Origin of the sequence: Nostoc parmelioides FACHB-3921, from assembly GCF_014696625.1 — a bacterium.
GTDB lineage: Bacteria > Cyanobacteriota > Cyanobacteriia > Cyanobacteriales > Nostocaceae > Trichormus > Trichormus parmelioides.
On the sequence record NZ_JACJQL010000023.1, the window covers coordinates 1 to 57,671 of the forward strand.

Annotated in this window: 46 protein-coding genes and 1 tRNA gene (1 of these 47 running past the window's edge); 24 read left to right on the top strand and 23 right to left on the bottom strand. The window is 43.7% G+C overall.

What is annotated here, in order from left to right:
- The first annotated feature begins 119 nt into the window (after positions 1-119).
- Both H6G14_RS16115 and H6G14_RS16120 read left to right on the top strand, forming a co-directional pair.
- On the top strand, positions 120-518 hold the full coding sequence (locus H6G14_RS16115) for a class I SAM-dependent methyltransferase (RefSeq protein WP_242053456.1): 399 nt from the start codon (positions 120-122) through the stop codon (positions 516-518).
- Positions 519-612: 94 nt separating this feature from the next.
- Entirely contained in the window at positions 613-774 is a 162-nt protein-coding gene (locus tag H6G14_RS16120) for a hypothetical protein (protein ID WP_190568368.1), read from the top strand.
- 8 nt (positions 775-782) lie between these two features.
- On the opposite strand, the gene H6G14_RS16125 is transcribed toward H6G14_RS16120, so the two are convergent.
- Positions 783-3,044 (bottom strand): heavy metal translocating P-type ATPase, encoded by a 2,262-nt coding sequence (locus tag H6G14_RS16125; protein WP_190568369.1) that lies wholly within the window; start codon positions 3,042-3,044, stop codon positions 783-785.
- A 570-nt stretch (positions 3,045-3,614) separates the two neighbouring features.
- On the opposite strand from H6G14_RS16125, the gene H6G14_RS16130 reads away from it, so the two are divergent.
- Positions 3,615-6,278 (top strand): DUF4114 domain-containing protein, encoded by a 2,664-nt coding sequence (locus tag H6G14_RS16130; RefSeq protein WP_190568370.1) that lies wholly within the window; start codon positions 3,615-3,617, stop codon positions 6,276-6,278.
- Positions 6,279-6,612: 334 nt separating this feature from the next.
- Here the strand turns inward: H6G14_RS16130 and purU are convergent, their stop codons facing one another.
- The 5 genes from purU to H6G14_RS16155 form a co-directional block, all read right to left on the bottom strand.
- On the bottom strand, positions 6,613-7,467 hold the full coding sequence (gene purU / locus H6G14_RS16135) for a formyltetrahydrofolate deformylase (RefSeq protein ID WP_190568371.1): 855 nt from the start codon (positions 7,465-7,467) through the stop codon (positions 6,613-6,615).
- 208 nt (positions 7,468-7,675) lie between these two features.
- Positions 7,676-8,290 (bottom strand): DUF4340 domain-containing protein, encoded by a 615-nt coding sequence (locus tag H6G14_RS16140; RefSeq protein WP_190568372.1) that lies wholly within the window; start codon positions 8,288-8,290, stop codon positions 7,676-7,678.
- Between the two features lie 3 nt (positions 8,291-8,293).
- Positions 8,294-10,150, bottom strand: a complete 1,857-nt coding sequence (locus H6G14_RS16145) for a GldG family protein (protein ID WP_190568373.1) — start codon at positions 10,148-10,150, stop codon at positions 8,294-8,296.
- Between the two features lie 93 nt (positions 10,151-10,243).
- Positions 10,244-11,056 (bottom strand): ABC transporter permease, encoded by an 813-nt coding sequence (locus tag H6G14_RS16150; protein WP_011320911.1) that lies wholly within the window; start codon positions 11,054-11,056, stop codon positions 10,244-10,246.
- On the bottom strand, positions 11,057-12,052 hold the full coding sequence (locus tag H6G14_RS16155) for an ABC transporter ATP-binding protein (protein WP_190568374.1): 996 nt from the start codon (positions 12,050-12,052) through the stop codon (positions 11,057-11,059). It lies immediately after the preceding gene.
- Between the two features lie 176 nt (positions 12,053-12,228).
- On the opposite strand from H6G14_RS16155, the gene H6G14_RS16160 reads away from it, so the two are divergent.
- The 6 genes from H6G14_RS16160 to H6G14_RS16180 all read left to right on the top strand — a co-directional run bounded on the left by H6G14_RS16160 (position 12,229) and on the right by H6G14_RS16180 (position 16,271).
- Positions 12,229-12,468 (top strand): hypothetical protein, encoded by a 240-nt coding sequence (locus H6G14_RS16160; protein ID WP_190568375.1) that lies wholly within the window; start codon positions 12,229-12,231, stop codon positions 12,466-12,468.
- Positions 12,456-12,899, top strand: a complete 444-nt coding sequence (locus H6G14_RS16165; protein ID WP_190568376.1) for a type II toxin-antitoxin system VapC family toxin — start codon at positions 12,456-12,458, stop codon at positions 12,897-12,899. The genes H6G14_RS16160 and H6G14_RS16165 overlap by 13 nt, the downstream gene beginning before the upstream one ends.
- Before the next feature lie 34 nt (positions 12,900-12,933).
- Entirely contained in the window at positions 12,934-13,158 is a 225-nt protein-coding gene (locus H6G14_RS16170) for a phospholipase D-like domain-containing protein (RefSeq protein WP_242053457.1), read from the top strand.
- Positions 13,159-13,219: 61 nt separating this feature from the next.
- Positions 13,220-13,369, top strand: coding sequence for a hypothetical protein (locus H6G14_RS33365; protein WP_206757606.1), 150 nt, complete (start codon positions 13,220-13,222; stop codon positions 13,367-13,369).
- Positions 13,370-13,422: 53 nt separating this feature from the next.
- Positions 13,423-15,507: a DUF1565 domain-containing protein gene (locus H6G14_RS16175; protein ID WP_190568377.1), complete on the top strand. Its 2,085-nt coding sequence runs from the start codon at positions 13,423-13,425 to the stop codon at positions 15,505-15,507.
- Positions 15,508-15,635: 128 nt separating this feature from the next.
- Entirely contained in the window at positions 15,636-16,271 is a 636-nt protein-coding gene (locus H6G14_RS16180) for a hypothetical protein (protein ID WP_422394079.1), read from the top strand.
- Between the two features lie 403 nt (positions 16,272-16,674).
- Here the strand turns inward: H6G14_RS16180 and H6G14_RS16185 are convergent, their stop codons facing one another.
- The gene (locus tag H6G14_RS16185) at positions 16,675-21,027 is read right to left on the bottom strand and encodes a CARDB domain-containing protein (RefSeq protein WP_190568378.1); all 4,353 of its coding nucleotides are present in this window, start codon (positions 21,025-21,027) and stop codon (positions 16,675-16,677) included.
- A gap of 513 nt (positions 21,028-21,540) precedes the next feature.
- Between H6G14_RS16185 and H6G14_RS16190 the strand changes: the two genes are divergently transcribed.
- A complete protein-coding gene (locus H6G14_RS16190) occupies positions 21,541-21,729 on the top strand; it encodes a hypothetical protein (RefSeq protein ID WP_190568379.1) in 189 nt (62 codons plus the stop codon).
- Positions 21,730-21,858: 129 nt separating this feature from the next.
- On the opposite strand, the gene H6G14_RS16195 is transcribed toward H6G14_RS16190, so the two are convergent.
- The 4 genes from H6G14_RS16195 to yidD form a co-directional block, all read right to left on the bottom strand.
- Complete coding sequence (locus H6G14_RS16195; protein ID WP_190568380.1) at positions 21,859-24,540, bottom strand: peptidase domain-containing ABC transporter; 2,682 nt, start codon at positions 24,538-24,540, stop codon at positions 21,859-21,861.
- Complete coding sequence (locus H6G14_RS16200; RefSeq protein WP_190568381.1) at positions 24,489-25,247, bottom strand: peptidylprolyl isomerase; 759 nt, start codon at positions 25,245-25,247, stop codon at positions 24,489-24,491. The genes H6G14_RS16195 and H6G14_RS16200 overlap by 52 nt, the downstream gene beginning before the upstream one ends.
- 257 nt (positions 25,248-25,504) lie before the next feature.
- The gene (locus H6G14_RS16205) at positions 25,505-26,302 is read right to left on the bottom strand and encodes a TIGR00297 family protein (protein WP_190568382.1); all 798 of its coding nucleotides are present in this window, start codon (positions 26,300-26,302) and stop codon (positions 25,505-25,507) included.
- A gap of 232 nt (positions 26,303-26,534) precedes the next feature.
- Positions 26,535-26,783: a membrane protein insertion efficiency factor YidD gene (gene yidD, locus H6G14_RS16210; protein WP_190568383.1), complete on the bottom strand. Its 249-nt coding sequence runs from the start codon at positions 26,781-26,783 to the stop codon at positions 26,535-26,537.
- Between the two features lie 62 nt (positions 26,784-26,845).
- On the opposite strand from yidD, the gene H6G14_RS16215 reads away from it, so the two are divergent.
- Both H6G14_RS16215 and H6G14_RS16220 read left to right on the top strand, forming a co-directional pair.
- Complete coding sequence (locus H6G14_RS16215; protein WP_190568384.1) at positions 26,846-27,553, top strand: diacylglycerol/polyprenol kinase family protein; 708 nt, start codon at positions 26,846-26,848, stop codon at positions 27,551-27,553.
- Positions 27,554-27,732: 179 nt separating this feature from the next.
- Positions 27,733-27,804: transfer RNA gene (locus H6G14_RS16220), tRNA-Gln, on the top strand.
- A 211-nt stretch (positions 27,805-28,015) separates the two neighbouring features.
- Here the strand turns inward: H6G14_RS16220 and H6G14_RS16225 are convergent.
- Positions 28,016-28,495, bottom strand: coding sequence for a hypothetical protein (locus H6G14_RS16225; protein ID WP_190568385.1), 480 nt, complete (start codon positions 28,493-28,495; stop codon positions 28,016-28,018).
- Between the two features lie 234 nt (positions 28,496-28,729).
- Between H6G14_RS16225 and H6G14_RS16230 the strand changes: the two genes are divergently transcribed.
- Positions 28,730-30,025: a hypothetical protein gene (locus H6G14_RS16230; RefSeq protein WP_190568386.1), complete on the top strand. Its 1,296-nt coding sequence runs from the start codon at positions 28,730-28,732 to the stop codon at positions 30,023-30,025.
- A 170-nt stretch (positions 30,026-30,195) separates the two neighbouring features.
- On the opposite strand, the gene H6G14_RS16235 is transcribed toward H6G14_RS16230, so the two are convergent.
- The 4 genes from H6G14_RS16235 to pgl form a co-directional block, all read right to left on the bottom strand.
- On the bottom strand, positions 30,196-31,350 hold the full coding sequence (locus H6G14_RS16235; RefSeq protein ID WP_190568387.1) for a SpoIID/LytB domain-containing protein: 1,155 nt from the start codon (positions 31,348-31,350) through the stop codon (positions 30,196-30,198).
- A 153-nt stretch (positions 31,351-31,503) separates the two neighbouring features.
- The gene (locus H6G14_RS16240) at positions 31,504-32,241 is read right to left on the bottom strand and encodes a M50 family metallopeptidase (protein WP_190568388.1); all 738 of its coding nucleotides are present in this window, start codon (positions 32,239-32,241) and stop codon (positions 31,504-31,506) included.
- A gap of 122 nt (positions 32,242-32,363) precedes the next feature.
- A complete protein-coding gene (locus H6G14_RS16245) occupies positions 32,364-33,239 on the bottom strand; it encodes an FHA domain-containing protein (RefSeq protein ID WP_190568389.1) in 876 nt (291 codons plus the stop codon).
- Between the two features lie 168 nt (positions 33,240-33,407).
- Entirely contained in the window at positions 33,408-34,130 is a 723-nt protein-coding gene (gene pgl / locus H6G14_RS16250; RefSeq protein WP_190568390.1) for a 6-phosphogluconolactonase, read from the bottom strand.
- 458 nt (positions 34,131-34,588) lie between these two features.
- Between pgl and H6G14_RS16255 the strand changes: the two genes are divergently transcribed.
- On the top strand, positions 34,589-35,779 hold the full coding sequence (locus H6G14_RS16255; protein WP_190568391.1) for a Coenzyme F420 hydrogenase/dehydrogenase, beta subunit C-terminal domain: 1,191 nt from the start codon (positions 34,589-34,591) through the stop codon (positions 35,777-35,779).
- 9 nt (positions 35,780-35,788) lie between these two features.
- Here H6G14_RS16255 and H6G14_RS16260 read toward each other — a convergent pair whose 3' ends face one another.
- Positions 35,789-37,018 carry a methionine gamma-lyase family protein gene (locus H6G14_RS16260; RefSeq protein ID WP_190568392.1) on the bottom strand — a complete coding sequence of 410 codons (1,230 nt, stop codon included), beginning with the start codon at positions 37,016-37,018 and terminating at the stop codon, positions 35,789-35,791.
- An 86-nt stretch (positions 37,019-37,104) separates the two neighbouring features.
- Here H6G14_RS16260 and H6G14_RS16265 point away from each other — a divergent pair, with 86 nt between their 5' ends.
- The 3 genes from H6G14_RS16265 to H6G14_RS16275 all read left to right on the top strand — a co-directional run bounded on the left by H6G14_RS16265 (position 37,105) and on the right by H6G14_RS16275 (position 40,633).
- Positions 37,105-37,923, top strand: a complete 819-nt coding sequence (locus H6G14_RS16265; RefSeq protein ID WP_190568393.1) for an acyl-CoA desaturase — start codon at positions 37,105-37,107, stop codon at positions 37,921-37,923.
- Between the two features lie 230 nt (positions 37,924-38,153).
- Positions 38,154-39,206 carry a fatty acid desaturase gene (locus H6G14_RS16270; RefSeq protein ID WP_190568394.1) on the top strand — a complete coding sequence of 351 codons (1,053 nt, stop codon included), beginning with the start codon at positions 38,154-38,156 and terminating at the stop codon, positions 39,204-39,206.
- A 347-nt stretch (positions 39,207-39,553) separates the two neighbouring features.
- Complete coding sequence (locus H6G14_RS16275; protein WP_190568395.1) at positions 39,554-40,633, top strand: DUF3474 domain-containing protein; 1,080 nt, start codon at positions 39,554-39,556, stop codon at positions 40,631-40,633.
- Positions 40,634-40,921: 288 nt separating this feature from the next.
- Here H6G14_RS16275 and H6G14_RS16280 read toward each other — a convergent pair whose 3' ends face one another.
- The 3 genes from H6G14_RS16280 to rpoB all read right to left on the bottom strand — a co-directional run bounded on the left by H6G14_RS16280 (position 40,922) and on the right by rpoB (position 50,536).
- Positions 40,922-44,977 carry a DNA-directed RNA polymerase subunit beta'' gene (locus H6G14_RS16280; RefSeq protein ID WP_190568396.1) on the bottom strand — a complete coding sequence of 1,352 codons (4,056 nt, stop codon included), beginning with the start codon at positions 44,975-44,977 and terminating at the stop codon, positions 40,922-40,924.
- A gap of 194 nt (positions 44,978-45,171) precedes the next feature.
- A complete protein-coding gene (locus H6G14_RS16285) occupies positions 45,172-47,049 on the bottom strand; it encodes a DNA-directed RNA polymerase subunit gamma (protein WP_190568397.1) in 1,878 nt (625 codons plus the stop codon).
- A 133-nt stretch (positions 47,050-47,182) separates the two neighbouring features.
- The gene (gene rpoB / locus H6G14_RS16290) at positions 47,183-50,536 is read right to left on the bottom strand and encodes a DNA-directed RNA polymerase subunit beta (protein ID WP_190568398.1); all 3,354 of its coding nucleotides are present in this window, start codon (positions 50,534-50,536) and stop codon (positions 47,183-47,185) included.
- On the opposite strand from rpoB, the gene H6G14_RS16295 reads away from it, so the two are divergent.
- A complete protein-coding gene (locus tag H6G14_RS16295; protein WP_190568399.1) occupies positions 50,535-50,783 on the top strand; it encodes a hypothetical protein in 249 nt (82 codons plus the stop codon). The two genes, rpoB and H6G14_RS16295, sit on opposite strands and share 2 nt — an antisense overlap.
- Positions 50,784-51,312: 529 nt before the next feature.
- On the opposite strand, the gene H6G14_RS16300 is transcribed toward H6G14_RS16295, so the two are convergent.
- Positions 51,313-52,098: a TatD family hydrolase gene (locus H6G14_RS16300; protein ID WP_190568433.1), complete on the bottom strand. Its 786-nt coding sequence runs from the start codon at positions 52,096-52,098 to the stop codon at positions 51,313-51,315.
- Positions 52,099-52,184: 86 nt separating this feature from the next.
- The gene (gene rpsT, locus H6G14_RS16305; protein WP_010995761.1) at positions 52,185-52,478 is read right to left on the bottom strand and encodes a 30S ribosomal protein S20; all 294 of its coding nucleotides are present in this window, start codon (positions 52,476-52,478) and stop codon (positions 52,185-52,187) included.
- A gap of 727 nt (positions 52,479-53,205) precedes the next feature.
- On the opposite strand from rpsT, the gene hisD reads away from it, so the two are divergent.
- The 4 genes from hisD to H6G14_RS33155 all read left to right on the top strand — a co-directional run bounded on the left by hisD (position 53,206) and on the right by H6G14_RS33155 (position 55,799).
- The gene (hisD, locus tag H6G14_RS16310; protein ID WP_011320885.1) at positions 53,206-54,507 is read left to right on the top strand and encodes a histidinol dehydrogenase; all 1,302 of its coding nucleotides are present in this window, start codon (positions 53,206-53,208) and stop codon (positions 54,505-54,507) included.
- Positions 54,508-54,726: 219 nt separating this feature from the next.
- On the top strand, positions 54,727-55,152 hold the full coding sequence (locus tag H6G14_RS16315) for a universal stress protein (protein ID WP_190568400.1): 426 nt from the start codon (positions 54,727-54,729) through the stop codon (positions 55,150-55,152).
- Positions 55,153-55,285: 133 nt separating this feature from the next.
- Complete coding sequence (locus tag H6G14_RS34035) at positions 55,286-55,531, top strand: hypothetical protein (RefSeq protein WP_277884318.1); 246 nt, start codon at positions 55,286-55,288, stop codon at positions 55,529-55,531.
- Positions 55,413-55,799, top strand: coding sequence for a Uma2 family endonuclease (locus tag H6G14_RS33155; RefSeq protein WP_199326188.1), 387 nt, complete (start codon positions 55,413-55,415; stop codon positions 55,797-55,799). Before H6G14_RS34035 ends, H6G14_RS33155 begins: the two co-directional genes overlap by 119 nt.
- Before the next feature lie 6 nt (positions 55,800-55,805).
- Here the strand turns inward: H6G14_RS33155 and H6G14_RS16325 are convergent, their stop codons facing one another.
- A complete protein-coding gene (locus tag H6G14_RS16325; RefSeq protein ID WP_190568401.1) occupies positions 55,806-56,192 on the bottom strand; it encodes a hypothetical protein in 387 nt (128 codons plus the stop codon).
- A 367-nt stretch (positions 56,193-56,559) separates the two neighbouring features.
- Between H6G14_RS16325 and hslO the strand changes: the two genes are divergently transcribed.
- Both hslO and H6G14_RS16335 read left to right on the top strand, forming a co-directional pair.
- Positions 56,560-57,465, top strand: a complete 906-nt coding sequence (hslO, locus tag H6G14_RS16330) for an Hsp33 family molecular chaperone HslO (protein ID WP_190568402.1) — start codon at positions 56,560-56,562, stop codon at positions 57,463-57,465.
- A 152-nt stretch (positions 57,466-57,617) separates the two neighbouring features.
- A protein-coding gene (locus tag H6G14_RS16335) for a coiled-coil domain-containing protein (protein WP_190568403.1) crosses the window boundary here: on the top strand, positions 57,618-57,671 show its 5' portion. 2,001 nt of this gene lie beyond the right edge of the window; the window shows 54 of its 2,055 coding nt (coding positions 1-54); the start codon lies at positions 57,618-57,620; the stop codon falls past the right edge of the window.

Here is a 57,671-nt window from a genome sequence, read left to right on the forward strand (position 1 = left end):
TGTGCTGTCGAGGGTTTGCTGATTTCTCTGATTGTTCGATACCTAGTGAGTAGATGATACTTTTTATCAATCCACTCTTTTGCCATTTTGTCAATGCGTAAGTCCTAAACTCTATAGATATGGTTGTTACTTTCCGTAATATTCATAACTGGGTGAGTGCAGGCTATGCGGAGCAGGTTTATGAAGCAGCGTATAAAGCGCTCAAGCTAGGGGGTATTCTGGGAGTGGAAGAACATCGTGCCAAACCAGGTATTTCGCTCCAAGAGAGTATAAAAACGGGCTATATGTCAGAAGATGGCGTAATTGCGGCGGTGGAGAAAGCAGGCTTCAAATTGATAGGCAAGTCAGAAATTAATGCCAACCCGAAAGATACCAAAGACTATCCTGGAGGCGTTTGGGCATTACCACCAACCTTGAGGCAAGGACAAAAGGATCGGCAACGTTTCCTCGCTATTGGGGAGAGCGATCGCATGACGTTAAAGTTTATTAAGTCCGAAGCTCAGGGCGAACGCATCTAAATATTGATGCACAGAACGAAAGAAGAAGCTCGGAGGTATAACAGTAAGCCGATATGCTCACCAAAGAAGCAATTAAGGAAGAAATAATCGCTAGATGTGGCGAACTTGTTTCCTAATGGCTGGTCAATGGGTAGAAATGAATTGGTTTGGACTGAGTGCGCCTCATGTGATGTTTGTGCTGCTTGACCAGATGCGATTGTTATACAATTCCCAAACTGGCTATACTGCTGATGAGTGTTGTTTTGTTCACCATTGAAAAACCTTTTATGCAAGTGTTTTAGGTTGGAATTTACGTAAACGCAGGGCATTTGTGACGACGGAAACTGAGCTAAAAGCCATTGCTGCACCGGCGATGATGGGGTTGAGTAACCAGCCGAAGAAAGGGAAGAGAATCCCGGCGGCGATGGGAATACCAGCAACGTTGTAAATAAAGGCGAAAAATAGGTTTTGGCGGATATTGCGAATTGTGGCGCGGCTGAGTTGAATCGCTGTAACTATAGCTTGCAAATCTCCAGAAATCAGGGTAATATCACTCGCAGCGATCGCCACATCTGTACCTGTACCAATAGCAATTCCTACATCGGCTTGAGCTAAGGCTGGTGCATCATTAATCCCATCACCGACCATTGCGACAATTTTGCCTTCTGCTTGTATTGCTTGGACTGTAGCGGCTTTTTGGTCGGGACGGACTTCTGCTAACACTCTTTTAATCCCCACCTCACGGGCGATACTTGCGGCGGTGTGGCGATTGTCACCTGTGAGCATGACAACTTCTAAACCGAGTTTTTGCAATGCTCTGATAGCTTGGGCGGAAGTGGGTTTAATGGCATCAGCAATCCCCATTAATCCGGCAATTTTCCCGTCAACTGCCAACCACACGGCTGTTTTACCCAGATATTCTAAACGTTCTTTGTCTTGCTGCAAGGCTTGAGTGTTGATGCTTAATTCTTCCATCCAGCGTTGTGTACCAATCTGCACAAGATGGTGAGCAACCATACCTTGTACACCACTACCTACCACGGCTGCAAAGTCTGTAACATCTGCTAAAGTTACTTCCTGAGATTGAGCATATCTCACAACTGCTTCTGCTAGGGGATGTTCAGAATTGCGTTCTAAGGATGCGGCTAATTGTATCAGCTTGATTTCATTGCTGTTAACAGTACCTTTGACTGTGACAAAATCTGTAACTGTTGGTTTCCCTTGGGTAATTGTGCCGGTTTTGTCTAAGACAATTGTGTGAATTTGGTGCGCTAATTCTAGGCTTTCAGCGCCTTTAATTAAAATTCCGTTTTCTGCACCTTTACCAGTACCTACCATCACTGAAGTTGGGGTGGCTAAACCCAAAGCACAAGGACAAGCGATAATTAACACCCCAACAGTGGTCATCAATGCCAGGGTGATATTACCCATAAAGTTATACCAAATAATAAAGGTGAGAATAGCGATCGCAATTACCGCCGGGACAAACCACCCTGTAACTTGGTCTGCTAGTCTTTGAATAGGTGCTTTTGAGCCTTGGGCTTGCTGCACTAGTTGGACAATTTGCGCCAGTACAGTGTCTTTACCAACTCTTGTTGCTCGAAACTGAAAACTGCCAGTTTTATTGATGGTTGCGCCTATAACTTCATCCCCTGGTTGTTTTTTCACGGGTATACTTTCCCCAGTCACCATCGCTTCATCAACTGTTGATGTCCCGTCAACTACTTCCCCATCAACGGAAATCTTTTCCCCAGGACGCACCAGCACCACATCACCAATTTCTACTTCCTCAATCGGTACATCTACTTCTTGTCCGTTGCGAATCAACCGGGCTGTTTTCGCTTGTAAACCGATCAGCTTGCGGATAGCTTCTGAGGTTTGTCCTTTGGCACGATTTTCAAACAGTCGCCCCAATAAAATCAAGGTAATGACAATTGCCGGAGTTTCATAATACACATCTGGCATCAATCCCTGAGTGATAAGAAAGCTAGGAAATAAGGTTGCGAATAGAGAATAAAAATATGCTGCACTCGTACCTAACACGATTAGAGTATCCATTGTAGCAATATGACGCTGAAAAGCTTTCCAGCTGTTGACGTAGAAGAAGTAACCACACCAAAACTGTACAGGAGTGGTCAGGACTAATTGCAGCCAAGGGTTATGCAGCCATATAGGAATGCCAGGCAGGTGTAACCCTGTCATCATTGGTAGTGAGCCAATCACCAGCACGATACTGATGATGCCCCCTACTGTTAGCTTTCGCCGCAAATCACGGGATTCTTGTAGGCGATATCTTTTTTCTTCATCATCTTCTCCTGCCATCAAGTTGTGTTCTTGGAGGGGAGATGCAGAATAACCTGCGGCATCCACCGCGTTTTGGATGGCTTGTAAATCCGTTTTCCTGGGGTCGTAATTAACTGTTGCTTGTTCTGCCCCAAAGTTCACACTACATTCATTTACACCTGGGACAGAACTGATAGTATCTGCAATACTTTTAGCGCAGGAAACGCAACTCATACCGCGTAGCTTAAGTGTCGCATTCTTCATTTGCAGACTCCAATGATCAAGCTTTGTTCAAGACTGATTTCATCTTGAATCCTCCAGTGAACTGGAGTGTCAAGAGGGTAGAGGAAAAGAATTGGAACTACGCAAAAAGTCCTTTTTTAGGAGCATGACTAAATTTAACAAGTACGTCGCCACAATAAAGTCAAACTATATGAATAAAAATACATAAATCTGAAAGCCTCTTTCTATCTAGCTTTTATACAAGAGAATACGCAAAAATACTTATGCGTTTTACTTGATAAAAACGATTAATATCTAAACCTAACCACTTAATTTGAGGTGAAACGAAACATTTTCTTGATTAAAGCTTTATACAAGAAAACGTATTACTACAGTTTTTTTATTTGGTTAAGGAAAGTTAAAACTTATATATAGCAACCCACTTTGATTTTTGATCTTACTTGTGTAGGAAAAGAACAGGGTACAGGATAAAGGGTATTAAGTTACGGGGTACAGGTAAAAAGCATCTCTTCAATTGTTAGTTTTTCAGAAATCAAATAGGCATCCTGTAACTGTTCAGCATTAGTTGATAATAGCTGAAGACAAAGAAACATGGCGACTATTTCTAACTTAAATAACGGCATTTTTACTGTTAGCGCAGCAGGCAACGTCAGCGTTGATTTTCTCTATGACGGCGGGATGAATAAGGGAGAATTAGCAATTTTCAGCCTGGAAGGCATGGAAAATATGGCGGTGGGTTCGATAGAATTCATCCGAGAGGCAAGTAGACGCGCTCTTAGCAATTCTCAATCTGGTTATGTGGTTGTTCGAGATCAAACTGAACGCGCTCGTTTTACCGACCTAAATCAAGAATTATCCTGGGAAAAAGATTTTAACAGTGGCGTTTACAATGGGCCACAAACCTTTCAGATGAAAGCAGGTAGTAAATTTGCAATGATGTTAATTGCAGATAGTACCGTCGCTAAAATTGCTCAATATCCCACATCTAGCAGCAATGTCCTGTTTTCTTTTGGTTCAGTAGATAATGCAACCGGAAAAGTTTCACCCCAAATTGCAGACATCACTGGTAAGGGCAATACCTTTGGTTGGGAAGATAACAACACCTTAAAGTCGAATGATCGTGACTTTAACGATATGGTAGTGCAGGTGTTGGGTGCAACTGCCAATGCAGCCTCTCTCCAAGATTCTACCTACAGCAGCCGCAACTGGTTAAATACCGGAGTCGGACAAGAATTATCAGACTATGCCAATCGTCCTCTGTTTGAAACAGGTACTTTTATCGTCAATGGCACTGGTCAAGTTAAATTAGACTATCTCTATGATGGCGGTTCCTATCAAGGACAATTAGCTGTATTTAGCCTCAAAGGTATGGAAAAATACCAGCAAGGCTCCTTAGCATTTATCAAAGAAGCGGCCACCCGCGCTTTAAGTAACTCTACACAAGGTCGCATTCTGATCAGCGATCGCCAAGAAGGAGCGCGGTTTGATGGTAATGTTAGCTGGGAAAGTAACTTTAATCAGGGCAGCTACCAAGGAATTGATTCTTTCACGATGAATGCTGGGGACGAAGTGGCGTTCATGTTGGTACAAAACGGCAGCATTGAAGAGATTTATCGCCAGCCGCAAATTAGCTACGAATGGGGAAAAAAAGTCATTTTTTCTACCGACCAAAATCAGATCGTTGCTGTCGATAATAAAGGAACTCTGGCATTTGAAGATATCATCGTCGGCTCTAGTAATTCTTACATAGATTACAACGACGTTGTTTTCCAAGTCCAAGGACTAAAAAGCAACAACATCACTAACATGGATGCAGTCGTTAATCCTAATCAGGACTGGCGGACTACTGCTATTGGGCAGGAAGTACTCAAATATAGTAACCGCACTATCTACAACGAAGGTGTTTTTCAGGTCGGTGAAACTGGAACGGTAACTGTTGACTATCTTTACGATGGCGGTGGCTATCAAGGACATTTAGCGGTCTTTAGTCTCACCGGCATGGAAAACTATGTTCCTGGTTCCAATGCCTTTATTAAAGAGGCGACAAATCGCGCTCTCAGTAATTCTCAGATGGGTTATATCTTAGCTAGAGACCAACAAGAAGGGGCGCGTTTTACGGAAAAAATGCCTTGGGAAGCCAATTTTAATTTTGGCCCCTATCTAGGCGTAAAAACCTTTCAAATGAAAGCAGGCGACACATTTGCCTTTATGCTCGTACCTAACACAACTGTTCAGGAAATCAACCAAACTCCGGGTATCAGCAAATCTAGTACAGCATGGCAATTAGGTAAACTGCCTCTGTTCTCTATCCCCGAAGCTAACCCTAGTGTGGCTGGCGGACAGATGATAGATATAGATGGCAACGGTACTTTTGCCTTTGAAGATATTCCTATTGCAGCTTCTAATTGCGATCGCGATTATAACGATGTGGTCTTCCAAATCAAAGGAGCAAAAGGAATTGTTCAGTCAATAGATAACTTCTCCAACTTCGAGCGTGACTGGCGCACCACAACAACGGGAAAACAATTACTCGACTATGCTAATCGAGCTTCTTTCGATGAAGGTATGTTCACTGTTGATCAAACAGGCCAGGTAAAAATTGACTTCCTCTACGATGGCGGGATGTATTCCCAGGGAGAAGTCGGTATCTTTAGCCTCAAGGGAATGGATATCTACAAAGCTGGCTCTGATGCTTTTATCCAAGAAGCACTTCGACGCGCCACCAGTAATTCTGCCAATGGCTATGTTGTGGTTAAAGATGCTCAAGATGGCGCTCTCTACAGTGATCATACTGGCGTTCTCGACTGGGAAGCTAACTTTAATGCAGGAAAATATCAAGGCACGAAAACTTATAACCTCCAAGCTGGAGATACTATTGGTTTTGTTTTCATGTCCAATGGCGCACTCACGGATGCTTTGACTGGACAAACTTTAACAAATCAAAATAGACCTCTTTTCTCAATGTCGGCGGCTAATTTAGAAGATAAAGTCCAAGTAGCAGAAGTGCTAACAGGTGCTAAAGGAGCCATTCTTGGTTTCGACGACGTGCCACTAAATCGCGTTCCTAACCGAGACTTCAATGATTTTGTGATCAGTATTCAAGGTGTGCAGACTCTTGGCATCTCCAAAATAGAAAATGTCATGGCTCACAATCTTAATTGGGTTGATACAGCAATAGGCCAGGATATACTCAATCATTCTCAAACCGGTATCTTTTCATCTCTAATATCACCATCAGTTATGACTTTGGTTTAGAGATGAAAGCTCATCCCTCAGCAAAAAGATTGCACCCGACGGTTAAAATCGCCGCTATACGAGCAGCCTAACCCTCCAGGCTCAAAAATATTGATTTCACCTTAGTCCGCTCAAGCGGACTAGGTTTGTATAGCCGCTACTTTCAATCGTTCAGGCTTGGTGCAAGATATTAATCAGGTAAAACTTACTCAAATAGTATGAGGTTTTTAAATTACATAGTTACTTGTATGGTTTGTTGACAGTTGACAGTTGACGGTTAACTGTCAACTGTCAACAGCCACCACGAAAAGATGTGCTTTGGAATTTTGAATTGATTAGTCCTTACACTCAACTTTTATTCAAAAACTACAGTACGATTTCCATAAACCAAAACCCGATTTTGCAGATGTAGGCGCACGGCTCTAGCTAATACGACTCGTTCTAAATCCTTACCTTTTCTAATTAAATCCTCAACTTCATCGCGGTGGCTAACTCTCACCACATCTTGCTCAATAATTGGCCCAGCATCTAATTCTGGAGTAGCATAGTGGGCTGTGGCACCAATAACTTTCACACCGCGTTCAAAGGCTCTATGGTAAGGATTTGCGCCTACGAAGGCTGGTAAAAATGAGTGATGAATATTAATAATTTGCGGAAATTTTATAATAAAGTCTGCACTAACAATTTGCATATATTTTGCTAATACAACTAAATCAATTTTATATTGTTGTAGTAATTCTAATTGTTTGGCTTCCTGTTCAACTTTGTTATCTTTATTAATAGGAATATGGTAAAAGTCGATGCCAAATTGCTCTGCAACTACTTTTAAATGGGGATGATTACTAATAATTAAGGGAATATCAACGGCGATTTCTTTGGCGCGTTGTCGCCAAATTAAATCATAAAGGCAATGGTCTTGGCGACTTACCCAAATGGCAATACGTGGGATTGTATCAGAAAAATGTAGCTCCCACTTAGCGCCTAGAGGTTGAGCTATGGCATTAAATGCTGCCCCAATAATCTCTCGCGGCAAATTGAAACCCTCTAACTGCCATTCAATACGCGTGAGGAATAACCCAGCCGCAAAATCTGTATGTTGGTCAGCGTGAATAATATTACCGCCATTGGCGTAGATAAAGTTAGCGATTTTAGCGACTAATCCCCGTTGGTCGGGACATGAAATTAGTAAGGTTGCAGTCGGATTGGTCACGTCAGTTCGCTCCGGATTTAAAATTCAAAATTAACAATACCCATGAATCAATTCAGGTATTGATAGATTCGCTGGGACTCTGAATTTTATCGTAAATTTAAGGGTTTAAAACCCCTCTTGGATAAAATCATGTCCGTCGAAAATCGGCACACCCTATGTGAAGAAGAAGACGCGATGAATCGCGTCTCTACAAGAATTTTGAATTGATTCATGGGCTATTGGTAGGAGTTGGCTGAGGTAGATTTGGTGGTGCAACTTTATCTAAACTGACCGGTTGTTGCCACTCTGATAATTCTCTATTGACAGCATTTTCAAAATCTATAGAGACCACTAGCACATTTACATTACCATTTGGTTGAGTGATAGGGTCAGCTTGGGCATAGACAAAACGACCGCTCAAATCAGGCTTACCCAGAATCAACTGATGGGTTTTTTGATTTTTGAGGTTAATGTTGATGGTGGCTTGGGGTTGGTTTAAACCAAATTCGGCTGTTTGGTTAGCTGGTGTGGATATAGTATTCGTACTCTTTCCTTTTACCAATAAATCCATCAAATAACTAACTATAGGCTCGTTTGCAGGTTCTGATACAGGAGATTTCAGCAACCACTTAGGCTGATTAGACTGCGGGTTCCGTTGCAAATTCACCGTCAGTTTTTGAGTTTTTACAGTGAGAGACTGGACATCATCTTCTGTAAAAGAAAAGATTTGCCGTTGATTCTCCCTAGCCTCTTCTCGCTGAGTAGCACCGCGAATTTCCCAGAAATAAACAAAACCACTCAACCCCAGGGCTAACAATAACAAAATTAAAGTTTTTTTAGTCATTGGTTATCTACGCTTCCACCAGATAATGGCGGCTGTGACTAAGCCGAGTAAGGGTAAAACAAACAGAGAGGATAGTGTTAAGAGGTTGGCTTGTGAGGTGGATAGGTTCATTCGTCTATTTTTTGGTTCTTTAGGACGAATCGAAAGGGGTTGCTGGTCTTGCTGACTTAGCCAGGTGACAGAATTAAGGAAGACATCCCCATTTAATTGCTGTTGAAATATGGTGTTGGTGACAAATTCTGAATTCCCTATCACTACTAGCCGTGATTCGGTGGCTGGTTTTTCAGGCTTCTCTTCGCTTGGGGGAGTTGTTGTTGTTGGGGATGGTGAAGGAATGGGACTGGCTTGACTTTGGTTTGTTGGGGATGAGGTGGGAGTGGGGCTTGCTGGTGTTGTTGTTGGGGATGGTGAAGGAATGGGGCTTGCTTGAGTTTGGTTTGTTGGGGATGAGGTGGGAGTGGGGCTTGCTGGTGTTGTTGTTGGGGATGGTGAAGGAATGAGGCTTGCTTGAGTTTGGTTTGTTGGGGATGAGGTGGGAGTGGGGCTTGCTGGTGTTGTTGTTGGGGATGGTGAAGGAATGGGGCTAGATGAGGCTGGTAGTTTTCTCGTTAAAGCTACACCCAAGGTTAAAGGCCCTTTCAGGTCTTTTTCGGGGTTAAACTGCAAATTTTCGTTTTCTAGGTCGCTTTCTGCCCAACTGTTGGGATAGGCTTTGGTTTTTAACAATGGGGTAGACTCTACACCAGCTACCGGAGTAATTTCTAGAGGTCTGGCTAGGGGATAAAAGGAAATATTGTTACCAAAATCTTTTGTAATCGGGTGTTGTCCGTAGTCTGTAACTATAGGTGCAGCCGGGCCGAGTTGTGCGCCAGTTCCAGAGACATCGACTGCTAAACGATCATCTAAGCGTACACCCCATTCTTGCAGTAAGCTGTTGATGTTGGGGTTGGTGCTGGGGTCAATCATGAGTAGGGCGTTACCACCACGATTGAGATAGTCTTGTAATGCTTTGACTTCTGCGTCAAATAATCCGCGTTTAGGGCCTGCTAGGATTACAACGTCAGCATCATCAGGCACTTTGGCATTTTCTACTAAATTCAAAGGTGAGGAATTATAGTTTTTATCACCCAATGCTTGGACTGCTTGAGAGATAGTACCTTCACCTTCAGCAATTGGGTGTTCGCCATGACCTTGGAGGAAGTAGACTTTGGCAGTGCGATCGCTAATAATTTGTTGTAGGCGATTGGTTAAGCGAATTTCTGACAGGCGTTCATTCACACTCAAGGTTTGCACTAATTGCCGTCTATTCCCAGATTCTATAAAAACTTGACCATAATCACCATAATTTTTAACGCCAAATTTTTCCGCTAGTCCTGGTCTAGTTTGAGGATTAATATACTCAAAATCAAAGTTACTACTTTTGCGGCGATAATTTTCTAAAATTTGTTGGTCTTGGGGATTTTGGGTGACATCAAACACCCAAACTTTTACTGGTTGTTGGAGATTTTGCACCAGTTGTTGTGATTGTGGTGATAGGGTAAATAACTGGGATTCTGTTAAATCTGCCCGTACTTGGTAGCGACTCCCTAAAAAGTTTATCAGTCCCAAAATCACCAAAACTGCCAGAATTGCCGCGATAGCGTTAGTACCGGCTTGGGTAGAACGTCGTTTCCACCATTGACTACGCTGACTTTGCCACGCTAACCACAACCCAACGATGATAATTCCAGAAATTAATAATGCTAGGGTAATTGTCCCCCAGGTATCAGAAACTAATCCAGACGTTAAACCCGCGACAATCAAGAAAGGGCCTAACCAAAATAAATATTTCCAAAGTTGCTTTTGTTTAATGATTTTCATATTAAAAGTCAAATGTCAAAGGTCAACAGTCAACAGTCAACAGTCAACAGTTACATATTTTTGGACACTGGACTATTAACTATGGACTATTGACTAATTACGCTGAAATCTCAGTGCATCAATTGATTGGGCTGTAAGAAAGATTCCCAAAAAGATGTAACTGGCAAATAATATTAAGGCGCTGGTGTCAAAAATGCCTTGAATAAAAGTGTTGTAATGTTTTAGTAGAGATAAATGCCCAATTATTTCTCCTACGGGGCCACCGATACCTTTAGCAATGACATCCACAAATAACAGCAATAAAACTAGGGCAAAGGTGAAGACCGCAGACAAGATAGTGCTGTCGGTTAAGGAGGAAATAAACATTCCTAAGGATAAAATGGCTGCTGCTAGTAAGATTAACCCCAAATGAGCGAGTAGGGGTATTGTAGCTGGCATTGGTGGATTAGAACTACTAAGAGCGATCGCTTCAAATAGTAGTAATGGTACAACTAGAGTAATAAAAAATGTCAGCACACCTAATAATTTACCAACCGCTACTGCCCAATTAGTGACTGGTGAGGTGGCTAAAAGTTCCAATGTACCGCGTTTGCGTTCTTCGGCGTACAATCCCATCGACAACACTGGCAAGATAAATAATAATAGCCAACCCAACCGATCTAAAAATGCCTGGATAAATTCCGCCGGTACATCAATTGGGGGGACTGGTACTCCTAGTTGTTGTCCTTGTACATCCAAAGAAGCGACGTATACTAAAATGCCATTTGGCCCCAGCAAAATCATCACTAAGAATAACCCAGCGATGAACCAAAATACAGAGGCGATCGCATAAGCTAAGGGTGAGACAAAATAACTCTGTAACTCTCGGCGATAAATGGCAATAATATTGCTCAAGACTATACCCATTTACGCTGCTTCTCCTTCTTTGGTTGCTGAATCGTTCAGGGATGTGAGATTCTTTTCTTCTGTAGTTAGTTGCAAGAAGACATCTTCTAGGGTAGCGCTGACACGGCGCATTTCGTGCAAACCAAATCCCGAACTGATTAAAGTTGTAGCAATATCTTTGCCGGCTTCGCTTCCCGGTTTTGAGAGTACACGCAAGTATGCACGGTTATCTCTGGGAAGATGATGACCAGGAATAGATTCTACCAAACTCACCCCAGGCACTTTTTGTAATACCTGCTTGGCTAGGGCTACTTCCCCCTCAACTTCAATTTCATAACCTGAGCCACCTGTCAACTGGGTCATCAAATGTTCTGGTGTGTTTGTAGCTACTACTTTACCGCGATTGATAATGGCAACACGGCTACAGGTCATACTTACTTCTGGCAAAATGTGAGTAGATAAAATTACTGTGTGGGTTCCTGCGAGGCTTTTAATTAAATTCCGTACATCGATAATTTGTCTGGGGTCGAGTCCCACCGTCGGTTCATCCAGAATAATAGCTGGTGGGTCATGAACAATCGCCTGAGCAATACCCACCCTTTGACGATATCCTTTAGATAATTTGCGGATAATTACTTTACGCCTATCCTCCAGATTACAACGTTTGATCGCTGCGTTTACTTTGGGATTGCGATCGCCTGCGGACACCCCTTTAATCCGCGCCACAAAATGCAGAAAACCCTCCACCGTCATATCTGTATATAACGGCGGCGTTTCTGGTAAATAACCAATACGCTGACGCGCCGCCAAAGAATTTTCGTGGACATCAAAACCCGCAATTTTGGCTGTCCCACTACTTGCGGGTAAATAACCAGCCAAAATCCGCATAGTTGTCGTCTTCCCCGCCCCATTCGGCCCCAAAAACCCCACAATTTCCCCAGGTTCGACACTAAAAGTCACATCAGTAATTGCTGGGGTGGAACCATAGATTTTACTTAGATGTTCAACTTCAATCATCAGTTTCGTCGAGCAACTTCATCTAGGGTACTCAACAATATTGACATTTTCCCAACCCTCTTGACCAAAGAGGCAGGGGAGCAGGGAACATGACTTAAAATTAGACTCAATAGGATTAACCCTCACAATGCCAGAAATTTATGAAGATGTCATCAATATATAAGGTCAAATAAATCATGCAGCCAGCCCTACATATTACAACCCAAATTCTCCCCGGTAACAAAATAGAAATAGAAATTCCCGAAGCTGGAATTGGCGATACCGTTGATGTCTTCATCGTCCTACCAGAAAAAGCCCAATCAAACCGACGTTCTGTTATGGAGATTTTAGAAGAAGTTCATGCTAAACGCCAACCAAGAAGTGCAGAAGAAATAGATAGACAATTGCAAGAGGAACGAGACTCATGGGACAGTTAACTCTCCCCTCTTCTAGCCTTATCTACATAGACACGGTAGTAGTGATTTATAGCGTGGAGTGGAATCCTAACTATTATTCACTACTTGAACCTTTATGGTTAAAATTCCAAATGGGAGACATTAAAATTGTTAGCAGTGAACTTATTCTCATGGAAGCGTTAGTACGTCCTTTAAGGAATAATGATATATTCCTCATCAATACATACGAGCAATTACTATTATCCGCAGCAATGCAACTCACGCCGATTAATCAAGACATATTAAAACAAGCCGCAAACCTTCGAGCTACAACCAAACTCAAAACCCCAGATGCGATTCATGCAGCCACAGCCCTATCTGTAAACTGTAACCAATTCATCACCAACGATCAAGCCTTTGGCAACATTCCTAATTTACCCGTCACTATTCTTAGCGAACTCCTATCCCCTTAACTATTACTCTGCGCCTCTGCGTGATCAAAATCCTATGCCTATACATGACATTATAGATAATCGCCAGCAAAAATTAGTAGACCAAATCAACTGCATTCTCAACTCATCATCGTCTGCACATTTCGCCGTCGGTTATTTCTTCCTTTCCGGCTTCACCGCCATAGCAGAACAACTAACAAACATTAAAGAATTACGCTTGCTCATTGGCAATACCAGCAACCACCAAACCATCGAACAAATCGCCCAAGGATCAAATTAATATTTTAGAAAGTGCATTTCGTAGTTCTGGAAATCAAGCTATTAACAGAGAATTAAATATCATGCGCAGCAATGGATTATCTGGAGAGGATTTATTTCATCAACTGGTACAAATTTATCATCAGCATAATATGCGTGAGTGGTTAAATAACAGTTTGCCAATATTGTCCCAACCCATTCCCATTGTGATTTGCAGCGAAGCCCTGATATAAGTAGTGTTGCTTTATGATGGACGTAATTTCCACAAATTGCTGCTCAATCATTAATGGTGAACAATACGCCCATTGCCACAGTCTATGTCAACCCAGCAACGGGGAATGACGCTAACACAGGTTCACGGCAGAGTCCGTTTAAAACCCTGACCCGCGCTTTGAAAGCTACTCCACCAACGATTGTCCAACTGAGTGCTGGGACTTATAATACCGCCAATAAAGAAGTTTTTCCCTTGGTTATTCCTGAGGGGGTAACGGTGGTAGGGAACGAAGCCAGCAAAGGTGCAGGAATTTTGATTTCTGGGGGGGGAGAATACCAAAGCCCTAGTTTTAGTGTGCAGAATGTCACCTTAGTTTTACTCAATCAAGCCAGTATCCGGGGTGTGACTGTCACCAACCCCATAGCCAAGGGTACTGGTGTGTGGATTGAATCAACTGCGCCTAACATTGCTAATAATACTTTTACTAATTGTGGTCGAGAAGGCGTATTTACTAGCGGTACAGCCAAACCAGCCATTTTAGATAACGTATTTGTGCAGAATGCGGCTAGTGGTTTATTTATGGCACGCAACAGCAAAGGGGAAGTATTGCGGAATGTGTTCCAAAAGAATCCTTTAGGTATCGCTATCAGTGACTTTGCTGCACCTTTACTCGTTAATAACAAACTATCAGAAAATCGGACAGCGATCGCTCTTTCTCGCAATGCCCGTCCTGTACTACGTCATAATTTACTCATCAAAAACACCCAAGGCGGATTATTAATCAATGAAAACGCCATCCCTGACTTGGGTAGCAGCCAAGATACAGCTGGCAATATTTTCAGTAATAATGGTGAATTTGATATTCAAAATACTACAACCCAAAAATTAGTTTCTGTAGGCAATCAATTAAATCCCACCCAAGTCAAGGGATTGGTGGAATTTCCTGCCGCCATCATCGATATTCCCATACAGTCGGCTAACACTCGTTTTCTTGACCTAGCCGGGCATTGGGCAACCGCTTTTGTAGAAGCGTTGGTAAACAAGGGACTCATGAGTGGCTTTCCCGATGGCACATTTGCCCCCGATGCACCAATCACCCGCGCCCAATATGCGGCGGTGATTGCCAAAACCTTTCAACTCCCCGCCAACAATCAGCCACCCAAATTCACCGATATCAAATCAGATTTCTGGGCAGCATCAGCCATCACCAAAGCCGCCCAAATGGGATTTATTAGCGGTTTTCCTGATGGAACCTTCCGCCCCATGCAGAACTTAAGCAAAGTGCAAGCAATCGTTTCCATTGTTAATGGTCTGAAATTAACTGGAGGTAGCCCCAATGTGTTAACTGTATACCGCGATCGCGCCCAAATTCCCAGTTATGCCACAAATCCCCTCGCCGTCGCCACCCAAAACAGCTTGGTTGTCAACTATCCCCAAACCGATAGACTAGAACCACTGCGAGATATCACCCGCGCCGAGATAGGGGCTTTAATTTATCAGGCATTAGTAGCTAATGGGCAAGAAAAAGCGATCGCTTCACCATATATAGTCAGCCCTGAAGTTGATACTCCCTCCTTCACCGATCTGACAGGACACTGGGCTGAACCATTCATTCGCGGTTTAGCCAGCATGGGGATCACCAGTGGTTTTGCTGATGGTAGCTATCAACCAAACAAACCCATGACCCGCGCCCAATATGCGGCAATGGTAGCAGTAGCCTTTAACCCATCAGCGAGAAGACCAGCCACAGATTTTGCTGACGTACCCAAGAATTTTTGGGCATACAAAGCCTTACAAATCGCCGCTAGTGGCGGCTTCGTCAGTGGTTTTAGCGATCGCACCTTCCGCCCCGACCAAAACGTCCAGAGGCTACAGGTCATCGTCTCTCTAGTCAACGGATTAGCCCTATCGACAGTTGATAGCAATAACTTACTCATCTACACTGACAATAATAATATTCCTGAATATGCTCGCAAAGCCGTGGTTACAGCAACACAACAAAAAATTACTGTCAACTATCCAGACCCAAAACAGCTAGCACCAACCAGAGAAGCCACCAGGGCAGAAGTAGCCGCAATGGTCTATCAAGCCTTAGTCGCCATACAAAGAGCGCCAAGTATTAACTCACCCTATATTATTTCGACAGTTAGCAGTTGAACAAGTAAAATAAAAAACACTGCCTTTTAGTCGGAAAACTCTTGGTAATAAATCCTACAGCCAAAAACACGCTAGGCTATATGCGATGGGTCGATGATTCATACCTATTGCCAGCAGCTAAAGGTCTTATGTCAACATCAGTACCAAACACCTATGCCAAATTGGCAAAAGCCCTACTCATTAACTATAGTTTTGACCTTAGTGGTTATCACGTTGATGAGTTAGTTAACCGTTGGCAAAAACAATATCCCGCCGACTGGCTGCATCTAGCAGTAATTGAGGCACTATATCAAGGTCGCTATAAAGCAATCTCAGTACAGCAACTCTTGGCATTTTGGCAAAGGCGGGGTCAGGAAATATATCATTTCAACATGGAATTTGAACGCCTGATTTGCAGCAAATTTCCTGAAAGCTTAACTCCAATGGCTGCATCCGAACAATATAGCAGACAAGGAAAAAACCAAAATCAGACCCTACAATTGATGAGTTTCAAACAACAGGAACAAGTCAAAGAAGAAGAGGAACCCCCAACCGAAAAGATGTTGGCACTTCCTAGCGCGAGTATGACAGCTAGTATTGAGGTCAGCTTAAGCCAACCAGAAGATTATCTAGGTCAGCCTTTCTCCCTCAACCCTGATATATCCACAAAACTACTACCAATATCAGTCACTCATCCACCTATTGGGCAGTTTACCCCACAAACAAGCGATCGCTCCGAGTCCTTCACCTCAAAACTCAAAGCAATATCTAACGAAAATCCCTAATGATGAACAACAGAAGACTTAACCATCTGCGTTAGTCTCCAGTCATTTCCATCAAAAACACTCTTATTTTGCATTAAAAACCTTAATAATTGTTTCTATATTTTCTTTTTATATTTAATTAATTCAATACATAAATTGCCGTGAGTCTTAAAGCGTGTTTGAAAAGTGGTTAGCGGTGATTTTAAGCACTTGTAGATCCCCCCTGACCCCCCTTAAAAAGGGGGGAAAGCTTCTCAAAGTCCCCCTTTTTAAGGGGGATTTAGGGGGATCGAATAACTTGTGTGTACACGGTAGCCGCGCCGAGGAGAGAGGCTTTAAAACCTTAATTTTTCGTTGAGCTTTGAAGACATTTAAGCCCCTCTCCGACGCGGCGAGGGGTTGGGGAGAAGTCATCGAACTTACGTTAACTAATCCTGACAGTCTTAGGTGTATTTCTGCGTCTCTTATTGATACTTTCCTCATCAATATTTACTGCTGGAGAAGAAAGAATACCTTGATAATCACGACTATCTTGATAGTAGGCAAATGTTCTTATTAAATTTGCCAAATCTGTAGTATTGCTTTGTTCACGAGGAATTGTAGTCCAATTAGAAACTTCCACTAGACTAGCGCTTGTATAGCTAGAATTTAATCCAGAAAGCGTCGTATTACTACTACCTGTGTTTGACAAAGCACTCAAATTAGCACTGGGGAGTGTACCACCATTCGCGGCGGTAGAAGTGAGAATCTGACGCGCTTGAGCATCAGTGAGATTATTCTTAGCACTCAGCATCAACGCCACCACACCCGCAACGTGAGGAGCAGCCATTGATGTTCCCGGCATAAGACCATATTGACCACCTGGAAGTGTAGAATATATACCTATGTCGAAGTAGTCGCTGTATGCGCCTGGGGCTGTGACGTATGCCAGTGGAGTTGTTCCAGGGCGGTTGGAAAAATCGGTTAGGGTTCTATTGTAATTGACTGCTCCCACAGCAATTCCAAACTGGTCTGCATAACGAGCGGGGTAGCCTGGTAGAGATTGACCTTCATTCCCAGATGCAGAGACAACAATTGCTCCTTTACTGATGGCATATTGAATAGCTTGTAGCCTTTCAATATTAGTAGATGAACCACCTAGACTTAGATTAATGACTTTAGCTCCATTATCTGCGGCGTAACGAATACTATTGTTGACTGCTTCAAAGCTAATGGAGCTATCGGAGGGATCTCTACCCCCAGTTCTCAGTGCCATAATTTTGGCATTATAAGCAATACCAGTAACCCCAAAACTATTCCTTGTGGCAGCAATAGTACCAGCTACATGAGTACCATGACCATTTCTATCTAAGGGGTCATTATTGTTATCTAAAAAGTTCCAGCCATAGATATCATCAATGAAACCATTACCATCATCATCTATGCCATTACCCGCAGTTTCCCTGCTATTCCTCCACATATTGGCACTTAAGTCTGGGTGTGTATAGTCCACTCCACTATCCACCACCGCAACGATAATACCCTGACCAGTGTATCCCCTAGCCCAGACTTCAGGTGCTTTAATCGCATCTGCTCCCCAATCATTACCACCTAAGTCAGCTACATCAGCAAAGGTGCTTTGATTAAGGGCTTTCGCCACGGCGGCGGCGGCGTTGACTAACCCATAACCTGTAGTGGAGTTAAATCCGCCGCCATTAGCAGGGTTTAAAGTAATGCGTGTACTTATGTAAAAACCATTGTTACTTTCATTGCTCTCAGCAACAGATCCTGCTCCATCGGCTCTCAATATGAGGTAGTATTGGCCGGGATTCAGAGTTGGATTAAACGTAATAGATGTGGAGCGAGAAATAAAGCTACCAGGTGTCACACTAGCATTAGCTTGAGTTTCAATACCTAAGTCGATATCATCATCACCGAATGCGGTATCTCGTGAAAGATAAAAACTTGTCTTACTCCCTCCAGCAGTGCCATTACCTTGATTTTTCAGTTGATAGTTAACTTGCAGTGTAGTCCCGATGGTAGCACTACTAGCAGATGTAGCATTTTGGATTACTAAATCGGGTGCAGTAATTGTAATAGCTCTCGCGGCGACGTTATTATTTTCATTGCTTTCTCTTCTTGTTCCATCACCATCAGCTCTATACAGCAGATAATAATTACCAGTAACAGTGTTGCTTCTAATTGTTAAAGATGTAGAGCGTGAAGCTACAGCAGAGGGTGCAAGACTAGAGATGCTATCAAAGCCTAAATAAACATCATCATTACTGAGAGTTTGGTCTTGGGAAAGATAAAAATTAGTGAAATGAAAACCAGCATTGCCATTACCTTGGTTTTTTAATTGATAACTAAGTGAAATTGTTGTCCCAATGTTAGCGCTGGTAGGAGCCGAAGGATTCTGGACAATTAAATCTGGTGCCGCAATTGTAATCGCTTTGGCGGTAACATTGTTGGTTTCGTTGCTTTCACTGATTTCGCCATTGCCATCAGCTTGCAATAGCAGATGGTAGTTACCAAAATTGATATCCCTACTTATAGACAAATAGTAAGATTCTGAACTATAAGTGCCAGCATTTAGTACAGGATAAAAGTAGTTCGGGTCAGAGGCTAACAATATATCATCACTACTAAGATTTGTGTCTCTAGACAAATAAATCTTAGTTGTATGATTACCAGCACTAGCAGTACCTTGATTCGCTATTTGGTAGTTGAGTGTAAATAAGCCAGGGTCAACAACACTAGGAGCAGAAATATTTTGGATGATCAGGTCGGGTCTTGGGCCATTAACCGTGATGGCTCTAGAAGCCACATTATTAGTTTCATTACTTTCCGCTACTGTGCTATCTGCATCAGCCCTGAACAACAAATGATAGTTACCTCCAGCGATGCTATTGGCTATAACAATCGAAGCAGTTTCAGAACTGACTGCACCTGCGGCGATGCTATTCACGGTATCTGAGCCTAACAACACATCATCTGTGCTGAATGTTGTGTCTCTAGAAAGGTAAAATCTGGTGGTGCTAGCAACGGCATTTCCAGCACCTTGGTTTCTTACCTGATAACTCAATGCGATCGCACTACCTACTGATGCCGTCGTTGGTGCTGTGGCATTTTGAACAATTAAATCAGCTGTGTTAATCGTGATGGCTCTAGAAACCACATTATTAGTTTCATTCCCTTCTGCCACTGTGCTATCAGCATCAGTTCTGAATAGCAAATGATAGTTACCAGCCGCGATGCTATTGGCTATGACAATCGAGGCTGTTTCGGCACTAACAGCACCTGCGGCGATGCTAGCGACAGAATCTGAACCTAACAACACATCATCTGTACTGAATGCTGTGTCTCTAGAAAGGTAAAATCTGGTGGTGCTAGCAACGGCATTTCCAGCACCTTGGTTTCTTACCTGATAACTCAATGCGATCGCACTACCTACTGATGCTGTCGTTGGTGCTGTGGGGTTTTGAACGATTAAATCAGCTGTGTTAATCGTGATGGCTCTGGAAACCACATTATTAGTTTCATCACTTTCTGCTACTGTGCTATCAGCATCAGTTCTGAACAATAAATGATAGTTACCAGCCGCGATGCTATTGGCTATAACAATGGAGGCTGTTTCGGCACTGACAGCACCTGGGGCGATGCTAGCGACAGAATCTGAACCTAACAACACATCATCTGTGCTGAATGTTGTATCTCTAGAAAGGTAGAATCTGGTGGTGTTAGCAACGGCATTCCCCACACCTTGGTTTTTTACCTGATAACTCAGTTGGATGGTGCTACCTACTGATGCTGTCGTTGGTGCTGTGGGGTTGTTTTGAATAATCAGGTCTGGATTCCCTGCCGAAGTAATATTAATGAGATTGCCAAAGGCGTTATTATTTTCATTGCTTTCACTCACATAGCCATCAGCATCAGCATAGTAAATCAAATAGTAGTTACCAGGGTTGATGTTACTACCAATGGTGAATGTGGCTGACTCTTGTCTAGAAGCACCAGCCGCCAGACCACTCACATAGTCCAAACCTAGATAGAAGTCACTACTATCAATATTCAAATCTGGAGATAAGTAAAATCTGGTATTGCTATCACCAGCACTTCCATTACCTTGATTCCTGACTTGATAGTTAATCTGAATACTGCTCCCAACCCTTGCTGAGGTGGGAATTGAGGCGTTTAATACAGTTAAGTCTGGCTGGGTAATCGAGATTGCTGCACCGAAGATATTGTTATTTTCATTACTTTCACTTACATAGCCATCACCATCCACATAGTAAATCAAATAGTAATTACCAGGGTTGATATTACTACCAATAGTGAGTGTGGCTGACTCTTGACTAGAAGCACCAACCGCCAGACCACTCACATAGTCAAAGCCTAGATATCTATCAGTACTATCGAGATTAAAATCTGGAGATAAATAGAAGTTAGTGAAGCTGTATCCAGCGCTTGTACTACCTTGGTTTCTGATTTGATAGTTGATTTGAATACTGCTCCCGACATTAGCCGAAATAGGAATTGAGCCGATTGGTGCTGTTAGGTCTGGTAGGAATGATGCTTGTGTAAAATTAGCGTTACTTGTATCATTTGTTCTTAAATCATTACTTGGGTAGTTATTAGATACTAAAACTTCTGTCGCTTCACCTGTGTAACTACTACCGATGATTGAGTTTATGGCAGCATCGAGGGGGAAGTAATCTTTATTACTATTAAAAATCCTAGAGTTCCTAGCAGATGATAAGGTATCGCTTAAATTGTTATATTCACGGGTAACACTCATGAACTATTTAACCTCAAAGAGTAAAAAAATTTATACAGACATAAATGCTAAAACTATCTATTCATCTAGCTAAAGACTAGATGCAGGAGAAATTATAATCATTTTTCTAAAATCTAAATATGCAGAAAGATGCACAATTGAGCCGTGAAATTATCCAGCTAAATAATATTATTTTTATTTTTGAGTAGAAAATTTGGTATAACCGTAGAGTTAACTCCTGCTCTATTTCTAGGTTCTTAGCAACACACACAACTGTGCTGCCAAGCAAGCATCAGAGTAGAAATAATGTTTTAAAAGATACCGAAATTTAAGTTATAAATTTGAGTGTTAAAAACGAAAAAAAGATCATTTTTCGTTTTTTTAACCTTTCCTTAACCTAAGAGTTGCGCCCTATAAGGCATCTTATAAACACGGTCTTGCTTGGGTACTAATTTTTCAAATGTATTGGGAAAGTAAAAACCCCAGCACTCAAAAAGTACCGGGATTCCAAATATAAGTTACCTTCAGTTTCACATGAAAAACGCATTTTTGAAAGTGAGTCTCACTATTTTAGCGATTGTTCCTCTTGGGTTAGCTGCTAAAGATACCGCATATATAGCTTTAGCCTCAACGATTACGCCTACCTCTATTGCTGCTATTTGCCAACTAGCTGACAAGTCTAAGTCATTACAATATAGCAAGCAGGAAGGCGATCATAATTAGTCTTTGATTAGTCTGCAAACGCTGACCAATCGGCGGGGGTAAAACAAAAAGAAGCTTGGCATAAAGGTTTTGTTGCCTTTATGCCAAGCCACTGTTGTTATCTCAGTGCAGAAAGAAAACTATAACTGCTTACACGTTGGCTTGTTGACGTTGGTACAGTGACCAGTACAAGCCTTTTTGTTGTAAAAGCTCTGGATGGGTTCCCCGTTCTGCAATCACGCCTTTTTCTAAAACGAGAATCAAATCTGCTCGTTTTAGGGGTGCAAAGCGGTGAGCAATCAGAAATACAGTGCGGTTAGCGGAAATCTTTTGCAAATTTTGTAACACTTGCTGTTCGGTTTCACTGTCTAAAGCGCTGGTCGCTTCATCCAACACGAGAATCGGCGCATCACAGAGAAACAACCTGGCTAAAGCAATGCGCTGTCTTTGTCCACCAGATAAAGCTGTACCTCTCTCTCCTACGTTCGTTTCGTAACCGTAGGGCAATTGACTGATAAAATCATGGGCTACGGCTAATCTAGCGGCTTCCACTACTTGCTCGGCAGTAATATCGGGATTCCCCAAGGTAATATTTTCCAAGATGGAACCGTTAAATAAAAAGTCTTCTTGGAGAACTACGCCAATTTGTTGTCTCAGGGAGGACAAATCTGCACTTTTGATATCAAAACCATCAATGAGAATGCGTCCTGATTCAATTTGATAAAGCCTTTGCAGCAGCTTAGACAGGGTACTTTTCCCAGAACCACTGCGTCCAACAATTCCCACAAACTGTCCTGGTTCTACATTAAAGGAAATTCCTCGCAGTACTGGTTCTGTATTAGTTTTGTAGCGGAAAAAGACTTGTTCAAAGCTAACTTGACCTTTTAGGGGTGGTAGAACTAAACCAGTCCCCATTTCTGCTTCTGGTGCAACGTTGAGGATATCGCCAATCCGGTCTACGGAAAGTAGAACTTGTTGCAGATTTTGCCACAACTGCACTAGGCGTAAAAGTGGGCCTGTCACCCTACCAGAAAGCATTTGAAAGGCGACCAATTGCCCAATTGTCAGTTTTTGGTCAATGACTAATTTTGCCCCAAACCACAGAATTAGTAAGGAGGAAAAGTTAGTGAGAAAGTCCCCAATATTACTGCTAATGTTAGATGTGGTAGAGGCTTTGAAGCCAGTACGCACGAAACGAGCAAATAATCCTTCCCAGCGATCGCGTGCTACTGATTCAGCTGCATGAGCTTTGACAGAATGAATACCTGTAACTGTTTCTACTAAGAATGATTGGCTGTCGGCACTACGGTTAAAGGTTTCGTTGAGCCAGTTACGTAAAATAGGTGTAGCAACTATTGTCAGTGTGGCGAATAGGGGCAGCACCGCTAACGCCACAAAAGTAAGAGGAATATTGTAATAAAACATCAATGCCAAATACACGACGGCAAAGATGCTATCTAAAATTACCGTTAAGGCTGTACCTGTAAGAAACTGGCGAATTTGTTCTAGTTCCTGAACCCTGGCTACGGTGTCGCCTACACGCCTGGACTCAAAATAAGCCAAGGGTAGGCGCATTAAATGGCGGAATAATTGTGCTGATAAGCTTAAATCTAAACGTCTGGCTGTATGAGTAAAGATAAATAACCGCAGAATCCCCAATATCGATTCAAATACAGCGATCGCTAAAAGTGCGATCGCCATAACATCGAGAGTTGGTAAACTCTCCTGTACCATCACCTTATCAATCACAACCTGGGTAATTAGTGGTGTACCTAAACCCAATAGTTGCAAGGTAAAAGACGCTAATAATACTTCTGCTAAAAGTTTGCGATATTTCCAAACTGCTGGGGTGAACCAACTCAGGTTAAATTTTTCCTGCTTGGATATCAGTTCTACTTGCCACAACTGACCATCCCAGCATTGTTCCACCACTGATTGTGGTAGACTTTCACAAAGATTATCAGGATTTAAGGGATTAGCAATAATTAAGCGATCGCCTTTTACTCCATAAGCTATCACCCAAGAAGGATCAGGCATGGACTCGGCTTGTAACTGCAACAAAGCTGGGAAAGTCAGCTGACGCAACTCAGCCCAAGTCATTTGCAATCGTCGCAGTACGAAGCCTAGTTTTTCTCCGGCTTCTACCACTTGTTTAGGACTTTGCCCCCGCAGTTGGCGTTGTACCCATTCCAAATTCACCGCATTTTCCAGGTGTTGGGCTGCCATTGTTAAACAAGCCGCACCTGTATTCCAACTGCTAACAAAAGGATAACTCAGGGTTACAGGTGTAGGACTTTGGGGAGTTTGTTCTGGCGGTGTAAGCGGTTGTTGCAAAGCAGGAGACTGGACGGATGTGACCTCATTCTCCATCTCAGTATGCTCTTGTCTCGCCAATCCCAGCCAAAAATCTTCCATCGCGGGAGTAGATATTTCCGCCCACAGATGGGTATCCCAACAAGCCACTATCACTTCCTTACTAGCAGCTACGGCTTTGTATTCTCCCGGTAGCTTTTGTAAGTCACCAAACCAATCTCCCATTTGTATAGCAGCCAAAGATTGACCGCTTCCTTCTTCCCGCAAGCGGACTTTCCCAGCCACAATAAAAAACTGATAACCACCCGCTTCGCTTGACCAGATTTTTTCTCCTAGTCGATAACGACGGATTTCTAAACGTTCTTCCAGTAGGGATCTTTGTTCAGGAGTGAGCCAATTGAGAGGCGGTTGATTCCAAGGTATGGCAGCTAGCACTTTGATTTTTAGAGATTCGTTATCTAGAATTTTTAACTCACTTGTAATTTCACCGTCAGCTTTTGAATTTTCTCTGCTAACCATTTTTCAAATAGTTCGTTTTGTAACGCTTGCTTGAGTTGAATATCATCTAAAGACGCTGGTAGAAACTGTTCCACCCGAAACAAACCATAGCGTCCATCAATTTCTATAGGCCCGACTAGTTGACCAGGAGTAGCCACATCAATAGCAGCCCGTAACTTGTCTGGCATAGTTCCCCGACTAATTGGCCCCATCATGCCATTAACTAGGCGATCGTCTAATATAGAATACTCTTTGGCTAATTGTTCAAAACTGCCCCCTTCTGCAATTTGCAGTTGTAATTCCTCTGCCAGTTCTCGACTATCAACCACAATCCGCGATATTACCACCCGATCCAAAAAGATTTTCTGCTCAATAAAATATTCTGGGAGTTTAGCTTCTGTCACTAAGGTTTTCAATTTTTCTAATTTAAAGTTAAAAGTAATTGAGGCATGGAACCTGGCATAGTCCGTACCATTGTTCGTTAACCAGTCTTGAAAGGCTTGGGGGTCAGCGAGTTGATTTTTGAGGCGAAAATCAATCACTGTTTGTTCAGTTAATGCCGGATTGATTTCTACGTCGTCTCGCCCTTGAATTTCCTGCTCAATGACGTACTGACGAAGGACATCACTAATAAATTGACCCAACTTCCCTGAGGATTGTAGGTATTTTACGGTTTGTTCAATTGAAATGGGTCGGTCATCAATGCTCAAAAATGATAGAGTTTCCATGAAATCACCTGGTAAAAACAGCTAAAAATCAGATTCTATAAACTATTAATAAGTAATGGCAACTTTAAAGATGAAAATATTTATGCTTAATTTGATTTTGTATTTTAATTGACATTTATTTGCATAGTCATATTTTTCTACTCCAGATATGAATCTGAGAAAGAATTTAAGCATATTTTCAGTAATATTTAAGTAATGAGTCTTAAGTCTTGAGTCAAAAAATCATTTTTTAGTCTTCAGTCCCTAAAACGATTACCCTAACCAAAAGAGCTTGCCCAAACAAAGGCAACTAATATGGCAGCGATCGCCCCAATCAAGGTGTTAAGAATATTAACAATTTCATTAGTTAACCATGTGTATTTCGATTGCAATGTTGCACCAATTACACTTTCTAAATTTGTGGCAATCAAAGCAGCCAAGACACACCAAACAATTCCCAAGGGAGAAATTAAACCGACTCCCCAACCTGTAATAGCGATCGCCACAGAACCAACCACACCAGCTAAAGTCCCCTCTAAACTCACAGCCCCCTCTGTACCTTTAGGAACTGGTTGCAAAGTTGTAATTAAGAAAGTACTTTTGCCGTAAGCTTTACCCACTTCACTAGCGCAGGTATCAGAGAGTTTCGTACTGAAACTAGCGACATAACCTAGTAAAAGTAGGGACTGGGGACTGGGGATTAGGGATTGGGGACTGGGGGAAAAAAGCCCAGCATTGATAATTCCCACACCGACAGCACATAGCGCCGCAGTTAGAGCAGAACCCCACACATTTTCCGGGCCTCTTGCACCAGAACGCTTTTCAGCAATTCCCAGAGCTTCTTTTTGTGCCATCCCAATCCGTGTGACACCAGAACCTACAAGGAAATAAAACGTAACTACTAGATATCCTTGCCAGCCTAAAGTACCCCAAATCAGTATGCCCAAGAACCAAGCATGAAACACACCTGCTGGAGTGAGCAGTTTTTTAGGAGCGAACCAGACTAAACTCAATAAAATAGTATTTAGTCCTACTCCTACTAACCAAGGATTGGCAGAGCTAATAAATGAAAACATCAGCAAAAAACCACGAGTAGTTCGCCAGGATATCAAAAGAATAACGAATTTTAGGACTTCTGTGGTTAATTTCCTTTACTTCCATCCAAACAGCGCATAGATTATATTCCCTTTACTGGTAAAGTTCACTATCAACAGGCAAAACATCTCACAAATTTTGTTAGTCAGATATGGGTGTAGGGGTTTAGGGGTGTAAGGGTGTAGGGAAAGAAATTTACCCACTTTCCACTCCTTACTCATCGCTATCATGATGACAACAATGCTCACGCACTTCCGGTACAGGATCATAACCCCCTGGGTGGAATGGATGACAACGCAAAATGCGGCGAATCGCCATCCAGCCACCACGGAATACGCCAAATCTTTCAATTGCTTCGATGGCATACATTGAGCAAGTGGGTTGAAAGCGACAAGTCGGGGGATATAGTGGCGAAATAAACATCCTGTATCCCTTGATCAACCAAATAAATATTTGCTTCATAAGCGTCGCCCAAATCTTATAAATTGGTAAGAAAGGCATAAACTTTCTATCTTGTATTATCTTTGTTAAACTTAGTTTCCGAATTAATCTCAACACCGCCTTTATGGCTGCAAATTAGTATTGTTGCGGCTTGGGTATTTTTCATTCTGGCGATCGCTGGGCTGGTAAATCGTTTTGCCACTAGCGACTCAGAAATAGTCCGGAAAATAGTTCATATTGGCGCTGGTCATGTGATTTTACTGGCTTGGTGGTTAGATATCCCTGCCAGTGTAGGCATTGGTGCTTCCATTGTGGCCAGTGTAGTCACTCTGCTGTCTTACATTTTCCCACTTCTCCCTGGTATTAATAGTGTGGGTAGACAAAGCTTAGGCACATTCTTTTACGCTGTCAGTGTCGGCGTTTTAGTGGCTTGGTTTTGGCATATACAACAACCCCAATATGCAGCGATCGGCATGATGGTAATGGCCTGGGGTGATGGATTAGCGGCTTTGGTTGGACAGCGATTTGGTAAGCATAAATATAAACTTTTGGGATCGCAAAAAAGCTGGGAAGGCTCTTTAACTATGGCTTTGGCTAGCTATTTGGTATGTAGTTTAATTTTACTTGGTGTACTAGGCAACGTTTGGCAGACTTGGACTGTATCACTAGCAGTTGCTTTTGTCGCTACTACCTTAGAAGCCTTTTCTTTCTTGGGGGTTGACAATTTGACTGTGCCTTTAGGCAGTGCTGCTGTAGCATTTGCACTAATTCAGTTTTGGACACTGCATTAAAAAATGATTAGGGATTGGGAAATGAAAATAGGTAGGCTAGTCAAGGATTTCTGATTCAGCACAAGCTAAACACCCCGCTACCACTAACCGTACTCATTACTCACTTTGGTCAGAATATTTTTTCAAAGTACTTGACATATCCCCTACACAGACTGCTATATTAATAAAGTCGAAAGCTTTGGGGCGTCGCCAAGTGGTAAGGCATCGGGTTTTGGTCCCGACATCCCTAGGTTCGAATCCTAGCGCCCCAGTTATTATTAACTCTAATCAATCAGTACTTCCTTGGTAAATATCATCGTACTCTTTGAAAAGATGTTAGAGAATAAGAAACAAAATTTATTAAAATTTATTAGTATAAAAGTTCTAGGTTGGGCAAGATTTATTCTGCTCAGAAGTACTTTTGTCACGATCATTAACAAATTAAACAGTTTCGCCCAGCTTCCTATGAGGAAATAAAGACAATTATTTGTCTGGTGACTTTAAAGCCTGGTCTAAAACTTGTCTAGCCTGTTCTGCTTTAGCTCGCGCTTCTTGGTAGCGTAGGTTTGCTTGAGCAAAATTCTTGAGAACTTTAAAACCTTCCTTGAGGCGTGTGATTTCTTCCTCCGTTACAGCATCATCGGAGAATAGGACATCAACAGCCTGACGAATTTCTAAAGCTTCAGTGCGTGACTCCTGCACTTTTAGCTTGAGTGTGGCTAGGTTACTCAAAACTTGGACGGCTTGTGTAATCGAGTCTTCACCACTAACTGAGTCAGTCGATGGCTCTTTCACCTCTATTAATTGTTGAGGGCCAAATCCTTCTTCTAATTCTGTAGGTAGCTTACCAGCATCAATTAACTCAACCAACTGATCCATCGCTTTATCACGGGCTTTGGCTGAATCTTTCCCAGAAACGGTGAGGATAATTTCCGGACTTTGAGCTAGCGTGTACTGAACCATATTATGAATAACCAAGCCTAATAAGCATATTTTAACATTAAAGGTAGTGGGAAAGAGACGGGGAGAAAGCAATTCCCAATTCCTGCATAGCCTACGGCTTAGGCTTACACCTAAAAAATTTAAAATTGAGAGAACTTCCAGAAACTCACAACTCACCACGCCAATAACAAGTCTCTAAGAATCAAACTTTATACTTGAGTAAAGGAGAAAAATTTCAACAGGAGGGGAAGAGCTATGGCTCCCAATCCCACTATTATGCAGGCTGTGGAAAAATTGGGTTACCGAGTCACTGTTGGTGATGTGGCAACTCAGGCTGGATTAAATTTAGCGGATGCTGGGCAAGGGTTGTTAGCTTTAGCTAGCGATGCGGGTGGACATTTGCAGGTAGCAGAGACGGGTGATATTGTTTACCTGTTTCCTCGAAATTTTCGGGATGTTCTACGGAATAAATATTTCAAGTTACGATTGCAAGAATGGTGGCAGAAGATATGGAAAATTCTGTTTTACCTGATTCGCATTTCTTTTGGAATTTTTCTAGTTGCTTCCATTGCGCTGATCACTATAGCCATCTTTGTGATCATCACGGCAATGAATTCGAGTAACGATAATGACGATCGCAGTAGTAATTCTAGTGGTAGTTGGGGATTTTTCTATTTCCCCGATTTATTTTGGTACTTCAGCCCTAACTATGGCTATTCTGAGCCAGAAAGACGGCGTAGTAGCCAAGAAAGCAGTGATTTGAATTTCTTTGAGGCTGTATTTTCATTTTTGTTTGGCGACGGTAATCCTAACGCCAATTTAGAAGAACGCCGTTGGCAAGAAATTGCGACTGTGATTCGGGGTAGTCGTGGTGCAGTGGTAGCAGAACAAATCGCCCCATACTTGGATGATATAGGTGAAGTCTATCAGCAAGAATACGAAGATTATATGTTGCCTGTGTTGTTACGATTCAACGGGCAACCAAGTGTTAGTCCTGAAGGGCAAATTGTCTATTATTTCCCAGAGTTGCAGGTGAGAGCCAGCAAAAAACAACAGCAACCACTGTCAGTTTATTTGGAAGAATTTTCCTGGCGTTTTAGTGCGGCTAGTTCTGGGCAAGTTATGCTCAGTGCAGGTTTGGGTATAGTCAATCTAGTTGGTGCTTTGGTACTGGGTATTTTATTGGTAGATGGTACAGTTGCTGCACAATTGGGTGGCTTAGTCGCTTTCGTGCAGGGAATTTATTGGCTGTTGCTGGCTTATGGAATCGGTTTTTTGGGTGTTCCTTTAGTAAGGTATTTTTGGATTAAGTGGCGTAATGGAAAGATTGCCGGACGTAACCGCGATCGCCTCAGCCGTGCCAGAGTATTAACTAGTCCCGATGCAGCTTTACAACAAAAAATCGACTACGCCAGTCAGTTTGCCCAAGAGAAATTTATTGGCAATGAAGATTTAGTTTATTCTACCGAAACCGACCTACTCGACCAAGAAGTTGAGCGATCGGCGCAAATTGAGGCTGAATGGCTCAAAAGATTGGAGAGAGGGGAATAGGAGACAGAGGCGAGAAACAGCTACACAGCTACGACGCTTTTAAATTACATAGTCACTTGTATGGTTTGTTGGCGGTTAACTGTCAACCGTCAACCGTCAACCGTTAACAGCCAACACGAAAAGATGTACAAGTTAAAGCAAGGGCAACTTACCCAATCCCCAGTCCCCAATCACTTGGCCTTAATTGGTGTGAGGGCGACACCACGATAGTAATGTCCTAGTATTTGCAGGTGGTTAGCGCCGCGTAAAGCTAAATTATAAGCACCCCATTGGCTCATACCTAAGCCATGACCAAAACCTGCACCTTGGAGGGTAAAGCTACCATCTGCGCCTCTGGTGACGTTAAAGCGAGTACTTCTGAGTTTCAGGGCAGTACGCACTTCTTCGCCGCGTAGGACTTTCGTGCCTTTATCACCCACGACTCTTAAAGCTTTGACACTACGGAATGGTGAGAAGGATTCGGCAACTACTTCCCTGATATTGCCTATACCAGAAATTCTGGAGCTAATTTCTGTTGGAGTAAAAGTTCTTTGCCAATTACATTCTTTAATGTTTTGGTCATAGTCTTGAACAGCACGTAGATAAGGAAGGGGATTACTCCAAACATCTTCCACATTTTCCGTGTGTCCTCCAGAACAAGCGTGGAATACCGAAAGAATGAGATTATTGTTATAAGTTAATACTTGCCCGGCTGTAGCATCAACGGCGGCATAGGTTGTAGGAGATTCGCTGCTAACGCCTTTATAAATTTGCCAGCGATCTGGAGTATCACCTAAATCGTAAACCGGGTTACTGCGCTGTTGTTCTCGCTTGTATAGGGCATAGGTACGGGCGGCGATCGCCTGTGCTTTTAAAGCTTCTCCCGGCCAGCTAGAATTCATTTCTCCACCAACAACGCTGTAGAGATATTCTTCTAAATCTACCCAGTTAACTACATCTATACCTTTTTCTGTAGGTACAACTAAAGTTCTCCCCCGAAACCAGCGATCGCCTATATAAACGAATCCTTTCCCTGATGGTTCAATCCAAAACAAACCAGACTGCCATTTATCTAAAGCCACTCCCCCAGGAACAGCTTGGGCATAAAAAGCACTCATTGCCGGCAGTTGTCCCAAAGTACGCCCTGTACTATCTTTGACAATTGCCGTTGTGGAACTGCCAACTCTAGCTTGATTGACTCCCCGCTCAATGGCTACACGCAAAATGACAGAGGCTTGCGCTGGGGCAACCAAAGCGATCCACAATAAGATACCTAGCCACCAATGACGGACTTTAATCTGGGAAAGTAAAGAGCCTAACAACAGTTGAAATTTCATGCTGATCATCAAGTCACATTAGTATCTGTTAGCAGTTCTGAACTATAACGTCCACAACTTAAGATAAGACAGTTTCCTCAAGTAAGAGGTTGCCACTTCCTAACAATTATGCAATGTGTTTTCAATTGGGGAGGACTGTTGATTTTTGATTGTTGACTAAACTCAGCGATAAGCAACGCGGAGGCTTTGGATGAGAATGATTAAAGAGGCGATCGCCATCAATCCACCCCAAAACCAATAGGGTAATAATAAATATCGTTCCATCTGGGCTGTATCGGATAATCCCAAGGGGCCAGCAGAATAACTAAATAGATAATCTAATTGATGGTAGGTACTGACGCAGGCTTGTACACCTAAAAATTGAATGGCAAATCCCTGCATCCATCGGGGAGCTTTCAGGGAAATTCCCAAGATGATTAACCCTAACAGGGGAATAGCCACCAATCCAAAAGGGGAACGTACCCAAATTAATGTGGAAATTAATAAAACACTCCCCAGGATTTTTAAACTGAGGGAGGCGGCGGTAAAACTGCGGGAAGCCAAAATTAAGGCTGCACCTGCAAGTGGCGGCCCCATTGGCCCGGCGGCTGCAACCAAACCTGGGCCGATGGGGCCTAATGATGTACTGATGGCATAACTTGCTACACCGGAACCATTACCAAAAATTTGTAATTTCTGAAACTGACCACCCAAAAGCACAGCCATCAAACCATGCCCCATTTCATGAAACCAAGTAGCGAGGATGGTAAAGGGGTATAAAATATAATCTCCGCCTGGAACTTGCCACAACATTGCTGTAGCGATCGCTGCTCCCACTAACCAAGTTAACCCCATTCTCTCAACTTCTAGGGGGGCTTCTCGATGCAGTAAGGTTTCAAAATCTTTCCCTGGCTGGCTCATAATTAGTTTGTAATTCGTAATTCGTAATTATTACTATTTTGTACCCATATTTCAGATGTAAGGGTGTAGGGTTTTAAACACTGATACCCCTACACCCTTACACCCCTATACCCTGAATTTAGTTAAGCGAGTTTAAAGAGGAAAGTTACCAAATCGCCTTTACCTAAACTGATGCGATCGCCTGGTCTGAGGCGGTGTCTATTGCCTGGTAATAGGGGCAAATTGTTAATGTAAGTGCCGTTGGAACTGCCTACATCTTCTATATAGTGCGCGTCACCTTCCAAACGAATATCCGCGTGTACCCGTGAGACAATCTCCGAGTTGGCAAAGCCGGAAACATCGACATCGGGAGGAATGCGATCGTTAGGTTTACCAATATGAACCACAGATAAGCTGGGAGGTAGTTCTATTTCGCGATCGCTTTGGACGTGAACTAACCGGGCTGTAATTTGCTGTAATTGGGTTCTAGCAGGAGAAGGAGGTGCAGCTACAACAGTTTCTGGTGCTGGTGCTGGTTCTACTGCTGGAACTGGTTCTGGGGGCGCTACGGGTTCGGGTGGGGGAGTAGGAATACTTGCTTCTACCACTACGGGTTCGGGTGCTGGTGGTGGTGGAGCAGGTGTAACTTCCACTACCACAGGAGGTGCAGATGGGGGTGCTGCTACGGCTGTTGGTGGTAAGGGTGCAGGTGCAGGGGGATTCTCGTTAGCAACCGGATCAAGGCCTAAGGCATTGGGTTGTAACAATTCTAAAAGCGGGTCGGGACTAGCTAATGGTGGTACTTCTACTGGAACATCAGGGGCGACTGTAGCGACAGTAGCAGCAGGTGCGGCGACTGAGTGCAGGTTAAAGCCACACTGACCACAGAAAGCAGCATCAGATTGGACAGTTGCGCCACAGTTAGGACAATTACTAGTGGCGGGTAACGGCGTGTAGCAAGCTTCACATTGGACAGCGCCGTCTGGATTGGGGTGGTTGCAATTTGGACAGACGATCATTGATTTAAGCCTTTGTTCAAGAGCATCCTAAATATATTGCTAACAAGCAAACTAACCTTGGGAGCGGCTTTTGCAGTAGACACCCAAAGGTTAGACTTGTTTTTATGAGAAATGCGGCAAGGCGGTGACTCTAGCTTCCGATTTTAACAATTACTCGTGATGGGAAAATTAAACTGAGAGTTCCGCGCCTGCGGCTGCATCCAGTAGCCACAAAAGTTCACCTTGGGGCTGGATTAAGCGGGATGGATAAGCTAAGTCATCTGCACTCGGAGCAAATACTTGAGCAAGGGCTGGCCGTTTGTTAGCACCTGCAACCACAAAAATTACACTGCTAGCAGCGTTAATGAATGGGTATGTGAAGGTTATGCGGGGATTACCGTCTTTATTACCCACAGTAATTAAGCGATCGCGTACTTGTAAAGCTTCTGTGTGGGGAAACAAAGATGCAGTATGGGCATCATCACCCATGCCTAGCAATACCACATCCAAAGCAGGAAACTCTCCGGGTGCAGAGTTAAAAAATGTTTGCAAGTGCTGTTCGTACTTAGCAGCCGACACTGCCGGATTATTATCTAAAGTGGGGACAGCATGAATATTCTCGGCGGGGATATCAACGCGGTCTAGCCATGCAGTACGTGCCATCAGTTCATTACTATCGGGATGATCTGGTGAGACATAACGTTCATCTCCCCAGAAAACATGAATTTTATCCCAAGGTAATTTTTGGGCAGCGATCGCTTCATACAACGGCTTAGGTGTGCTACCGCCGGATAAGGCAATGGTAAATCGCCCCTGCTGTTTTATGGCAGTATCTAACTTAGTCAGGATCAAATCGAGCGATCGCGCAATTAGCGCTGTTTGATCCGGTAGGACTTCAACCGTTTTTTTCATGGCTTCATCATCACATTGCCTGCTTCCAGCAATACAATACCTAACTTCTGACAACCCCCCTTTTTAACTTTTGAAACTCTTAACATCAAAAATTCGGTGGGTATAAGTCAATATAATTTATCCTTATCACTTTCTCTAGTTGCTTGTCAGTAGTCAGTTGTACTAACCACTGAAGACAAGAACTAGTCAAGAAGAGGAAAAGGGGCAGGGAGCAAGGGGGAAGACCGAGACGGAGAGCTTCAGACTATGCCCCGTATAAGCGTCCTTTATGACGGGGCTTGTACCCTTCGCTCCGCACTCGCGTTGAAGGGAAGGGTTTGCTCCCCCTGCTCGCTGCTCCCTTCCCCCCTGCCTCTCCCAGTCAGACAGTTAAGGAAATATTGCATCTGACGGGGAAATTTTGTATAAAGTGCAGGCTTCCGCTATCTTAAGTTTTGAGATAACAAATTGCGCTTAACATGACTTCGCTCTTCCCTCACAAAAAAGCCAAAGCCTTAAAACCCAATAGCCGTCGCCCTGCTAAGGAACTATGCAGCGAGTGCGGGCTGTGCGACACATATTATATCCATTATGTCAAGGAAGCCTGTGCTTTTATTACTCAGCAGATAGACACACTCGAAGAACAGGCACACCAGCGATCGCGCAATCTCGATAATCCTGATGAACTCTACTTTGGTGTTCATCAAGACATGATTGCAGCACGAAAACAGCAACCAATCGCAGGCGCACAATGGACTGGTATTGTTAGCAGTATTGCCATAGAAATGCTGAATCGTGGTTTAGTGGAAGGCGTTGTCTGCGTCCAAAACAGCAAAGAAGACCGCTTCCAACCCATGCCAGTAATTGCCCGCACCCCAGAAGAAATACTAGCAGCGCGGGTAAACAAACCTACACTTTCCCCAAACCTTTCTGTATTGGAACAAGTCGAAAAATCGGGGATGAAGCGACTGTTAGTCATTGGTGTTGGTTGCCAAATTCAGGCCTTACGAGCTGTAGAAAAAAAATTGGGTTTAGAAAAGCTCTATGTTTTAGGTACACCTTGCGTAGATAACGTTACCCGCGCCGGACTGCAAAAATTCTTAGAAACCACCAGCCGCTCACCTGAGACAGTCGTACATTACGAATTCATGCAGGATTTCCGCATTCATTTCAAGCATGAAGATGGCTCAATTGAGAAAGTCCCATTTTTTGGGTTAAAAACGAATCAACTCAAAGATGTCTTTGCTCCTTCCTGCATGAGTTGTTTTGATTACGTCAACTCCCTAGCCGATTTAGTTGTTGGTTACATGGGCGCACCCTTCGGCTGGCAGTGGATTGTTGTCAGAAATGATACAGGTAAAGAAATGCTGGACTTGGTGCAAGACCAGTTAGATACTCAGCCTGTGATGTCCCAAGGTAATCGACAAGAGGCTGTACAACAGGGAATCCCCGCCTATGACAAAGGTGTGACCCTTCCCATGTGGGTGGCAAAAATGATGGGTGTGGTGATCGATAAGATTGGCCCTAAAGGGTTGGAGTATGCGCGGTTCTCCATTGATTCCCACTTTACCCGCAATTATTTGTTTGTAAAGCGGAATCATCCTGAGAAGTTAGCAGCCCATGTACCGGAGTTTGCCAAGCGCATCGTGGGGCAGTATAAGTTACCGTAGTGACAACCTTCAAGCCTCTCCCACAGCATCGATCGCCGCCTCTAGGGCGATCGCCACATGACTCCAATGAGTCCCCCCTTGGCAATACACCACATAAGGCTCACGTAAAGGCCCATCCGCCGAAAATTCCAAAGTACTCCCCTCAATAAATGTCCCCCCAGCCATCACCACCTGGCTCTCGTACCCCGGCATATCATCGGGAATGGGGTCAAGGTAAGAACCCACAGGTGAATTCTGTTGTACAGCCTTACAGAAGGCAATCAGCTTCTGCGCCGAACCCAATTTAATCGCCTGAATCACATCCCCACGGGGCGCGAGGGGTGCAGGATTTACCGGATAACCAAGTTTGTCAAATACATAACCAGTCAGGTGAGTTCCCTTCATCGCCTCACCCACCATCTGAGGCGATAAAAATAATCCTTGAAATAACAGGCGATTTTGATCAAATGTCGCCCCACCGTAACTACCAATACCAGGAGCAGTCAGGCGACAAGCTGCTGCTTCTACTAAGTCAGCCCGTCCAGCTACATAACCACCAGCCGTCACAATCGTCCCACCAGGATTTTTAATCAAAGAACCAGCCATTAAATCAGCACCAACGTGGGTAGGTTCCTGGGTTTCGATAAATTCGCCGTAGCAGTTATCGACAAAGCAAACAGTGTGAGGATTTTGCTGTTTGACTAAATTAACAACTTTTTCAATATCGGCAATGGATAAGCTAGGCCGCCAGGAATAACCACAAGAACGCTGAATTAACACTAAGCGGGTTTTATCAGTAATGGTAGTACTTAAAGTTTGCCAATCGATAGATCCTTGGGAAGTTAACTCCAATTGGCGGTATTTTATGCCAAACTCAATAAGGGAGCCTTGACCTTGACCCCGTAAACCAATAACTTCTTCGAGCGTATCGTAGGGGGAACCAACTACTGCTAACATTTCATCACCAGGCCGGAGTACACCAAACAGGGCGCAAGCGATCGCGTGAGTTCCCGAAACAAACTGCACCCGCACCGCCGCAGCTTCAGCACCCATTACTTCGGCAAAAACTTTGTCTAAAGTTTCTCGACCTAAATCATCATGACCATAACCACTTACACCAGCAAAGTGGTGCGCTCCTACGCGCTGATTACGAAAGGCTTCCAGCACTCTTTTCAGATTTTGCTTGACCTGAGCGTCAATTCCAGAAAAAATCTCTAACAGTGCCTGTTCTGCTTGCCGCAGCTGTTCCAAGCTGTTCATTACTTCCTCGTTAACAAAAAAACTATAAATATGCGAATTGCGGAATCGCACAGACTAGGCTGAACAATTTTAATTCGAGTTACTGCATGACAATTGCTACTTCCACTAAACCTCAAATCAACTGGGTAAACACCCTATTTTTTCTTGGGCTACACATCGGCGCTTTGTTTGCCTTTGTCCCTGGTAACTTCAGCTGGGCGGCAGTTGGTGTGGCTTTATTGCTTTACTGGATCACTGGCGGTTTGGGTATTACCTTAGGCTTCCATCGCCTTGTCACCCACCGCAGTTTTCAGACTCCCAAGTGGTTGGAATATTTTCTAGTGCTTTGCGGGACTCTCGCTTGTCAAGGAGGGCCAATCGAGTGGGTCGGTACACATCGCATTCATCATTTACATTCCGATACTGACCCAGATCCCCATGATTCCAATAAAGGTTTCTGGTGGAGCCATATTGGTTGGCTAATTTATCACTCTCCCTCCCACGCTGATGTTCCTCGGTTCACCAAAGATATTGCCGAAGACCCAGTTTATCAGTTTTTACAGAAATATTTCATCTTTATCCAGATTGCTCTGGGTGTATTGCTGCTATCTCTAGGCGGCTGGTCTTTTGTGGTCTGGGGAGTTTTCTTTCGCATCGTCTGGGTTTACCACTGTACTTGGTTGGTAAACAGTGCTACTCATAAATTTGGCTACCGCACCTATGATTCTGGAGACAAATCCACTAATTGTTGGTGGGTAGCTGTATTAGTGTTTGGCGAAGGCTGGCACAACAACCACCACGCTTTTCAATATTCAGCTCGTCACGGGTTGGAATGGTGGGAAGTCGATTTGACTTGGATGACAGTGCAATTGCTGCAAATACTCGGTTTAGCAACTAATGTCAAACTAGCAGACAAAAAGCAGTAATTAGTTTATTATGTGTCATTAGTTATTTGTCTAAAAAATGACTAATGACTTAGTAATTTTTTCGCAATCAAATATCTACTCGTTAGTTCTCAAATAGCTTCCGGAAATTAGTTACAGGTGCGCTTGGCTAGCTAAAGTTGCTATGATGCAGAACGTTAATTCTCAAGTACTTTGCGGCAAGTTACTTTTGTGGTGGCTTGGTAGAGGAGTTTGTTGTTATTCAGGTTTTCATGACTACATCAATCATCAAAAATCAGGAAATAAAAAATAAGCTTAGTAATCCCGAACTAAAGCTCAAAGATATTATTAAAACTCTGCCAAAGGAATGTTTTCAGCAGAACCGTCGCAAAGCGTGGACACAAGCACTACTTAGTGTTGTCATGGTGGGTTTAGGTTACTGGAGTTTGGCGATCGCCCCTTGGTTTCTTTTACCCATTGCCTGGATTTTTACAGGTACTGCTTTAACAGGTTTTTTTGTGATTGGTCATGATTGTGGACACCGTTCATTTGCCAAACGTCGTTGGGTAAATGACTTGGTAGGGCATATATTTATGATGCCGTTGATATATCCCTTTCATAGTTGGCGGATTAAGCATAATCACCACCACAAGCACACCAACAAATTAGATGAAGACAATGCTTGGCATCCCATAAGACCAGAAGTGTTTGCCAGTTGGGGTAAAACTCGTCAGTCTGCATTTAAGTTGTTTATGCGTCAAAGGCTTTGGTGGGTAGGTTCAGTCGGACATTGGGCTGTCGTGCATTTCGATTGGCGGAAGTTCAAAGTTAAAGACCAAGCTGATGTGAAACTTTCTGTAGCTGTAGTAGTTTTATTTGCGGCAGTTGCTTTCCCCACCCTCATCGCTACAACTGGTATTTGGGGATTTGTAAAATTCTGGTTTGTGCCTTGGCTGGGTTATCATTTCTGGATGAGTACCTTCACTATTGTTCACCATACATTTCCAGATGTTCCTTTTGAAACAGAGAACAAATGGCATGAAGCTATGGCACAGTTATTTGGGACTATTCATTGTGATTATCCCAAATGGGTAGAAGTGTTGTGTCACGATATTAACGTCCACGTTCCTCATCACCTTTCTACAGCTATTCCTTCTTATAATTTGCGGCTAGCTTATAGCAGCATTAAAGAAAATTGGGGTGATTATCTACATGATGAACTTCGCTTTTCTTGGTCTTTAATGAAGTTTATTACTGACGAGTGTCAATTGTATCAAACTGATATTGGCTATCAGCCTTTTAAAGATTATTACGCAGGACGATAGGTTTTTTAGCCAGTAGTATTAGCTAGGATGCTCACTTAAAATCCTCATGTCAAAAGATAATTTATGATTCTGTAACTTCCATAAATTTTGGCAATTCACTACTTACTGATGATTAATATGTGAATTGCCAAAAATTCTTGAATAAAAATTCAGCAATCATAAATAATCACCCACACCTTAAAATCCTATTACTGGATGTGGCTTGCTTACCTTGAGCTATTATCCATTAATGGATTCTGAATTTTGCCTTTTGGATGTGCAAGAACTAGCTTCGCAGACATCGCCGAATCATAGTTACGCACTCATGCTTCAAGTAAAGTCCGATTTATATTCCACAACAGAATCAAGTGCAATCAACTACAATCCCCTCCGATAATTCTCCTAGCTTTGATCAATCAGAGAATACAACTACACTGCCCTTTACTCTTCAGGATTTAAAAGCGGCTATTCCGGCTGAATGTTTTCAACCAAACGTGGGCAAATCACTGTTTTACTTTTTTCGTGATGTAGTGATTGTTAGCTCACTATATGCAGTTGCTCATTATCTAGATTCTTGGTATTTCTGGCCAATTTTCTGGTTAATGCAAGGAACGATGTTTTGGGCTTTGTTTGTGGTTGGCCATGATTGCGGACACCAATCTTTTTCTAAGCATAAATGGCTTAATGATTTAGTTGGGCATCTGACTCACACTTTCATATTAGTCCCTTATCATGGTTGGCGTATTAGTCACAGAACTCATCACAAAAATACTGGAAATATCGATAATGATGAAAGCTGGTATCCTGTGACTGAATCACAATACAAGGAAATGCCATTAGGTCAGAAAATAGGACGTTATTACGTGTTTCTTCTGGCTTATCCAGTGTACTTGTTTAAGCGCTCTCCTAATAAAGAAGGCTCTCATTTTTTACCTAGTAGCTCTCTTTTCAAGCCATCAGAAAAATGGGATGTCATCACCAGCACTGTACTGTGGACTTGTATGGTTGCTTCGTTAGGTTTCCTAACTTATCAATGGGGCTGGATGTGGTTGTTAAAATACTACGCTGCACCATACATCGTGTTTGTTATTTGGCTCGATTTAGTCACATTCCTACACCACACTGAGGCCGATATTCCCTGGTATCGTGGCGAAGATTGGACTTTTCTTAAAGGTGCAATTTCTAGCATTGACCGCAATTATGGTTTAGTCAATCATATCCATCACGACATTGGTACTCATGTAGCACACCACATTTTTTTGAATATCCCTCACTATAATTTGTTGAAGGCTACTGAGGCGATTAAACCAGTCATGGGTGAATATTACCGCAAGTCAGAAGAACCTATTTGGAAGTCGTTGTGGCGTTCTGGCGTGAGTTGTCATTTTGTACCCGATACTGGTGGAAAAGTTTACTACACTTCTAACAATCAAGTAGTGAATAAGTAAATCAATTCCAAAACTTAAAATTTAGTGGTGTGGCAAGTCTAAAATAATGCAATAACAGAAATTCTATTCGCATACCCTACGGGAAGACTTCGTCAATATATGCACGCATCTGCGTTCAATTTTATTCCAGTTTATTGCAACACTTTAGTCATCTCAGTTCAGTAGGCTAACGCATCGTGATAATTAAGCAATTCTTGCTTTATCAGAGTTTCTGAATTTGCATCCATAACAAAAAGGCAAAAGAATTAATTCTTTTGCCTTTTTAATTTAGATGATAACTCTTAGAATTTAGTCTTCATAGTCGTCATCATCCTCGTCATCATCCTCATAATCATCGTCTCCCTCATCTTCTATTTCTACGAGGTCATGGATTTCATCAGCAATCAACTCATCATCATCGAGAATTGAGCGACGGTTATTAAATCCGGTTTCCGCAAGACCAGGAGAATCTAAATTGTAGGCACGAGCTGTACGGTCATCTAATACCATATCTAGAGGATCATCTGTTTCATCCAAGACACTGGTAGTTTCCAGAGTTGAATAATCTTCAAGCATCCCAGGTTCATCATAGGTATTGTAACCAGTTCCCGCCGGAATCAATCGACCGATAATCACGTTTTCTTTCAAACCACGCAACCAGTCGGATTTACCCTCAATGGCTGCTTCAGTCAGAACCCGTGTTGTTTCTTGGAAGGATGCGGCAGAAATGAAACTGTCGGTATTTAAAGATGCTTTAGTGATACCTAACAATACTGGAGTATATTGCGCTCTCGCACCGCCAGTAATTGCCATTGCTTCATTAACCTGCTCGACTTGGCGCAATTCTACCAACTCACCGGGAAGCATAGTGGTATCACCACCATCATCAATCCGCACTTTGTTGGTCATCTGGCGCACAATCACTTCAATGTGTTTGTCGGCGATGTCAATACCTTGGGATTGATACACCATCTGCACTTCATTCACTAGGAATGTTTGCACTTTTTGTAAGGCGTGGCTAGCGCAAGCATAAATTCCATCTTCCGAACCCAGACTGAAGAATACTTCTAAAATTTCGTGAGGGTTGGAAGGGCCATCACTCAATGGTTGTCCGGCTGGTACGACGGAACCATCGGGCATGGCTAAGTTTTGTCCAGGGCCAAGAGGATAATCGGTGACTACCCCATTGGATTCTATAACTTTGATGGCGATCGCTTCATCACCATCACCGTATACTACCTTAACTTCCCCGCCCCGTTTTGCTAAGATACAAGCTTCTTTGGGTTTGCGGGCTTCTAGTAGTTCTTCAATCCGAGGCAAACCTTGAATGATGTCTCCGGTTTTTGCTCGTTCAAAGACTAGCAGCACCAAGGTATCACCCCGTTGCACCAAGTCGCCATCTTCTATCTGCAATACTGCACCAGGGCTGACTCGATAAGGACGACCCGCACGGATAGTCACGGCATAGTTCTGGGTGCTAAGTGCTGCATCTTGAGTGGTGGTGCTTTCACCCGCATTTTTCACCGCTACAATTTGCCCAGATTCTTCGGCAAAGACACCAGGAGCAAGTTCTGTACCTGCGACGATTAAATCACCGGCTTTGACTTTGGGCTTGGCACTGATATTTAGTGTTGCCATGTCACTATGACGCAGTACTAAACAACGACGCACTGCTTCGGTTCCCTTCTGCACACCTCTGACAATCCCGCCTTCTTTAGACAAGATTTGGGTACGTGCAACTACGGAACCGGGAACAATTGTGTCTCCATCTTTTACTTCTAGGCTAGTTTGGGTACTACCTTGGGTGGCATCGGCAGCAATGTCACGACGCAAAATCAAAGATTCCAAAATTACCAGCTGCAAGCGCTGAACATCTGCATTCTCAGGGTCAGGAATTAACTCAATATCTGCGGCTAAAGGAGAAGCATTATGTTCTTGTTCGCCTTCCTGCTCAATTTCCAATACTAATTGGGTACGTAGCAGTTCCACACCTTCCACCGACTTGACCCGTTCTGAATCTTTGTAAGGCAATCTTTGTACTGCCCGCATTTGAATTGAACGTCCTGTTTGTTGGCTCACAGATGTAGTAGATGGCACATCAGGATTACTGGGTACAGCAAACTCTACCACGGGACGGCTCAACAGTGCCGGGCCTTCTGGCGATTCCACATATTGGATGTAACGCAGTTCTGTGGCAACTTGCCCCAAAAGTTCTTCACCAGGTTGTAACAGGGTATTATCTCGCCCAATGACTGCTTCTGGATCATCTACCATGAGCAGTTCCCCTGGCTTCACCACCACTTCCCGGAGGATGTCATTTTTCTGGGTGACTTCTACCACACCACTGTTTTGGCAGAAAATGTCTTTGACGACTTCTGTACCAGCTTCGACAAACTGCCCGTCTTCTACCAACAGCAAGGAGATATCTTTGTTAACTTCGTGGGTTTCTTCGGGAATCCACAACAGTGTACCGCCCTGTACCACTTCATAACCAAGTTTGGCTTTACCTTTCTTCTGGACTTCTACCCCCGCGAATTTCAGGAAACCACCAGTAGTTGTGCGATAACGGTCATCAATTAACTCAGCAACTACTTGACCATTCTGCACTTTTGTGCCTGGGGTAGTTCGCAGATTGAATACTTGGTTGTTACCTGTGGTAATTAAGTAGTTGTTACGACCTTGGGAACTCTGGACGGTGACGGTTGCTTGATCTAAGACCACAGAAGCGGTAATGATTTCAATTTCTTTGGTACTCTTTCCTGGGGTAGCTTCTGGTAAACGTACCACACCACCATGTATAGTTGTTAACTTAGTTTCTGCAAGTACGCCGTTAGTTTCGACGCGATCGCCATTTTTCACTACCAATTCTGCACCTGGTGGCAAGTTATACACTTCCCCAGAGAGAATCCAAATCAAACCACCTCTGGCGGCTGTGGTAGTAGTGTTACCTTGACGGTCGGTTTTTTGTTCGGGAACAACTTCGGCGAACTTCACTTCTCCGGCTAAGTCGGAAGCCACATCTTTTACGGCTTTTTCTGTATTTGTCCGGGTGGTACGTCCGCCAAGGGCAACTTCTGCTAATAATTGACCTTTCTTGACCTGTTGTCCATCAACAATATAAATTGTGGAACCTTGGGTCACATGAATTTCTTGAGGTGGTGGGGTTTCTGAACCTTCCTTGCGTGGTTCCAGAATCATAATCCCGTTGCTTTCTACAAACAAGGCATCTTCCCCGTGGCGGGTACGATGGGTTCTTGTCCGCAGTTTCCGGGGTAGCTTGATAGTTCCATCCATTTTGGAACGGACTTGTTGGGCTACTTCCCCGGTGAACACACCACCAGTGTGGAATGTTCTCATGGTGAGCTGGGTTCCAGGTTCCCCGATACTTTGAGCAGCAATAATCCCGACCGCTTCACCTAAATCTACCATCTTGGCGTGAGCCAAACTCCAGCCATAGCAGTGCTGGCAGACGGAACGAGCAGCTTCGCAGGTAAGAGGCGATCGCACTACAACTTCTGCCACCCCAGCTTTTTCAATTTCTTTGGCTAAGTCATCAGAAATTGGCGTATTGCGTGCGGCAATAACTTCTTTTGTTTTGGGATGGATCACATCTTCTCCCACCACCCGTCCTAGCAAGCGTGTAGATAGCTTGATCAAGGTTTTGTTACCTTCGGTCATCGGTCGGACGGGAATACCTCTAGTAGTACCGCAATCAATTTCCCGAATGATCACATCCTGGGATACGTCTACTAGACGACGGGTCAGATAACCAGAGTCGGCGGTGCGTAACGCTGTATCTACTAAGCCTTTTCTCGCACCGTAAGACGAGATAATATATTCTGTAACTGTCAGACCTTCGCGGAAGTTGGTTTTGATGGGTAAGCCAATAATTTCCCCTTGGGGATCTGCCATCAATCCCCGCATCCCCACTAACTGACGTACCTGGGAAATATTACCCCGTGCGCCAGAGAACGCCATCATGTACACAGAGTTGAGGGGATTGGTTTGTTTGAAGTGAGTAACCACCTCGTCCTTGAGGGCTTCACTAGTACCGTTCCAGGTATCAATTACCTTTTGGAAACGTTCTACTTCCGTAATTTCTCCCCGTTGGTAACGGACTTCAGTCGCGCGAATTTCTTCTTCCGCCGCATCCAAAAGACTCCGCTTGCTAGGTGGTACCATCAAGTCATCAACACTAATGGAAACCCCAGCTCTAGTAGCATAGCGAAAGCCTAAATCCTTTAATTTATCCGCCATTACTGCGGTACGCGCCGTTCCATAATGGGTAAACGCCCAAGAAATCAAATTTCTCAGTTGACCTTTGTCAACGACGCGATTGCGAAAAATCATCTTTTCGTTAGTCATTAGTCATTTGTCCTTAGTCATTGGTCATTAGTCATTGGTCATCTCTTACAAAGTTCTGTTCGGAGGAAACCTCCGCTCAACGCCACTTGCTTTCCAACGCAGAGCGACAGGAACGCAGTGGCTCGACTTTGCGTTTAGCCAATAGTCCCTAGTTTTTGCTATATAACTATGGACTATTGACTTTGGACTCTTAACTAACTGGCAAGTGCTTCTTGAATCGCTTTATTGTAAATAACGCGACCCGGAGTTGTGCGTACATACTGAGAAATTAAATTTCCCTGAGCGTCTTCTCTGACTCGGCGATATTTATAAAGTACCGTCCGACTACCATCATCGTTATTGGTCACTTCTAGGGGGTCTGTATCTGGCTGATCAGATTCCACTTCCCCGTCAAACCGCACGTAGATGTAAGCGTGCAGGTCAATTTGCTCTTGTTGGAAGGCCATAATTACGTCCTCCAAAGAGGCAAAATATTTACCTGCGCCCTTTGTCGCACCTGGGTTTTCCGCAGTCAGGTAATAAGCGCCTAACACCATGTCTTGGCTAGGTGTGATAATTGGTCTGCCTGTAGCTGGGGACAAAATGTTGTTAGAAGCCAACATCAATAATCGTGCTTCCGCCTGACTTTCCAAGGATAAGGGTACGTGTACCGCCATTTGGTCGCCGTCAAAGTCAGCGTTAAATGCAGGACACACCAAGGGGTGGAGTTGAATGGCTCTACCTTCCACCAAAATTGGTTCAAAAGCCTGAATACCCAAACGGTGTAGGGTAGGCGCACGGTTGAGCATGACTGGATGTCCTTCAATCACTTCTTCCAGCACATCCCAAACACTGGGGTCATTGCGAGAGATTAACTTTTTCGCAGCTTTGATGTTATTCACCATACCGCTACGAATCAGGCGATTAATCACAAATGGCTGGAATAGTTCAATAGCCATTTCTCTGGGCAAGCCGCACTGGTGAATTTTCAGCTTAGGCCCAACCACAATTACGGAACGTCCAGAGTAGTCAACCCGTTTACCTAACAAGTTTTGCCGGAAACGCCCTTGTTTACCCTCAATAATGTCAGATAAAGATTTCAGGGGTCGGTTGTTTGCCCCAACTACGGTGCGTCCCCGACGACCGTTGTCAATTAGAGCGTCTACGGCTTCTTGCAACATCCGCTTTTCGTTCCGCACAATAATTTCTGGTGCGAGAATTTCTTGCAGTCGTGCTAGACGATTATTTCGGTTAATTACCCGGCGATACAAATCGTTCAAGTCACTGGTTGCAAACCGTCCACCATCTAACTGCACCATTGGGCGCAAATCTGGAGGGATTACAGGAATCACTGTCATCACCATCCACTCTGGCTTAGAACCAGTAGCAATGAAATTGTCAATTACCCGCAGGCGCTTGATGAGTTTTGCTCGTTTTTGTCCTTTAGCGCTGCCAATTTCTTCCCGGAGGCTTTCTGCTTCTTGCTCTAAATTAATATCAGCCAGCAAGCGCAATAGTGCTTCAGCACCGATACCTACCTCTACACCTTGCAACTGAGAATCTTCACTATAGATCTGGTCTTCAATTTCTAACCACTGGTCTTCACTCAGTAGCTGCTTGTAGGTGAGGGTTTCAGCATTACCGGGACTGAGAACAACATAAGAGTTGAAATAAACAATCTGCTCCACATCCCGCAAAGGCATATCCAGCAGAATAGAAATATAGCTAGGAATCCCTTTGAGATACCAAACGTGGGCTACTGGGGCAGCGAGTTTAATATACCCCATGCGGTGACGGCGTACCCGTGACTCGGTAACTTCCACGCCACAACGCTCACACACAATGCCTCTATGACGGACTCTCTTATACTTACCGCAATGACATTCCCAATCTTTCGCGGGGCCAAAGATGCGCTCACAAAACAAGCCATCCATTTCTGGCTTGAGAGTCCGGTAATTAATCGTTTCTGGTTTGGTGACTTCACCTACGACCTGACCATTAGGTAATGTACGCTCACCCCATTGGCGAATACGTTCTGGTGATGCCAAGCCGATTTTAACGTAGTCAAACTGATTAGTTTGGGCGGGTCTCATACTTAAGTGCTGAGTTCTGAGTAAAGTATTCAGTTAAAAGTCATGAATCAAAAGATTTGTTGGGTCTGAGTGCAGGGTTTTTATCCCCAGCACTCGGTAGGTAGTAAAGGCCTCCTACCCCTAACAATCATCTCTATTCGTCATCGTCCAATGATTCGCGGGATAGCGATTCATAGGTTGGTCTGGGTGGTGTACGGCGAGCTAATTGGTCTGCCATTAAATCGACTTCGACATCCAAGGAACTACCATCAGCTTGGGTTTCTACTTTATGTACGGCAATATCTAACCCCAAGGATTGCAGTTCTCGCATCAATACCTTGAAGGATTCTGGTGTTCCAGGTCGAGGAATAGCCTTGCCTTTAACGATCGCATTTAATGCTTCGTTCCGTCCCTGCATATCGTCTGATTTCACAGTCAGCAATTCCTGCAAGGTATAAGCTGCACCGAAAGCTTCCAATGCCCATACTTCCATTTCTCCAAAGCGCTGACCACCTTGTTGGGCTTTTCCACCCAATGGCTGCTGAGTTACTAAGGAGTAAGGGCCTGTAGAACGAGCGTGAATCTTATCGTCTACTAGGTGTACCAGTTTCAGCATATAAGCTACACCGATAGTTACTGGTCGGTCAAAGGGTTCCCCTGTACGACCATCAAACACCATGATTTTGCCTGGGTCATCTGGGTTATAAACCCAATCTTTCCCTGTTTCGTCTCTGGCTTCTTGCAATTTGCCATGTACAATGCGGCGGGATGACTCTTCCCCATACATTTCATCAAAGGGCGTAATCTTAAACCTGACACCCAAGGTATGACCAGCCCAACCCAATAGACACTCAAATACTTGTCCCACGTTCATCCGGCTGGGTACACCAAGGGGATTGAGGACAATATCCACAGGGGAGCCATCGGGCAAGTAAGGCATATCTTCTATGGGCAATATGCGGGAAATAATCCCTTTATTACCGTGGCGACCTGCCATTTTATCCCCAACTTGGATTTTCCGCTTTTGGGCTACATACACCCGGACTACCATATTGGCTCCTGGTGGTAGTTCATCCCCTTGTTCGCGGGTAAACAAGCGCACGTCTACGACCCGTCCTTTTTCTCCGTTGGGTACACGGAGGGAGTTATCTCTTACATCCCGTGCCTTTTCCCCGAAAATTGCCCGTAGTAGTTTTTCTTCTGGTGGCTGGTCGGATTCACCTTTCGGTGTCACTTTGCCTACCAATATGTCTCCCGCTTCTACCCAAGCCCCAATGCGAATGATTCCCTGTTCATCTAACTGACGTAGGGCATCTTCCCCGACGTTAGGAATTTCTCTGGTAATTTCTTCTGGCCCTAGTTTTGTCTGGCGGGCCTCAATTTCATATTTTTCGATGTGAATTGAGGTGTAAATATCATCTTGTACCAGTCGCTCAGAAATTAAAATCGCGTCTTCGTAGTTATAGCCTTCCCAAGGCATATAAGCGACGACGATATTTTGTCCCAGGGCTAATTCTCCGCCTTCCGTGGAAGAACCATCAGCTAGCACCTGACCGGCAACTACACGCTCACCAATCCGTACCAGGGGTTTTTGGTTGAGACAGGTATCTTGGTTAGAACGCTGATACTTGGATACGGTATAGCGAATTTCTTGCCCTTTGTGAGTTGTCAGTTGTCCGTTGTCAGTGCTTTTGCCACTAGCTGCTGGCAATTGCCCACTGACTCTGACCCGTATTTCTGTGGCATCCACGTAGACAACATCCCCATCAGTCCGGGAAACTATCACCATCCCTGAGTCTCTCGCACCTTGAGCTTCTAAGCCTGTTCCTACTAAGGGACGCTCTGGTTTCAGTAGAGGTACAGCTTGCCGTTGCATATTGGAACCCATGAGGGCGCGGTTAGCGTCATCATGTTCCAAGAAGGGAATCATACTGGTAGCTACAGAGACAATCTGTACTGGTGATACGGCTACGTAGTCTACTTGTTCCGGTGTGGTGGTGGAGAATTCCTGACGATAGCGGACTGGTACTTGTGGGCCAATAATATGGCCATTTTCATCTACAGGAATATCCCCTGGTGCTACCCGCAGGTCGTCTTCTTCGTCGGCGGTCATGTAGACTGCGGGTTGATCAAATCTCACCCGGCCGTTTTCTACTGGTCTAAATGGCGTTTCTAAGAAGCCGTATTGGTTAACGCGGGCGTGGGTTGCTAAGGAACCAATCAAACCAGCGTTGGGGCCTTCTGGTGTCTCAATGGGGCAAATCCGTCCGTAGTGGGAGGGGTGAATGTCTCGCACGGCAAAACCCGCCCGTTCTCTGGTTAAACCACCAGGGCCAAGGGCTGACAGACGGCGTTTGTGGGTCAGTTCGGCTAAAGGATTGGTTTGATCCATGAACTGACTGAGTTGGCTGGAGCCAAAGAATTCTTTGATGGCGGCGACCAATGGTTTGGGGTTAACCAAGGATGCTGGTGTTAATACTTCTGCATCAGATACTGTCATCCGTTCCCGGATAATTCTTTCTAGGCGGTTTAAGCCCACTCTGACTTGGTTTTGCAGTAATTCACCAACGCTTCTGACCCGACGATTACCCAAGTGGTCGATGTCATCAATACTACCAATGTCATATTCCAGGTTGATCAGGTAATCGACGGCTGCCAAAATATCGCCAGAGGTGAGGACGCGGACAGTATCGGGGACTGATAGGCGTAATTTTTTGTTGAGTTTGTATCTACCGACTCGACCCAAGTCATAACGTTTGGGATCGAAGAAGCGGGAGTCTAACAATTGTTGCCCACCCAGTACGGTTGGTGGTTCACCGGGTCGCAGTTTACGATATAACTCCATCAGAGCTTCTTCTTCGGAAAACTGCCCTTCTTTCTCGATAGTTTTCTGGAAGTACTCTGGGTGGCGCAGGGCATCAAAAATTTCGTTATCTGATAAGCCGAGAGCTTTTAATAGTACTTGGGCTGAGAGTTTGCGGGTTTTGTCGATGCGTACCCACACCAAATCGTTCCGGTCTGTTTCAAATTTTAGCCATGCGCCCCGGTTGGGGATGAGGCTGGCTGAATATGTCCGGCGGCCGTTTTTGTCGATTTCTGATTTGTAGTAAACTCCAGGCGATCGCACAATTTGATTGACAATTACCCGTTCAGCTCCGTTAATAATGAACGTGCCGCGATCGGTCATCAAAGGTAGATCCCCGATAAATACTTCTTGTTCTTTGATGTCCCCGGTTTCTTTATTCAACAGGCGGGTGGGAACATACATTTGTACAGCATAGGTACTGTCGCGGCGTTTCGCTTCTTCAACGCTGTACTTTGGCTCCTTAAGTTTGTAATTATGTCCTAAAAAATGCAGTTCTAATTTGCCTGTATAGTCTGTAATAGGACTAAAGGAGTTAAGTTCTTCGATCAGCCCTTCTTCTAAAAACCAGCGAAAGCTTGAACGCTGGATTTCAATCAAGTCGGGCAACAGAAAGGCGGGTTCAATATAATTTTCGCTAATCATGCCTCTACCTTTGTCAACCTGGTTAAATTTTTTAGATGACACTACAGCTAGTGTCTTTAGCCGTTTGGGAACTTCTCCTGTATGCTCACCTGATTATTTACAGGCAATGGCAAACGCAGCAATTGAAGCTGGAGAGTGCGATTTTGACAAGAGGGGTAATAGCCCCCAATTGCCAGTCAAGGGTATTCCTATCGAGCTACGCAGCCGATTTCCCAACAGCAGTTGTTTGCAATATTTTGGAATTTGATCTGTTTTTCTCACTTCCCCTCCCAAAAGCGCGTTAATTTGCATGACGCTGCTCTAACCTTTTGTCTTACCGATATACCTTTTATACTCGTGGTGGTATCTCGAAATAAAGGAAATGAGCCGCATTATGGAGGTTTTGAATGAAAATGGCCTGATTTTGCTGGGTTTTAATCACAAGGCAATTTCTTTTAACAATTTTCTATAGGTTCAATTACAGGCGTTGTGTAGCCAAGGTTTATCTCAATTTGGGTTGAGATCATCCGCTTGTAGAGGTATGAGGATGGTCAAGTTGATAACTTTACAAAATCAAGCTTAGGAGTTATTAGTTCCTTCTTTTATCATTATGACGCACACAAAATGTTTTGGAGGGATTAATCTTAGCATATTTTTGTCCTCCTAGCGGCTTATTTATTTTAATGAAGGCTAAAGGAAAAAGGGATCGGGGATTGGTAGTGGGGACTGGGGAAGAATTAATTCAGAATTTAAGAATTTTTCTCCCTACACTCTGCCTTGTTTCTACTTAGCGAGTTTTATAACACCAGACCGAATAATTCGCAGGCATTTTGGGTAGTTTGAGCAGAAATTGCCTCTAGTGTTTCTCCACGTAACGCGGCTACTTGCTCGGCTACATGGCGTACATAAGCAGGCTCATTCCGCTTTTCTCCCCGTTTGGGAACTGGTGCTAAAAAGGGGCAGTCTGTTTCAATCAGTAGGCGATCGCTTTTTACCATTGCAGCCGAGGCTTGAATAGCTTTGGCGCTTTTGAATGTAACTGTGCCGCTAAAGCTAATATAAAAACCTAAGTCAAGAAACCACTGGGTTTCTTCTGGCGTTCCTCCCCAACAGTGCATTACACCCCGAATTTTATCACCTGTACGCTCCTGCCATTTTTGCAAGATTTCTCTTACAGCCACTGCCGCGTCCCGACAGTGAATAATTACTGGTAAGTTGAGTTGGGAGGCGATCGCTAATTGTGCCTCAAACACCATGCGCTGTTGCTCATTGTTATCGGCTTTGTAAAAATCCAGCCCCATCTCGCCAATTGCCACTATCTTAGAATCAGAACGAGCCAAAGATAAGATTTGCTCGCCTGTGTCACTTTGCCATTTATCCGCATCTAAAGGATGCAGCCCTACAGCAAAACTTATTTCGGGAAATTGGTGAGCTATGGCTTGAATACTAGGAAATTCCTCCGGCTCAACACAGGAATGAACTAAACGTACAACTCCTGCTTCTTGCCAGCGCGATCGCACTTCTGCCAAATCTGACTGGAAGGTGTCAAAATTTAGGTGTACGTGGGTGTCAATTAGCTGCATCATTTAGTCGTTAGTCATTAGTCAATAGTCAATGGTCAAGAGTTATGAAAGAAACTGTTGACGTTGGACTATTGACTCTTAGACTATTATGCTGTTTGCTCGATGGGTTTGAGTTTGCTAGCGAGTCTGGACTTTTTCCTAGCCCCGTTGTTGGGATGGAGGATGCCCCGTTTGACTGCTTTGTCGATTCTGCTGTAAGCCGCAGCTAGGCGTGTTTGCGCTTCCTGTTTTGATTCTGGAGTAGGATTAGCTGCATAGGCTTGTACAGCGCTTAGGTAATTTTTCATCAGCGTCTTAACTGATGATTTGTAGGTTTTGTTACGTACCCGGTTGCGTTCTGCGATTTGGGCGCGTTTAAGGGCAGACTTATTATTAGCCACAGTCGATTCCAAAAAGAAAATTATATGTACACACACTACTAGACTTACTAATATAGCATCTGTGTTGCCAATGTGAGAATTTAGGAAAATTTTTTCAGTCAGGTTTTTTCTGAGGCTCAGTGAGCATATATGGGTAACAAAATCAACAATAAGAACACCAGTGTGTGCTAAACCGGAGAAAACAGTTTAAAATAAGGTACTCTAATCAAAAAATATCCATTCTCCAATTCTGCCAAACTTAGTCAAGTAGTTAAGAACACCAGTTGTTTAGTTCGTTACCAAAATGAATTTAATTTCATGAAAAACGGCAAGGGTTAATCAGCTGGAGTAGCGGTATAAACGCCATTACATATCTATCTACGACCAAGACTAGTTACTAAAAGATAAACATAAGTAAAAATTATCATCAGAGCCTGTTTTTCCTGATAAATTACACGAGAACTAGATGTGCGTCAGCGCAATCTTTCTACTCAGAAATTTTAGGAAAGAGGTTTAAGGGAATGAGGGATTGGCGCTCCTACTCCCTGCCGTAGTCAATAAAAGGCGCGGACTGAGAAACTTAGTTGCCTCCCCAAGCAAATCAGGTGCTGGAAGCCTTGGGAGAGTATCAAAAAAATCCAGGTTAAGCTAGAAGAGAGAGTTAGATGAAGCTTGGTATCCTTTGGGGTAAAAAGTAAAAATAATTCTCAGGCGGGTATATTCTAAATTTTGGCATTGTCCTTACTCCATGCTGCGAATCATTACTCAGCAGGCAGATGTTAAAGCAGAACTGCAAAGAATCTGCGATCGCACTCACGACGAACAGGTGCTTCACAAGGAAGCAACTGTGCGGGAAGTGTTGCAAGCAGTGAAACGCCAAGGCGACAAAGCTGTTTTGCATTACACAGACGAATTTGACAATCAAATTCTCAAAGCTGAAGAGTTGCGCGTTACAGGTTCAGAACTGGACGCAGCTTACCAACAGGTATCAAAGGAACTGCTGGAGGCGATTCAGCTAGCTAGCCGCCAAATTGAAGCTTTTCATCGTCAGCGAGTCCCCAAAAGCTGGGTACACTTTGGCGATGATGATATTGTACTGGGCAAACGCTACACTCCTGTAGACCGTGCGGGTTTGTATGTTCCTGGTGGTCGCGCTGCTTACGTCAGTACAGTGCTGATGAACGCAATTCCGGCGAAGGTGGCTGGTGTACCGCGTATAGTAATGGCGACACCACCAGGCGCACAGAAAGCGATTAATCCCGCAGTGTTAGTAGCAGCCCAAGAAGTTGGGGTGCAAGAAATTTATCGGGTAGGGGGGGCGCAAGCGATCGCCGCTTTAGCCTATGGTACAGAGACAATCCCCAAGGTTGATGTAATTACTGGGCCTGGTAACATCTATGTCACTTTGGCGAAAAAACTGGTTTACGGCACTGTGGGGATCGATTCCTTAGCCGGGCCTAGTGAAGTGCTGATTATTGCCGATGAAGGAGCAAATCCTGTCCATGTAGCCACTGATATGCTGGCACAGGCGGAACATGACCCAATGGCGGCGGCAATTTTGTTTACCACAGACCCAGCTTTGGCCAAGAATGTCCAAGTAGCAGTGGAAAGACAATTGGTAGACCATCCACGGCGGATAGATACCGAAAAAGCGATCGCTCATTACGGTTTAATCGTGCTTGTAGAATCCCTAGATGCAGCCGCAGAACTCTCCAATGAATTTGCACCAGAACACCTAGAGTTAGAAGTTAAAGATCCTTGGGCTGTATTACCCAACATTCGCCATGCTGGTGCTATCTTCCTCGGTTATTCCACACCAGAAGCCGTAGGAGATTATCTAGCCGGCCCCAACCATACTTTACCTACATCTGGTGCTGCCCGCTATGCCTCTGCCTTAAGTGTAGAAACTTTCCTCAAACATTCCAGCATCATTCAGTATTCCCAAACTGCACTCAATAAGGTAGCTGGAGCGATCGACGCTTTAGCCACGGCTGAGGGCTTACCCTCCCATGCTGATTCAGTGAAGCGGAGAATTCAGCAAGATGAATGATGAGGAATGTTTAATTTTTTCCTATACTTTTGGTAAAAGTTACTCAGTGGTTGCAAACTGAGACTCTGGCCAGCTGTCGCCTCAAGGACAAAAAGCTCCGGATAGCGAAGACTCCACCATACAAACTTAGACCTAATGTGAGTCATTGTTGAGGTGTAGCTGCCAGTAGCTTGGTCTATCTACTTATATCAGGGGTCTACTCTGGAGGAGGCAACAGCAGTGGTAAGAAATATTTTGGTAGCGCTAGATGGTTCAGAAATTGCCCCACGAGTAGTTGAGGTATTAGATGAATTAGTGTTGTCACCAGACGGCACAGTAGTTCTGTGTCATGTGTTTCCTACAGCAGATTCAGAGATGGAATTACCTGCTGACCTTCCCCACCCAGAATCTACTACAGGTTCTTATTTTCAAATTGAAAAACAATTGCAATATTATCAAGATAACTTATCAGTTAAAACCGAATTAGAATTGGTGACAGGCGACCCAGCAGAAGAGATTATTCGTTTATCTAATATTTATCAAACTGACTTAATTATTATTGGCAGTCGCGGCTTAACTGGCATGAAGCGCATTGTGTCAGGTTCTGTCAGCAATCAAGTAGTAGAAGAAGCTAATTGCTCAGTTCTGGTAGTCAAGCCCAAGTGAGGTTAGAGGTTAAAGTAGATTTAAAGTCGGCTTTTCCCTACTTCCCACTATAGCTACAACCCCAGCAGTTACTAAAATATTTACCTTTGAAGAGTATCTTGCTTATTATGATGGGACTGATACTCGCTATGAATTGGTCAATGGAGAACTAATTCCTGTGAGTCTGAGAACTGGACAACATGGGGCGATAGTAGGTTTTCTTAATAACTCCTTTCGAGATGAAATTCGCCACCAAAAGTTTAGATTGGACTTCTCAACAAATGGTTATTGGTGTTCGTTCTCCTCGTGCAGGGAAATGGGATACATCAAGAGTTCCCGATATAGTTGTGATTCCATTAGCTCAATGGCGAGATTTGAGAAACCGAGAAGCAGTGATTGAACTGAATGAACTACCGCCATTATTGGTAGTGGAAGTTGTCAATGAATCAACAAAAACCGTAGATTATCGAGCCAAGCGAGTTGAGTATAACGTTCTCAATATTCCAGAGTATTGGATTGTTGATCCATTAACCAACAAAGTGACTGTTTTCGGCTTGATTGAGGAATTATATGAGCCAGTGGAGTTTGTTGGTACAGAATCGATTCAATCTCAAATTTTTCCAGAGTTGAGATTAACCGTTGAGCAAGTTTTATCTGCTGAGGATTAGAGGTTTTTATTTTTCTAGAGTTGTTAAAAACTGCCGCAAACTTAATAAACTCAAGGTTTGTCCCAAATTCAAGGGCAAAAGTGACACCCCTTCTAAACGCGACTGTACCCAACCGTCTCCCCAGTACCATTCATGAAAACCATCGATACCACCACTGAGTAGCAAGCGCAGACAGTTGGGCTTGGCTACATCTACTCGATGATGAATTGCTACCGGCCCAGCCCAGGTTGTAAACTGCAATCCTGTGTGTAGTTCATCTGGTGTTCCTGGCGCAAAGCGTTGTCCCATCAACCATTTTTCTAATTGTACCGGACGCAGCAGACTATCATGAATGGTGTTTGCTGATGCTGCTATTTCGATACGCAGTTGGCTTTGTTGAAAATTACCTAGCATTTGCAGAAGTTGAATTAAAGAGATTTCTGTAGCGATCCTAGATCACAGATCAACAACTTGATAAAAATAAATGTTGTTAAAGGTCAGTTAATTTTACACGAAACTCTTTCTGTCAACTAGAACTCAAAGTTTCATTGCAGTTGATCTCATTCCTAACATCATCTTTAGTTTGTTTTATCGAATCTCTCACGCCATCAGATGAATCCAACAATATCATTGTGACAGACGTTGCATGAAACATCTTTAACTGTGGATGCTTGCGTAAGTTTTGTATAAGTTAAGTTTTGTTATAATGGGGTAATATTTTTGTATCTCTAGCTTAAGAGCCAGGGCATTTGTTAAGAAATTATTATTGGTAAGGTTCTTCATGGCGGATCAATTAATTCGCGCCACGGCAGCCGATGGCGGGATTCGTGCAGTGGGTGTGATTACCACACGGTTGACGGAAGAAGCAAGACAGCGTCACAAGCTTTCTTATGTCGCTACTGCTGCTTTGGGACGGACGATGGCGGCTGGCTTGTTGATGGCTTCTAGCATGAAACGAGCTGGTTCTAGGGTGAACGTCCGGGTGAAGGGTGACGGGCCGTTGGCTGGGATTTTAGTAGATGCTGGCTTGGATGGGACGGTGCGCGGTTATGTAGGCAATCCACATATAGAATTACCTCCGAATGCCAGAGGTAAATTAGATGTGGGTGGCGCGGTAGGAAATGGTTATCTCTATGTTGTCAGAGATATTGGTTATGGCTACCCTTACTCTAGTACGGTAGAACTGGTTTCTGGTGAAATTGGTGATGATGTGGCTCATTACCTCGTGACTTCTGAGCAAACACCTTCGGCGTTGATGTTAGGGGTGTTTGTCGGGGCCGGTGGTGTAACTGCGGCTGGCGGTTTGCTGGTGCAGGTGTTGCCGAAAGCAGCTAGAGATGAAGCTTTAGTGGCAAAATTAGAATCGAGGGTGGGGGCTTTATCAGGGTTTACGCCGTTGTTGCAAGCGGGTAAAACTTTGCCGGAAATCTTTCACGATTTGCTGGGTGATATGGGGCTGACGATTTTTCCCGAAAGCCAAATACTGCGCTTTCATTGCGGTTGCTCATTCGATCGCGTGTTAGGAGCATTAAAGATGTTGGGAGAAGCCGAATTACAAGATATGATTGTTAAAGATGATGGAGCTGAAGCAACTTGCGATTTTTGTGGCAAGGTTTATCAAGCCAGCAGTGAGCATCTCACTCAATTAATTGTGGATTTGCAAACTGAGTCTTCTGTATCGGGTTAATGTATAAAAGGGATCTGGATCTACTAATTATTAATGGTATTTAAAGAAAAGATAATGTAACAAGTAGCTTTTAAATTATGAGAAAGTTACTATGGCAAAAATAGCATTATCATTCTAAAACAGATCGCTATTCAACTATTTTGGTGTGAGAGATGACAGAGCGGGATATCCCAGAAAGTTGGCATCCAACCAGAGGAAGAAAACCA

Excerpts from the sequence above, each read along its gene's own strand:
- H6G14_RS16155 (WP_190568374.1), bottom strand. The coding sequence starts at position 12,052 with ATGATTGAAGTTGAACATCTAAGTAAAATCTATGGTTCCACCCCAGCA.
- rpoB (WP_190568398.1), bottom strand. The coding sequence starts at position 50,536 with ATGATTAGCGAAAATTATATTGAACCCGCCTTTCTGTTGCCCGACTTG.
- pgl (WP_190568390.1), bottom strand. The coding sequence starts at position 34,130 with ATGAAAAAAACGGTTGAAGTCCTACCGGATCAAACAGCGCTAATTGCG.
- H6G14_RS16255 (WP_190568391.1), top strand. The coding sequence starts at position 34,589 with ATGACTTCGCTCTTCCCTCACAAAAAAGCCAAAGCCTTAAAACCCAAT.
- H6G14_RS16130 (WP_190568370.1), top strand. The coding sequence starts at position 3,615 with ATGGCGACTATTTCTAACTTAAATAACGGCATTTTTACTGTTAGCGCA.
- H6G14_RS16280 (WP_190568396.1), bottom strand. The coding sequence starts at position 44,977 with ATGACTAACGAAAAGATGATTTTTCGCAATCGCGTCGTTGACAAAGGT.
- H6G14_RS16240 (WP_190568388.1), bottom strand. The coding sequence starts at position 32,241 with ATGAGCCAGCCAGGGAAAGATTTTGAAACCTTACTGCATCGAGAAGCC.
- H6G14_RS33155 (WP_199326188.1), top strand. The coding sequence starts at position 55,413 with ATGGTTATTGGTGTTCGTTCTCCTCGTGCAGGGAAATGGGATACATCA.
- H6G14_RS16160 (WP_190568375.1), top strand. The coding sequence starts at position 12,229 with ATGCAGCCAGCCCTACATATTACAACCCAAATTCTCCCCGGTAACAAA.
- H6G14_RS16150 (WP_011320911.1), bottom strand. The coding sequence starts at position 11,056 with ATGGGTATAGTCTTGAGCAATATTATTGCCATTTATCGCCGAGAGTTA.
- H6G14_RS16175 (WP_190568377.1), top strand. The coding sequence starts at position 13,423 with ATGGTGAACAATACGCCCATTGCCACAGTCTATGTCAACCCAGCAACG.
- hslO (WP_190568402.1), top strand. The coding sequence starts at position 56,560 with ATGGCGGATCAATTAATTCGCGCCACGGCAGCCGATGGCGGGATTCGT.
- H6G14_RS16145 (WP_190568373.1), bottom strand. The coding sequence starts at position 10,150 with ATGAAAATCATTAAACAAAAGCAACTTTGGAAATATTTATTTTGGTTA.
- H6G14_RS16265 (WP_190568393.1), top strand. The coding sequence starts at position 37,105 with ATGACAATTGCTACTTCCACTAAACCTCAAATCAACTGGGTAAACACC.
- H6G14_RS16225 (WP_190568385.1), bottom strand. The coding sequence starts at position 28,495 with ATGGTTCAGTACACGCTAGCTCAAAGTCCGGAAATTATCCTCACCGTT.
- H6G14_RS16185 (WP_190568378.1), bottom strand. The coding sequence starts at position 21,027 with ATGAGTGTTACCCGTGAATATAACAATTTAAGCGATACCTTATCATCT.
- H6G14_RS16115 (WP_242053456.1), top strand. The coding sequence starts at position 120 with ATGGTTGTTACTTTCCGTAATATTCATAACTGGGTGAGTGCAGGCTAT.
- H6G14_RS16165 (WP_190568376.1), top strand. The coding sequence starts at position 12,456 with ATGGGACAGTTAACTCTCCCCTCTTCTAGCCTTATCTACATAGACACG.
- hisD (WP_011320885.1), top strand. The coding sequence starts at position 53,206 with ATGCTGCGAATCATTACTCAGCAGGCAGATGTTAAAGCAGAACTGCAA.
- H6G14_RS16285 (WP_190568397.1), bottom strand. The coding sequence starts at position 47,049 with ATGAGACCCGCCCAAACTAATCAGTTTGACTACGTTAAAATCGGCTTG.
- H6G14_RS16245 (WP_190568389.1), bottom strand. The coding sequence starts at position 33,239 with ATGATCGTCTGTCCAAATTGCAACCACCCCAATCCAGACGGCGCTGTC.
- H6G14_RS16180 (WP_422394079.1), top strand. The coding sequence starts at position 15,636 with ATGTCAACATCAGTACCAAACACCTATGCCAAATTGGCAAAAGCCCTA.
- H6G14_RS33365 (WP_206757606.1), top strand. The coding sequence starts at position 13,220 with ATGCGCAGCAATGGATTATCTGGAGAGGATTTATTTCATCAACTGGTA.
- yidD (WP_190568383.1), bottom strand. The coding sequence starts at position 26,783 with ATGAAGCAAATATTTATTTGGTTGATCAAGGGATACAGGATGTTTATT.
- H6G14_RS16300 (WP_190568433.1), bottom strand. The coding sequence starts at position 52,098 with ATGCAGCTAATTGACACCCACGTACACCTAAATTTTGACACCTTCCAG.
- H6G14_RS16125 (WP_190568369.1), bottom strand. The coding sequence starts at position 3,044 with ATGAAGAATGCGACACTTAAGCTACGCGGTATGAGTTGCGTTTCCTGC.
- H6G14_RS16120 (WP_190568368.1), top strand. The coding sequence starts at position 613 with ATGTGGCGAACTTGTTTCCTAATGGCTGGTCAATGGGTAGAAATGAAT.
- H6G14_RS16260 (WP_190568392.1), bottom strand. The coding sequence starts at position 37,018 with ATGAACAGCTTGGAACAGCTGCGGCAAGCAGAACAGGCACTGTTAGAG.
- H6G14_RS16295 (WP_190568399.1), top strand. The coding sequence starts at position 50,535 with ATGCCTCTACCTTTGTCAACCTGGTTAAATTTTTTAGATGACACTACA.
- H6G14_RS16205 (WP_190568382.1), bottom strand. The coding sequence starts at position 26,302 with ATGTTTTCATTTATTAGCTCTGCCAATCCTTGGTTAGTAGGAGTAGGA.
- H6G14_RS16170 (WP_242053457.1), top strand. The coding sequence starts at position 12,934 with ATGCCTATACATGACATTATAGATAATCGCCAGCAAAAATTAGTAGAC.
- H6G14_RS16325 (WP_190568401.1), bottom strand. The coding sequence starts at position 56,192 with ATGCTAGGTAATTTTCAACAAAGCCAACTGCGTATCGAAATAGCAGCA.
- H6G14_RS16140 (WP_190568372.1), bottom strand. The coding sequence starts at position 8,290 with ATGACTAAAAAAACTTTAATTTTGTTATTGTTAGCCCTGGGGTTGAGT.
- H6G14_RS16195 (WP_190568380.1), bottom strand. The coding sequence starts at position 24,540 with ATGGTTAGCAGAGAAAATTCAAAAGCTGACGGTGAAATTACAAGTGAG.
- H6G14_RS16230 (WP_190568386.1), top strand. The coding sequence starts at position 28,730 with ATGGCTCCCAATCCCACTATTATGCAGGCTGTGGAAAAATTGGGTTAC.
- H6G14_RS16270 (WP_190568394.1), top strand. The coding sequence starts at position 38,154 with ATGACTACATCAATCATCAAAAATCAGGAAATAAAAAATAAGCTTAGT.
- H6G14_RS16190 (WP_190568379.1), top strand. The coding sequence starts at position 21,541 with ATGAAAAACGCATTTTTGAAAGTGAGTCTCACTATTTTAGCGATTGTT.
- H6G14_RS16200 (WP_190568381.1), bottom strand. The coding sequence starts at position 25,247 with ATGGAAACTCTATCATTTTTGAGCATTGATGACCGACCCATTTCAATT.
- H6G14_RS16235 (WP_190568387.1), bottom strand. The coding sequence starts at position 31,350 with ATGATCAGCATGAAATTTCAACTGTTGTTAGGCTCTTTACTTTCCCAG.